General features: G+C 73.3%; 51 protein-coding genes, 2 pseudogenes and 1 riboswitch (1 of these 54 cut by a window edge). Of the genes and pseudogenes, 29 read left to right on the top strand and 24 right to left on the bottom strand.

Annotated features, from left to right (window positions below):
• Positions 1–817 (bottom strand): annotated as a pseudogene (locus NOD94_RS06475) (hypothetical protein); the annotation flags it as partial.
• A 465-nt stretch (positions 818–1282) separates the two neighbouring features.
• Positions 1283–2161, bottom strand: coding sequence for an SDR family NAD(P)-dependent oxidoreductase (locus NOD94_RS06480; protein WP_281204751.1), 879 nt, complete (start codon positions 2159–2161; stop codon positions 1283–1285).
• Positions 2162–2250: 89 nt separating this feature from the next.
• Between NOD94_RS06480 and NOD94_RS06485 the strand changes: the two genes are divergently transcribed.
• On the top strand, positions 2251–2718 hold the full coding sequence (locus NOD94_RS06485) for a MarR family winged helix-turn-helix transcriptional regulator (protein ID WP_281204752.1): 468 nt from the start codon (positions 2251–2253) through the stop codon (positions 2716–2718).
• Here NOD94_RS06485 and NOD94_RS06490 read toward each other — a convergent pair.
• The gene (locus NOD94_RS06490; protein WP_281204753.1) at positions 2705–3388 is read right to left on the bottom strand and encodes a TetR/AcrR family transcriptional regulator; all 684 of its coding nucleotides are present in this window, start codon (positions 3386–3388) and stop codon (positions 2705–2707) included. The two genes, NOD94_RS06485 and NOD94_RS06490, sit on opposite strands and share 14 nt — an antisense overlap.
• Positions 3389–3452: 64 nt before the next feature.
• Between NOD94_RS06490 and NOD94_RS06495 the strand changes: the two genes are divergently transcribed.
• A complete protein-coding gene (locus NOD94_RS06495) occupies positions 3453–5090 on the top strand; it encodes an FAD-binding oxidoreductase (RefSeq protein WP_281204754.1) in 1638 nt (545 codons plus the stop codon).
• Positions 5091–5227: 137 nt separating this feature from the next.
• Here the strand turns inward: NOD94_RS06495 and NOD94_RS06500 are convergent, their stop codons facing one another.
• The gene (locus NOD94_RS06500; protein WP_281204755.1) at positions 5228–5578 is read right to left on the bottom strand and encodes a hypothetical protein; all 351 of its coding nucleotides are present in this window, start codon (positions 5576–5578) and stop codon (positions 5228–5230) included.
• Between the two features lie 397 nt (positions 5579–5975).
• On the opposite strand from NOD94_RS06500, the gene NOD94_RS06505 reads away from it, so the two are divergent.
• The 3 genes from NOD94_RS06505 to NOD94_RS06515 all read left to right on the top strand — a co-directional run bounded on the left by NOD94_RS06505 (position 5976) and on the right by NOD94_RS06515 (position 8740).
• Positions 5976–7154 (top strand): serine hydrolase domain-containing protein, encoded by a 1179-nt coding sequence (locus tag NOD94_RS06505; RefSeq protein WP_281204756.1) that lies wholly within the window; start codon positions 5976–5978, stop codon positions 7152–7154.
• Between the two features lie 310 nt (positions 7155–7464).
• Positions 7465–8436 carry a TerC family protein gene (locus NOD94_RS06510; protein WP_281204757.1) on the top strand — a complete coding sequence of 324 codons (972 nt, stop codon included), beginning with the start codon at positions 7465–7467 and terminating at the stop codon, positions 8434–8436.
• 76 nt (positions 8437–8512) lie between these two features.
• Complete coding sequence (locus tag NOD94_RS06515; protein WP_281204758.1) at positions 8513–8740, top strand: hypothetical protein; 228 nt, start codon at positions 8513–8515, stop codon at positions 8738–8740.
• A 63-nt stretch (positions 8741–8803) separates the two neighbouring features.
• On the opposite strand, the gene dhaK is transcribed toward NOD94_RS06515, so the two are convergent.
• Positions 8804–9808, bottom strand: a complete 1005-nt coding sequence (gene dhaK / locus NOD94_RS06520) for a dihydroxyacetone kinase subunit DhaK (protein WP_281204759.1) — start codon at positions 9806–9808, stop codon at positions 8804–8806.
• Positions 9809–10095: 287 nt separating this feature from the next.
• On the opposite strand from dhaK, the gene NOD94_RS06525 reads away from it, so the two are divergent.
• The 3 genes from NOD94_RS06525 to NOD94_RS06535 all read left to right on the top strand — a co-directional run bounded on the left by NOD94_RS06525 (position 10096) and on the right by NOD94_RS06535 (position 12885).
• A complete protein-coding gene (locus tag NOD94_RS06525; RefSeq protein WP_281204760.1) occupies positions 10096–10944 on the top strand; it encodes an MIP/aquaporin family protein in 849 nt (282 codons plus the stop codon).
• A gap of 64 nt (positions 10945–11008) precedes the next feature.
• Positions 11009–12526, top strand: a complete 1518-nt coding sequence (gene glpK / locus NOD94_RS06530; protein ID WP_281204761.1) for a glycerol kinase GlpK — start codon at positions 11009–11011, stop codon at positions 12524–12526.
• A 56-nt stretch (positions 12527–12582) separates the two neighbouring features.
• The gene (locus NOD94_RS06535) at positions 12583–12885 is read left to right on the top strand and encodes a DUF6479 family protein (protein WP_281204762.1); all 303 of its coding nucleotides are present in this window, start codon (positions 12583–12585) and stop codon (positions 12883–12885) included.
• Between the two features lie 111 nt (positions 12886–12996).
• Here NOD94_RS06535 and NOD94_RS06540 read toward each other — a convergent pair whose 3' ends face one another.
• A complete protein-coding gene (locus NOD94_RS06540) occupies positions 12997–14085 on the bottom strand; it encodes a glutamate--cysteine ligase (RefSeq protein ID WP_281204763.1) in 1089 nt (362 codons plus the stop codon).
• Positions 14086–14157: 72 nt separating this feature from the next.
• Entirely contained in the window at positions 14158–14853 is a 696-nt protein-coding gene (locus NOD94_RS06545; protein ID WP_281204823.1) for a DUF4232 domain-containing protein, read from the bottom strand.
• Positions 14854–15101: 248 nt separating this feature from the next.
• Between NOD94_RS06545 and NOD94_RS06550 the strand changes: the two genes are divergently transcribed.
• The 4 genes from NOD94_RS06550 (at position 15102) to NOD94_RS06565 (ending at position 20294) form a co-directional block, all read left to right on the top strand.
• Positions 15102–16550 (top strand): helix-turn-helix transcriptional regulator, encoded by a 1449-nt coding sequence (locus NOD94_RS06550; protein ID WP_281204764.1) that lies wholly within the window; start codon positions 15102–15104, stop codon positions 16548–16550.
• 215 nt (positions 16551–16765) lie between these two features.
• Positions 16766–18442 (top strand): FAD-dependent oxidoreductase, encoded by a 1677-nt coding sequence (locus tag NOD94_RS06555; protein ID WP_281204765.1) that lies wholly within the window; start codon positions 16766–16768, stop codon positions 18440–18442.
• Positions 18439–19917 (top strand): ATP-binding protein, encoded by a 1479-nt coding sequence (locus tag NOD94_RS06560; protein ID WP_281204766.1) that lies wholly within the window; start codon positions 18439–18441, stop codon positions 19915–19917. The genes NOD94_RS06555 and NOD94_RS06560 overlap by 4 nt, the downstream gene beginning before the upstream one ends.
• A 23-nt stretch (positions 19918–19940) precedes the next feature.
• Positions 19941–20294: a UBP-type zinc finger domain-containing protein gene (locus NOD94_RS06565; RefSeq protein WP_281204824.1), complete on the top strand. Its 354-nt coding sequence runs from the start codon at positions 19941–19943 to the stop codon at positions 20292–20294.
• 85 nt (positions 20295–20379) lie between these two features.
• Here NOD94_RS06565 and NOD94_RS06570 read toward each other — a convergent pair whose 3' ends face one another.
• Positions 20380–20730 (bottom strand): SH3 domain-containing protein, encoded by a 351-nt coding sequence (locus tag NOD94_RS06570; RefSeq protein WP_281204767.1) that lies wholly within the window; start codon positions 20728–20730, stop codon positions 20380–20382.
• Between the two features lie 319 nt (positions 20731–21049).
• Between NOD94_RS06570 and NOD94_RS06575 the strand changes: the two genes are divergently transcribed.
• The 3 genes and pseudogenes from NOD94_RS06575 to NOD94_RS06585 all read left to right on the top strand — a co-directional run.
• The gene (locus tag NOD94_RS06575; protein ID WP_281204768.1) at positions 21050–21829 is read left to right on the top strand and encodes a hypothetical protein; all 780 of its coding nucleotides are present in this window, start codon (positions 21050–21052) and stop codon (positions 21827–21829) included.
• A gap of 73 nt (positions 21830–21902) precedes the next feature.
• Positions 21903–22220: a hypothetical protein gene (locus tag NOD94_RS06580; RefSeq protein ID WP_281204769.1), complete on the top strand. Its 318-nt coding sequence runs from the start codon at positions 21903–21905 to the stop codon at positions 22218–22220.
• A gap of 281 nt (positions 22221–22501) precedes the next feature.
• Positions 22502–22657 (top strand): annotated as a pseudogene (locus NOD94_RS06585) (sensor histidine kinase); the annotation flags it as partial.
• Positions 22658–22744: 87 nt separating this feature from the next.
• Here NOD94_RS06585 and NOD94_RS06590 read toward each other — a convergent pair.
• Positions 22745–24226 carry an oligopeptide:H+ symporter gene (locus tag NOD94_RS06590; RefSeq protein WP_281204770.1) on the bottom strand — a complete coding sequence of 494 codons (1482 nt, stop codon included), beginning with the start codon at positions 24224–24226 and terminating at the stop codon, positions 22745–22747.
• Between the two features lie 286 nt (positions 24227–24512).
• On the opposite strand from NOD94_RS06590, the gene NOD94_RS06595 reads away from it, so the two are divergent.
• Positions 24513–25019, top strand: a complete 507-nt coding sequence (locus tag NOD94_RS06595) for a hypothetical protein (protein WP_281204771.1) — start codon at positions 24513–24515, stop codon at positions 25017–25019.
• Positions 25020–25053: 34 nt separating this feature from the next.
• Here NOD94_RS06595 and NOD94_RS06600 read toward each other — a convergent pair whose 3' ends face one another.
• The 3 genes from NOD94_RS06600 to NOD94_RS06610 form a co-directional block, all read right to left on the bottom strand.
• Positions 25054–25791, bottom strand: a complete 738-nt coding sequence (locus NOD94_RS06600) for a class F sortase (RefSeq protein WP_281204772.1) — start codon at positions 25789–25791, stop codon at positions 25054–25056.
• On the bottom strand, positions 25788–26615 hold the full coding sequence (locus tag NOD94_RS06605; protein WP_281204773.1) for a hypothetical protein: 828 nt from the start codon (positions 26613–26615) through the stop codon (positions 25788–25790). Before NOD94_RS06605 ends, NOD94_RS06600 begins: the two co-directional genes overlap by 4 nt.
• A gap of 155 nt (positions 26616–26770) precedes the next feature.
• Positions 26771–27448 carry a ribosome-inactivating family protein gene (locus NOD94_RS06610; RefSeq protein WP_281204774.1) on the bottom strand — a complete coding sequence of 226 codons (678 nt, stop codon included), beginning with the start codon at positions 27446–27448 and terminating at the stop codon, positions 26771–26773.
• Positions 27449–27866: 418 nt separating this feature from the next.
• Between NOD94_RS06610 and NOD94_RS06615 the strand changes: the two genes are divergently transcribed.
• On the top strand, positions 27867–28079 hold the full coding sequence (locus NOD94_RS06615) for a hypothetical protein (protein ID WP_281204775.1): 213 nt from the start codon (positions 27867–27869) through the stop codon (positions 28077–28079).
• 42 nt (positions 28080–28121) lie between these two features.
• On the opposite strand, the gene NOD94_RS06620 is transcribed toward NOD94_RS06615, so the two are convergent.
• Entirely contained in the window at positions 28122–28436 is a 315-nt protein-coding gene (locus NOD94_RS06620; protein WP_281204776.1) for an NIPSNAP family protein, read from the bottom strand.
• 67 nt (positions 28437–28503) lie between these two features.
• The gene (locus NOD94_RS06625) at positions 28504–29289 is read right to left on the bottom strand and encodes a fibronectin type III domain-containing protein (protein ID WP_281204777.1); all 786 of its coding nucleotides are present in this window, start codon (positions 29287–29289) and stop codon (positions 28504–28506) included.
• A 330-nt stretch (positions 29290–29619) separates the two neighbouring features.
• Here NOD94_RS06625 and NOD94_RS06630 point away from each other — a divergent pair, with 330 nt between their 5' ends.
• From NOD94_RS06630 to NOD94_RS06650, 5 genes are all read left to right on the top strand, one after another.
• On the top strand, positions 29620–30930 hold the full coding sequence (locus tag NOD94_RS06630) for a TerD family protein (RefSeq protein WP_281204778.1): 1311 nt from the start codon (positions 29620–29622) through the stop codon (positions 30928–30930).
• Positions 30931–31144: 214 nt separating this feature from the next.
• Complete coding sequence (gene lanKC / locus NOD94_RS06635; RefSeq protein ID WP_281204779.1) at positions 31145–33793, top strand: class III lanthionine synthetase LanKC; 2649 nt, start codon at positions 31145–31147, stop codon at positions 33791–33793.
• On the top strand, positions 33790–33927 hold the full coding sequence (locus NOD94_RS06640; protein ID WP_281204780.1) for a SapB/AmfS family lanthipeptide: 138 nt from the start codon (positions 33790–33792) through the stop codon (positions 33925–33927). The genes lanKC and NOD94_RS06640 overlap by 4 nt, the downstream gene beginning before the upstream one ends.
• A gap of 66 nt (positions 33928–33993) precedes the next feature.
• Entirely contained in the window at positions 33994–35844 is a 1851-nt protein-coding gene (locus NOD94_RS06645) for an ABC transporter ATP-binding protein (protein ID WP_281204781.1), read from the top strand.
• The gene (locus tag NOD94_RS06650) at positions 35841–37616 is read left to right on the top strand and encodes an ABC transporter ATP-binding protein (protein ID WP_281204782.1); all 1776 of its coding nucleotides are present in this window, start codon (positions 35841–35843) and stop codon (positions 37614–37616) included. Before NOD94_RS06645 ends, NOD94_RS06650 begins: the two co-directional genes overlap by 4 nt.
• A 75-nt stretch (positions 37617–37691) precedes the next feature.
• Here NOD94_RS06650 and NOD94_RS06655 read toward each other — a convergent pair whose 3' ends face one another.
• Complete coding sequence (locus tag NOD94_RS06655) at positions 37692–38306, bottom strand: response regulator transcription factor (protein ID WP_281204783.1); 615 nt, start codon at positions 38304–38306, stop codon at positions 37692–37694.
• A 550-nt stretch (positions 38307–38856) separates the two neighbouring features.
• Here NOD94_RS06655 and NOD94_RS06660 point away from each other — a divergent pair.
• Entirely contained in the window at positions 38857–39309 is a 453-nt protein-coding gene (locus NOD94_RS06660) for an ATP-binding protein (protein WP_281204825.1), read from the top strand.
• 42 nt (positions 39310–39351) lie between these two features.
• Here the strand turns inward: NOD94_RS06660 and NOD94_RS06665 are convergent, their stop codons facing one another.
• The 3 genes from NOD94_RS06665 to NOD94_RS06675 form a co-directional block, all read right to left on the bottom strand.
• Positions 39352–40203: a phosphatase PAP2 family protein gene (locus tag NOD94_RS06665; protein ID WP_281204784.1), complete on the bottom strand. Its 852-nt coding sequence runs from the start codon at positions 40201–40203 to the stop codon at positions 39352–39354.
• Positions 40204–40293: 90 nt separating this feature from the next.
• On the bottom strand, positions 40294–41247 hold the full coding sequence (locus NOD94_RS06670; protein WP_281204785.1) for a YihY/virulence factor BrkB family protein: 954 nt from the start codon (positions 41245–41247) through the stop codon (positions 40294–40296).
• Between the two features lie 75 nt (positions 41248–41322).
• Positions 41323–43254 (bottom strand): diacylglycerol kinase family protein, encoded by a 1932-nt coding sequence (locus NOD94_RS06675; RefSeq protein ID WP_281204786.1) that lies wholly within the window; start codon positions 43252–43254, stop codon positions 41323–41325.
• A 198-nt stretch (positions 43255–43452) separates the two neighbouring features.
• Between NOD94_RS06675 and NOD94_RS06680 the strand changes: the two genes are divergently transcribed.
• Positions 43453–43923: a flavodoxin family protein gene (locus NOD94_RS06680; protein ID WP_281204787.1), complete on the top strand. Its 471-nt coding sequence runs from the start codon at positions 43453–43455 to the stop codon at positions 43921–43923.
• Positions 43924–43975: 52 nt separating this feature from the next.
• Here the strand turns inward: NOD94_RS06680 and NOD94_RS06685 are convergent, their stop codons facing one another.
• The 3 genes from NOD94_RS06685 to NOD94_RS06695 all read right to left on the bottom strand — a co-directional run bounded on the left by NOD94_RS06685 (position 43976) and on the right by NOD94_RS06695 (position 48250).
• Positions 43976–44332, bottom strand: a complete 357-nt coding sequence (locus NOD94_RS06685) for a hypothetical protein (RefSeq protein ID WP_348652319.1) — start codon at positions 44330–44332, stop codon at positions 43976–43978.
• Positions 44333–44418: 86 nt separating this feature from the next.
• Entirely contained in the window at positions 44419–46425 is a 2007-nt protein-coding gene (locus NOD94_RS06690) for a prolyl oligopeptidase family serine peptidase (RefSeq protein ID WP_281204788.1), read from the bottom strand.
• A gap of 43 nt (positions 46426–46468) precedes the next feature.
• Positions 46469–48250 (bottom strand): N-acetylglutaminylglutamine amidotransferase, encoded by a 1782-nt coding sequence (locus NOD94_RS06695; protein ID WP_281204789.1) that lies wholly within the window; start codon positions 48248–48250, stop codon positions 46469–46471.
• A 380-nt stretch (positions 48251–48630) separates the two neighbouring features.
• Here NOD94_RS06695 and NOD94_RS06700 point away from each other — a divergent pair, with 380 nt between their 5' ends.
• From NOD94_RS06700 to NOD94_RS06710, 3 genes are all read left to right on the top strand, one after another.
• Positions 48631–49836 carry a spore photoproduct lyase family protein gene (locus tag NOD94_RS06700; RefSeq protein WP_281204790.1) on the top strand — a complete coding sequence of 402 codons (1206 nt, stop codon included), beginning with the start codon at positions 48631–48633 and terminating at the stop codon, positions 49834–49836.
• 240 nt (positions 49837–50076) lie between these two features.
• Positions 50077–50442: an STAS domain-containing protein gene (locus NOD94_RS06705; RefSeq protein WP_281204791.1), complete on the top strand. Its 366-nt coding sequence runs from the start codon at positions 50077–50079 to the stop codon at positions 50440–50442.
• 170 nt (positions 50443–50612) lie between these two features.
• Positions 50613–51401, top strand: a complete 789-nt coding sequence (locus NOD94_RS06710) for a VOC family protein (protein ID WP_281204792.1) — start codon at positions 50613–50615, stop codon at positions 51399–51401.
• A gap of 76 nt (positions 51402–51477) precedes the next feature.
• Here the strand turns inward: NOD94_RS06710 and NOD94_RS06715 are convergent, their stop codons facing one another.
• The 3 genes from NOD94_RS06715 to NOD94_RS06725 all read right to left on the bottom strand — a co-directional run bounded on the left by NOD94_RS06715 (position 51478) and on the right by NOD94_RS06725 (position 53350).
• Positions 51478–52347 (bottom strand): serine protease, encoded by an 870-nt coding sequence (locus NOD94_RS06715; protein ID WP_281204793.1) that lies wholly within the window; start codon positions 52345–52347, stop codon positions 51478–51480.
• A gap of 117 nt (positions 52348–52464) precedes the next feature.
• A complete protein-coding gene (locus NOD94_RS06720) occupies positions 52465–52908 on the bottom strand; it encodes a hypothetical protein (RefSeq protein WP_281204794.1) in 444 nt (147 codons plus the stop codon).
• A complete protein-coding gene (locus NOD94_RS06725; protein ID WP_281204795.1) occupies positions 52895–53350 on the bottom strand; it encodes an Ohr family peroxiredoxin in 456 nt (151 codons plus the stop codon). Before NOD94_RS06725 ends, NOD94_RS06720 begins: the two co-directional genes overlap by 14 nt.
• Before the next feature lie 76 nt (positions 53351–53426).
• A riboswitch (guanidine-III (ykkC-III) riboswitch) is annotated at positions 53427–53487 on the bottom strand.
• A 411-nt stretch (positions 53488–53898) separates the two neighbouring features.
• Here NOD94_RS06725 and glgX point away from each other — a divergent pair.
• Both glgX and NOD94_RS06735 read left to right on the top strand, forming a co-directional pair.
• Positions 53899–56022 (top strand): glycogen debranching protein GlgX, encoded by a 2124-nt coding sequence (gene glgX, locus NOD94_RS06730; protein WP_281204796.1) that lies wholly within the window; start codon positions 53899–53901, stop codon positions 56020–56022.
• A gap of 72 nt (positions 56023–56094) precedes the next feature.
• On the top strand, positions 56095–56269 hold the start of the coding sequence (locus NOD94_RS06735) for an adenosylcobinamide amidohydrolase (RefSeq protein ID WP_281204797.1). Its footprint extends 566 nt past the window's final position; only the first 175 of its 741 coding nucleotides appear in the window; it begins with the start codon at positions 56095–56097; its stop codon lies off the right edge, out of view.

The raw sequence follows: 56269 nt of genomic DNA on the forward strand, positions 1-56269 counted from the left end.
CCCCCCCCCCCCCCCCCCCCCCCCCCCCCCCCCCCCCCCCCCCCCCCCCCCCCCCCCCCCCCCCCCCCCCCCCCCCAGGCCGGTCGGGAACGTGCTCCACACCGACGACCTCGCCCCCGAACGCGGCGACCAGGGACGGCAGCAGCGGACCGAGCGCGTCCCGCACCCGGCCGGGGCCGGGCAGCCCGGAGCGGTCCAGCTCGTCGCCGGTGACGAACACCTGAACCCGGGGCCGGGGCCGTACCCGCAGCGCGTCGTGGCCGCAGGACGCGGCGAGCCCGAGCAGGGCCGGCCCGGCCCGGGTGCCGGCCGGGGCGAGACGGGTGCCCGCCGGGGCGTCCTCACCGGCCCGCCGTACGTGCTCCCCCGGTGCGGGCACCGGCCCCGACACCCGGCCCGCGCGGTCGGCAGCCAGCTCCAGCGGCAGGACCGCACGGGTCCCGGCCGGCACCGGAGCGCCGGTGGAGATCTCCACGGCCTCGCCCGGCGCCAGCATCCTTTCCCGGACACCGCCCGCCCGCACCGAGCCCACGACGCGCCACGGCCCGGGGCCCGCCACCGCGTACCCGTCCATGGCGGCCGTGTCGAACGCCGGAAGGGCCCGGGGCGTGCACAGGTCCGCGGCCGTGGTGAGCCCCGCCGCCTCGGCGAGCGGCACCGTACGGGGGGCGAGGGGCTGCGGCGCCCGGTGCGCCAGCTCCCGGGCCCGCTCCCAGGGCACTTCCCGGGCGGGCGGCGTGGGCGCGACCGTGGTGGGCAAGGTGGGCGGGGTGGCGGTGGTGGGCACGGCGGTGGTGCCGGTCGTCGTCGCGGGCATGCCGCCAGCCTGCGACCGTCGCTTTTCCCGCGTGCACGGGGCGCGTTGCGTTTCCGCGCCGTCCTGCTCACCTCCGGCCCCGGTGTGCCGTGAGCCCCGGGGCGGCGCGGCGATGGAAGCCCCGCGTGTCGATCGCGGCGTTCGACGCGCAGGGGCTCCGTCCTGCCGGGACGGAGCCGCCGCGCCCGGTCCCGTCACAAGACGTTCATCAGGATGATGGCCAGGAGGTTCAACAGGATCACGGCGATGACTCCGCCGACGGCCATCCAGGCCCGCTGCGATTCGTCCATGCGTACCAGGCACCTCCCGGCTCGGGCGTGTCGCCACGCGCGGCTCCGGCGGCGGCCGCTCGGGGCCGGTCCGCCCCCGGCCATCATGCCCCGGTTCCGCACGGAGCACAGTTCGGCCGCCGGGGGCGGCCCCGCACGGTTGCGCCCGCTCCGGCTCCGCCGGCGCGTCGGCCGGTCAGGAGACCCAGCCGGTGGTCATGCCGAGGACCGCGGAGCCGTCCCCGTCGGCCAGCTTCGTACCGGTGAAGTCGCGGGCCCACTGCGAGGTCTGGATGCGGAACGCGGGGCGCTCCGCGGTCAGTGCCTCCATGACCGCCTCGGCCGCGCCGGCCGGGGTCTGGGCGCCGTCCAGGAACTGGCCGACCGTACGGTCGACGTAGCTGCGCATGGCGTCGGCGTACGGGCCGGCGGCGGCGATCCCGCCCTCGATGTCGAGTCCGAGGTTGTTGACGAACTCCGTGGCCACGGCGCCGGGTTCGACGACCGAGACGCTCACGCCGACGGCGCCCGCGACGGGGGCCAGGCTCTCCATGTATCCCTCGACGGCGAACTTCGCGGCGCAGTAGGCCTCGTTGAAGGGCTGGCCCACGACGCCGCCGACGCTGGTGACCGTGATCAGCCGGCCGCCGGAGGCCCGCAGGTGCGGCATGGCGGCCTTGGAGACGTTCAGCACGCCGAAGAAGTTGACCTCCATGACCTCGCGGACGTCGGCGACGGTTTCGAGTTCGAGGGTTCCGACGTGTCCGGCGCCCGCGTTGTTCACGACGGCGTCCAGGCGCCCGTGGTCGGCGATCACGCCGTCGACCGCGGCGGCGACGGAACGTTCGTCGACGACGTCGAGCTGCCGGATGTCGACCTCCACGCCCGCCTCGGCGGCGGCCTCGCGCAGGGCGTCGGCCCGACCGGTGTCACGCAGCGTGGCGACCGTGCGCCAGCCGGCCCGGGCGGCCGCGATGGCGGCGGCCAGACCGATGCCGGAGGACGTTCCGGTGATCAGGACGGTGGGGCGGGCCGCGTCGGGAGTGGTTTCGGGGGTGGCGGGGTAAGAGGTCATGACGGTCACCTTTCACGGAACGTGATTTATGTGCGTGCACACACACCATAAAGTTATGTGTGCGCGCACGCAACCTTTAGACTGCCGACATGCCGAAGAAGCTCACCGAAGCCGCGATGCCACCGGCCGACTACGCCTTCTACGGACTGGTCTGGGCAGGCACCGTGATGACCGACCGCGTCGACCGGGCGCTGGTGAAGGCGCACGACCTTCCGGTGTCCTGGTTCGAGGTCATGCTGTGGCTCGCCTCCAGTCCCGAGCCCGTGCCCGCGTCCGTCCTCGGCAACAGCACCCTGCTCAGCCGCAGTCAGGTGTCGCGGGTCGTGGACGCCCTGCAGGCCCGGGGCCTGGTGACGCGCACGCCCTCGGCCCGCGACGCGCGGTCGGTGGAGGTGTCCCTCACCGAGGCGGGTCGGACGGTGTTCGCCGAGGCCGACGCCACCCGGCGCGAGGCCCTCGCGCCGGCCTTCACGGACCTCCTCGACGAGCGCGACCTGGAAGCCCTGGGCACCGTGTGGCGCAAGCTCAAGGCCGCGAAGGACGTCAAGGGCGCGTAGCGCCCACGCCCCCGCCGCCCGGCGCGTCCGCCACACCCGTGGCGTCCGGGCCCTCCGACGCGAGCCCGGCGGCGGCGGCGAAGAGGCGGGCGCAGCGCAGCGTCATCGCGGCGGGGGTCTGCTCCGGGTGCTTGACCCACCAGCGGACGAGGGTGGCGACCAGGTCCCGCCAGACGTACTTGAGAGCGTCGGCGTCGAGCGGGTCGGTGGATCCGGCCGCGCGCAGCAGCTCGGCGGTACCGCCCGCGGCGAGCCGGTCGATGGCCGACCAGTACTCCGAGGCCCGCCGCACCGCCTCACCGCCGGGCGGCAGGGTGGTGTCGTAGAGGACGAACCACGCCTCCCGCTGCCCCTCCAGGGCGGTGAAGAGGGCTCGGAGCACGCGCAGGGGGGTGTGCGGCGCGGTCCCGTCCGGCCCCATGGCCGTGCGGATCGTGCCGAGGACGCGGTCGCCGATCGGGACCAGGCAGGCGACGTACAGGTCCTCCTTGGTCCCGAAGTACTGGTGGAGCAGCGTTTTGGTGACGCCCACCCGGGCGGCGATCGCGGGGAGCGAGGCGGCCGCGTAGCCACGGGTTCCGAACTCCTCCGTCGCCGCTTCGAGCATCTGTTGCCGGCGGTGCTGCCGCGGGACTCCCTTGGTGCCGGCTTTCGAAGGGGGGGTTGCCATGCGCGGATATTATCAGTAAGTAATTTACCCCCAGGTAAATTCCTGCCACCTTCGGAGCGCTTCCATGGCCGGCACCACCGTTCAGCCGACGTCCCGTACCCGCTCCTGGTGGGGCTGGGGCTGGGCGGACGCCCACCCCGACGACGCGGAGTGCGTCGCCATGGGCGCCCTGCTCCCCGGCACCCTCGCCCGCCCGCTCCCCGTGCCCCGCGTCGCGGACCTGGACATCGCCGGGCCCGCCGTCACACCGCCGCCGAGCCTCGTCCACCTCGTCTCCGACGACCCGGCGGACCGCGCGGCCCACGCCATGGGCAAGGCGTACCGCGACGTCGCACGCGCCCTGCGCGGTCGGCCGGGCCGCATCCCGGACCTGGTGGCCCGGCCGACGGACGAACAGGGGGTGGCGGACCTTCTGGACTGGGCCGGTGACCGGGAGGTCGCGGTGGTCCCGTACGGCGGGGGTTCCTCCGTCAGCGGGGGCGTGGAGTACCGCGGCGACGCCCACCGGGCCGTGCTGTCCCTGGACCTGACGGCCATGGGCCGCGTCCTGGAGGTCGATACCGAGGGCCGGGCGGCACGCGTCCAGGCAGGAGCGCTCGGTCCGGGACTGGAGGACCAGCTGCGGCCGCACCTGCTGACCCTGCGGCACTTCCCGCAGAGCTTCGAGTTCTCCACCCTGGGCGGCTGGCTCGCCACCCGGGCGGGCGGCCACTACGCCACCGGGCACACGCACATCGACGACTTCGTGCAGTCGCTGCGCGTGGTCACCCCGGCCGGCACCAGTAGCTCCTGGCGGCTGCCCGCCTCCGGGGCCGGCCCCTCCCCCGACCGACTGTTCCTGGGCTCGGAAGGGGCGCTCGGCGTCATCACCGAGGCCTGGGTGCGACTCCAGGAACGCCCCCGCCACAAGGCGTCCGCGGCGGTGACCTTCACCGACTTCCAGGACGCGCTGCGGGCGGTGCGCGCCCTCGCCCAGTCCGACCTCTCCCCCGCGAACTGCCGACTGCTCGATGCCGGCGAGGCCGCCCTGGCGGGCGCGGCGGGGGGTGACCGCTCCGTTCTGGTGCTGGGCTTCGAGTCGTCGGACGAACCGGTGGCCCGACGGCTGGAGCGCGCGGTTCGACTGGCCCTCTCGTACGGCGGCCGGCGCGACGGCGCCCCCTCGGGCGGGGCTCGGGGCGGGCCGTCGGACGGGACGCCGAACGGGGTTCAGGGCGGCGACGCGGCCGTGCGGGCGTGGCGGTCCGCGTTCCTGCGGATGCCCTATCTGCGCGACGGCCTGGCCAGGATGGGCGCCGTCGCCGAGACGTTCGAGACGGCCGCGACCTGGGACCGGATACCGGGCCTGATCGAGGCCGTGCGCACCGAGGTGGGCGCCGCGGCGCTCAAGGCCACCGGACACCCCGCGACCGTCAACTGCCGTCTGACGCACGTGTACCCGGACGGCGCGGCCCCCTACTTCACCGTCCTGGCCGCCGGCCGCGCCGGTGACGAGGTGGCCCTCTGGGACGACCTCAAGGCCGTGGCGAGCGAGGTCCTGCACCGCCACCGGGCGACCATCACCCACCATCACGCCGTCGGCCGCGACCACCGCCCCGGCTACGACCTCCAGCGTCCCGAGCCCTTCGCCCTCGCGCTGCGGGCCGCCAAAAGGGCGCTGGACCCGCGGGGCATCCTTAACCCCGGCGTGCTCGTGGACTGACCGGCCCTACGGATCCGGCCCCTCGGCCGTACGGACCCTGCCCCTCGGGCGTACGGGCCCGGCCCGTCGGGCGCCGGATCCGCCCCGCCGGCGGGCTGCCTCCGAGCGGCGCGGCCGGGTGGTGGTTCAGCCGCCCGTCACCACGCGGACCATGGCACCCGGCAGGTGTGCGGGGCGGCGCCTTCCGGGCACAGCCCCCTGATCACCGCCTTGCGGAGCGCCCGGTAGGTGCGCAGCGAGCAGACCAGGCGGACGTGCAGCTCGGCCGCCTCCCATCCGCCGCCGTCCCCGCCGGGGTGCTCGATCGCCCACTGTTCGGCGAGGAAGTCGTACCCCTGCGCCAACGACGGATCGTCGGCGGCGCGTACGACGGTCCAGTCCGTGACGCGGGCCGCGCGGCAGGCGACTTCCCGGTCGACGACCTCCGCGACCCCGGCCAACCCCTCGGTGTCCGCGTACAAGCCGAACCTCAACACGCGTGTCCCCACCGACCGCACCAGTCCTTTCCCGACGTCCCGTGCTCGGTGCCGAGCCCTCGGCCTCATGATCCCCCGCCCACCCCGGGACGTCGTCATCATTTCGTCCCATCCCGCAACCCCCCAGCCCGTCCATCACCCGTCCGACCCATCGGAATCGCCCGTACGGCAGTCATGCCGGATCGTGGCCCGTGGTACGCCGGGCGGATCGGAGGCCTGCTGTGAACCGCTGGAGCACTTCCCCCGCCGCCGTGTCGATGGCCTCGGCCCGGACCCCGTGCGTGGTGGCGCGTGGTGGCTCCACCGGCCACTGGCTCCGGCCTTCCCGCCGGCACGGCCCGTGCCGTTACCGCCGGCCCCGACCGGCCGCCGCCCCGGCCCGCTCCCCGATCTCCACGGAGGTCCCGCCGTGCGCCGATCCAAGCCGCTCACGCTCGCCTGCCTGCCCCTGCTCCTCGGCGCCTCACTGGCCGGCGCGCCGGCCGCCGCCCGCGCGGAAGCGGTCCCCGTCGCCGCTTGCCCGGCCGGCCGGTCCTCCCTCCGCGGCACGTGCGTACCGTCCGATTCCGCGGCGTTCGTGCGCGACCGGGTGCGCGACGCGCTCGCCCGGTACAAACTGACCGCGGCCATGGCCGAGGTGTGGATCGACGGCGAGCGCGTCACGGAAGCCGCGGCCGGCCAGGCGATGACGGGCGTCCCGGCCACCACCGACATGCGCTTTCGGATCGGCGCGGTCTCCATCCCCTACCTGACGACCGCGCTGCTCCAGCTCGTCGACCGGGGCGAGGTCTCGCTCGACGACAAGCTGTCCCGCTGGCGCCCCGACGTGCCGCACGCGAACGAGATCACGCTGGGCATGCTGGCCTCGACGACCTCCGGCTACGCGGACTACGTCCGGGACCCCAAGTTCATCGCGGACCTGTACGAGAACCCGTTCCGGAACTGGACCGCGCCCGAACTCGTGGAGATCTCGGTGTCCAAACCCCTGGTGCGCGCGCCCGGTTCGGGCTTCGCCTACTCGCACGCCAACTGGGTGCTCCTCGGCGACGTCATCTCCCGGATCGAGGGTCGCCCCCTGGCCGAGGTGATGGAGGCCGGCGTCCTGGAACCGATGGGCCTGGACGCGACCGACATCCCGGTAACGGCCGAGATCCCGGCACCCGTCCTGCACGGATTCGACAACGAGCGCGGCGTGTTCGAGGACGCCACGTACTGGAACCCGTCGTGGACTCTGGCGCCGGGCGCGGTCATGACGGGCACGCTGGGGGACATGGCGAAGTCGTTCACGGCGATCGGCGAGGGCGAGCTGCTGTCACCCGCGTCCCACCGCAAGCAGCTGGCACCCGTCTCGCGGATCGATCCGAACACGTCCTTCGCCCTCGGCCTGGCCGTGCAGAGCGGCTGGATCCTCCAGAATCCGTCCTTCGCCGGATACGCGGGAGCCGTCGCCTACCTGCCCTCGAAGAAGATCGCGATCGCCACGGTGGCGACGCAGGGGCTGGGCAGCACCGCACAGAACGCGGCCGCGTCCTTCCTGGCGGACATCGCCAACCACCTCGCCCCGGAGGCCGCCCTGAAGGCGGAATGACCGCGGAGGCACACCCGGGCAACGCGTCCTCCGCAGATCACCGCGCGTGCGCGGCCGTCGGAAGCTCGCGCGCCGCTCCCGACAGCGGGCGGCGGGTACCGGGGCGAGATGGCCGCCGTGGTCCGGCCCAACGGACGGTTCGGCACGATGGCCGGCGTCACGCCTTTCCGCCGCAGGCTCGGCCCGCCTTGCCGCGGCACCCCCAGGGCCCCACGGTGCGCCGGGGGGTGAAATGCCGCAGACTCCTCTAAGAGGCTCGACACGGTGGGCCCGTGCGTCGCGCGCGGGCCGCGGTAAGGGTGTGTTCGGCGTGCTCGAAGTCCCGTTGTGGTTGTGGGGGACGTTCGCCGTGACCGTGGTGGTGTCGCTGACGGTGGACCTGCTGGCCCACCGCAGCGCCCACGTGATCGGCTTCAAGGAGGCCGCCCTCTGGAGCGCCCTGTGGGTGAGCCTCGCCCTCGCGTTCGGCGGGCTGGTCTTCCTCGTCCTCGGCACGACGGCCGGGACGGAGTACACGACCGCGTGGTTGCTGGAGAAGAGCCTGTCGGTCGACAACCTGTTCGTCTTCGCGGTGATCTTCGCCTACTTCAAGGTGCCCCGCGCCTACCAGCACCGGGTGCTGTTCTTCGGGGTGATCGGGGCCCTCGTGTTCCGGGGGATCTTCCTGTCCCTCGGCGTCGCGGTCGTCACCCGCTTCACCGCCGTGCTGTTCGTCTTCGCCGCCGTGCTCTTCTACAGCGCGTACAAGCTCATGAAGGACGAGCAGGACACCTTCGACCCGGGCAAGAGCTTCGCCGTGCGGATGCTCCGCAAGGTCGTGCCCGTCCGCGACGAGTACGCGGGGACGAAGTTCTTCGTCAAGGAGGCCGGCAAGCGCGTGGCGACGCCGCTGCTCGCCGTGGTCGCGGCGATCGAGGCGGCCGACCTGATCTTCGCCGTCGACAGTGTCCCCGCCGTCCTCGCGGTCAGCGACGACGCGTTCGTCGTCTACACGAGCAACGCGTTCGCGATCCTCGGCCTGCGCGCCCTGTACTTCCTGCTGGCCGGGCTGTTGGACCGGTTCCACTACCTGAGCAAGGGCCTCGCGATCATCCTCGCCTTCATCGGGGTGAAGCTGATCCTCCAGGCGGCCCACAAGATGATCAGCCCGAGTGTCCCCGAGATCCCCTCGCCGGTCAGCCTGGCCGTCATCGTCGCCGTACTGGCCTGTGCCGTCATCCTGAGCGTCCGTAGACCGCCCGCCGCCGAGGAGGACGACCGGTCGCGGTCGTCCGGCGAATGACCCGGAACGAGGGGCCTTTGGCGGACAACCAACGGTCGACCTCCCATTCCGGACACAACGGGCTTATTGTTAAAAAATGAGTAAAACCGAGCATGAGACCGGCCCCCAAGGGGTGCTTGCGTGCCCGGCCTGCAAGCAGTCCGTGGGCACGACCGTCAAGAGGCGGCACAAGACGCTGGGGGTCTACGTACCCGTGTGGGTCCCCGGCCCCTGTCACAATCCCGCATGCCCCGACTACCTGGCGGATCCCCGGCAGGCCGAGCACGAGCACGGCCACGTCGAGCACCGCCACGAGGCCCGCTGAGCGTCGCCTCCCCCGTACGACCCGACCCGTCGCCCAGGTGGACCGGCTGGGGCCGCGCCCCCGTCAGCGGCCCCAGCGCAGGGCGGCCGTCTGCACGGGGGCGTCCCACAGCCTCAGCAGTTCGTCGTCGGCCCGGCACAGCGTCACCGAACAGCCCGCCATGTCGAGCGAGGTGACGTAGTTCCCCACGAGCGTCCGCGCCACCGGTACGCCCCGAGCCGCCAGGATCCGCGCCACCTCGGCGTGGAACCCGTACAGCTCCAACAACGGCGTCGCCCCCATCCCGTTGACCAGGGCCAGCACCGGGCCGTCGGCGGGGGCCACCGCCGCCAGGTCCTCCAGTACGGCGGCCACCGCCACCTCGGCGATCTCCCGCGCGGGCATCATCGGACGCCGCTCGCGGCCGGGTTCCCCGTGGATCCCGACGCCGAGTTCCAGTTCGCCGTCCGGCAGGTCGAAGGTCGGGCTGCCCTTCGCGGGGGTGGTGCAGGCGCCGAGCGCAACGCCGAAGCTCCGCGAGGACGCGTTGACCCGGCGGGCCAGCGCCGCGACCCGATCCAGCGGCGCCCCCTCCTCTGCGGCCGCCCCGGCGATCTTCTCCACGAAGAGGGTGGCCCCGGTGCCGCGCCGCCCGGCCGTGTAGAGGCTGTCGGTCACCGCGACGTCGTCGTCGACGAGCACCCTCTCGACCCGGATCCCGTCCTCCTCGGCGAGCTCGGCGGCCATGTCGAAGTTGAGGACGTCGCCGGTGTAGTTCTTGACGACGAAGAGCACGCCCCCGCCCGAGTCGACGTCCTTGGCCGCACGCACCATCTGGTCGGGCACCGGTGAGGTGAACACCTCGCCGGGGCACGCGGCCGACAGCATCCCGTAACCCACGAACCCGGCGTGCAGGGGTTCGTGTCCGGAGCCGCCCCCGGACACCAGGCCGACGCGCCCGCCCTCCCGGGCATCGCGTCGTACGACCACGCGACGCTCCACGTCCACGGCGAGGTCGGGGTGGGCGGCGGCCATCCCCCGCAGGGCGTCGGCGACCACCGATTCCGCACTGTTGATCAGCATGTTCATGGAGTGCCTCCCGGGTGGCCGATTTGCGGTCGGCGGGCCGGTCGCGACCGGTCACCGCTCCCCGCCGTACCCCCCAAGTGTGCCGCCGCGCCGGTGAGATCCGCGAGGGTGCCGCGCCCGCCGACCCACCGCTCGGCCCCGCCCGGCTCCCCCCGGCACGGCCTCGGCCGCCGACATTCGTGGGGCATATGTTCCGGATCACGGGGAACACCTCCGGTATTGAACCATTTGCGAAGTACGCGGGTCGTTGGACGACCGGGTCCCCGGTCGTCGGGAAAGGGGCCCCCATGGTCAAGCGACTCAAGGACTCAGGGCTGGTCGGCGAACTCTCCGCCGAATTCGCCGGCACCATGGTCCTCATCCTCTTCGGCTGCGGCGTGGTGGCCCAAGTGGTCGCCGGCGGGGGCCTCACGGATCCCGCGGGCGGCCTCGGCAACCACGACAGCATCGCCTGGGCGTGGGGCCTCGCCGTCACCCTCGGCGTCTACGTCGCGGCGCGGCTGAGCGGCGCCCACCTCAATCCGGCGGTCACCGTCGCCCTCGCGGCGTTCAAGGGCTTCCCGTGGCGCAAGGTGGCCCCCTACGCGCTGGCGCAGACCGCCGGCGCCTTCGTGGCGGCGCTGATCGTCCGGTGGAACTACACCGAGGCCCTGGCGAAGGTCGACCCCGGCCACACCATCAAGACCCAGGGCGTGTTCTCCACCCTGCCGGCCAACGGGAACACCAACCTCCCGGTCACCGAGTGGGGCGCGCTGCGCGACCAGATCATCGGCACGGCCATCCTGCTGCTGCTGATCCTGGCGGTCACGGACCTGCTGGGCACGCCGCCGGGCGCCAACCTGGCCCCGTTCATCGTCGGCCTGATCGTGGTCGCGATCGGCATGGCCTGGGGCACCAACGCCGGTTACGCGATCAACCCCGCACGTGACTTCGGCCCCCGACTGGCCAGCTTCCTCACCGGCTACGGCGGGGCGTGGCGAGATCAGTACGGGCAGTTCTACTACTGGGTCCCGATCATCGGCCCGCTCATCGGCGGCCTGCTGGGCGCGGGCCTGTACAAGTTCCTCATCGGCCGGTTCCTGCCGACCGCCGAGCCGGAGCCCCCCGGCCGGGTGCCCGCTCCGGACGAGAGTTGACCGACCCGCAGGCCGATCCGCGGGACCGACCCGAGAGAGTGACCGACCCGAGAGGAGGCCTCCCATGGCCGACTTCGTCGGAGCAGTGGACCAGGGGACCACCAGCACCCGTTTCATGGTCTTCGACCACGCGGGCAACGAGGTGGCGAAACACCAGTTGGAGCACACCCAGATCCTCCCCCGTTCGGGCTGGGTCGAGCACGACCCCGTCGAGATCTGGGAACGCACCAACTCGGTGATGCAGAACGCCCTCCGGCACGGGAACCTCGCGGCTTCCGACCTGGCGGCCATCGGCGTCACCAACCAGCGGGAGACGACCGTGGTGTGGGATCCCCGCACCGGGCGCCCCTACTACAACGCCATCGTCTGGCAGGACACCCGCACCGACTCGATCGCGGCGGCCCTGGAGCGGTCGGGCCGGGGGGACGTCATCCGGCGCAAGGCGGGTCTGCCACCGGCCACGTACTTCTCCGGCGGCAAGATCCAGTGGATCCTGGAGAACGTCGACGGGGTCCGCGCGGCCGCCGAGGAGGGGCACGCCCTCTTCGGCAACACCGACTGCTGGGTGCTGTGGAACCTCACCGGCGGCCCCGACGGCGGCATCCACGCCACCGACGTGACCAATGCCAGCCGCACCATGCTGATGGACCTGGAGACCCTCGACTGGGACGACGAACTCCTCGGGTTCTTCGACATCCCCAGGGCGATGCTCCCGAGCATCAACCCCTCCTCCCACGCGCAGGCCTACGGACAGACCCGTACGTCCCGGCCGCTGCGCGCCGCCATCCCCATCACCGGGGTCCTCGGCGACCAGCAGGCGGCCACCGTCGGGCAGGTCTGCTTCGCGCCGGGCGAGGCGAAGAACACCTACGGCACCGGCAATTTCCTGGTCCTCAACACCGGTACCGAGCTGGTCCGCTCGCAGCACGGCCTGCTCACCACCGTGGCCTACCGCTTCGGTGACGAGCCGGCCGTGTACGCGCTGGAGGGTTCCATCGCCGTCACCGGCTCCGCGATCCAGTGGCTGCGCGACCAGTTGAAGATCATCAACGACGCGGCGGACAGCGAACGCCTGGCCCGCACCGTCGAGGACAGCGGCGGCATCTACTTCGTCCCCGCCTTCTCGGGCCTGTTCGCACCGTACTGGCGCTCCGACGCCCGCGGCGCCATCGTCGGCCTCGCCCGCTACCACGACAACGGCCACCTGGCCCGGGCCGCCCTGGAGGCCATCTGCTACCAGAGCCGCGACGTGGTGGAGGCCATGGAACAGGACTCCGGCGTCCACCTCGACGTGCTGAAGGTCGACGGCGGCGTCACCGCGAACGACCTGTGCATGCAGATCCAGGCCGACGTCCTGGGCGTACCGGTCAGCCGGCCGGTCGTCGCGGAGACGACGGCACTGGGCGCCGCCTACGCCGCCGGCCTGGCCACCGGCTTCTGGCGGGACACGGACGAACTGCGCACCCACTGGCAGGAATCCCGGCGCTGGGAACCCCAGTGGTCCGAGGACCGGCGCGCGCAGGGGTACGAGGGCTGGAAGAAGGCGGTGGAACGCACCCTCGACTGGGCCGAGGTCGAATAGGCCCGGCACCCTCGGTCCGCGCACATGGGCTGTGCGGCGACGGGTAGGCGCAGCCCATGAACACGACGCTCGAACCCTCGATCACCACGGCCGCCGAGACCTCGGGCGGCGCCTGGCTGCTCCCCCTGATCGGCATCGTCATCGCGGCGATGCTGATCGCCGCCGTCTGGTGGGGAATCAAGCGGCGTCGGACGATGCGCCCGGGCCGTACGGAGCCGGCGGACTCCGCCCCCGGCACCACCGCCACCCCGCCCCCGGCGGACCCCGGTGACTTCGCCGGCGACCAAGGGCACCGCGGGCCGCACGACTTCCCCGGGTACGGGAACATCGGCGAGGGCGGCGAGAAGCGCGACAGCTGACCGTTTCGGTGGCTTCCCCCGGAGGGCCCGCACTCGTGGGAGTGCGGGCCCTCCGGGGGGTCGAGCAAGGGGCCGGGCATGGGGTCGAGCAAGGGGTCGAGCCGTCCGTGATCAGGCCGAGGAGCCGGTGATCAGGCCGAGGAGCCCGGGGAGTCCGCCCTCGGCGAGGGCGCGGCGCTGGCGGTCGGCGGGCGTGCCCTCGCGCAGGAGCCGGGTGACGAGGGCGCTCACCTCTCGGTGATCACCCGCCTCCTCCAGGGCGGGCCCGATGTGGCGCAGCAGGGCGCACATCACGTCGCCGCCGCTGTGCGGGCGCCCCAGCGGATCGAGCAGGGTCCCGCTCAGGCCGTACCGGGCCGCGTGCCAGTTCCCGCCCTGCACCAGTTCGGGCGCGGTGACGGCGAGCGGGGTACCGGCCCGCTCCTCGGTGATCGCGGTGGCGACCAGGGCGCGGATGATCCCGGCCAACATCACCGCCTCGTCGGCCTGGAGCTGCACGTCCGCGCAGCGGATCTCGACGGTGGGGTAGCGCTCGGAGAGCCTCGCCTGCCAGTACACCTGCCCCCTGTCCTCGATCACGCCCGACTCCAGCAGGGCGTCGAGGCGGCGTTCGTAGTCGGCGAGACCGTCGAAGTGCGGCAGTGGCCCGCTGACCGGCCACCGTCCGAACACGATGGTGCGCCAGCTCGCGAAGCCGGTGTCCTCGCCGTTCCACAGGGGTGAGTTCCCGGACATGGCGAGGACGGTCGCGAGCCACGGCCGGATCCGGTTCAGTACGGCCGTGCCGGTCTCCCGGTCGGGGACGCCCACGTGCACGTGCATCCCGCTGATCAGCTGTTCGCCGACCAGTTGCCGGGCGGTCCCCTCCATCCGCCGGTACCGGGCGTTCGGTGTGATGGGGATGGGGACGGCGCCCCGCAGGGGTGCGGCGCCCGTCGCGGCGATCCGGCAGCCGTTCTCCTCGGCCGCCGAGGCCAGCGCGTGGCGCAGCCGCAGCAGGTGCCCGCCGACTTCCTCCAGGCGGGTGCACACGGGCGTGGCCACCTCGATCTGTGCCTGGAGCAGCTCGTCCTGGACCTCGCCGTGTTCCGCGACGAGCCCGAGTCCGGCCGTACGGCGTACGTCCTCCACGTGCGGCGCGGGAAGCCCCGTAGCGGGGTCGACCAGCAGGTATTCCTCTTCAACACCCAGGGTGATCACGCTCTGCGGCTACCCGGAAGGAGCATGATCACCCCTGCGGGTGCGGTGCGGCACATCGGCCACCGGGGCGGTTCAGGAGCCGAGGGCGTCCTCGACGGTCTGCTGCCAGTAGCCGACGGTCAGCGAGCTGTCGTAGTGGACGCCCGCGGCGGGCAGCGAGGGGGTCGCCGACGCGCCGCCGCTGCTGTTGGGCGTCATGCCCTGGAAGGCGACGGTGAGCCGGCGTCCGGTCGTGCCGCCCTCGCCGCTGCCGTCCGCCGCCGACAACAGGGCCGCCGCGTAGCCGGACCGGCCGGGCGCGAGGGACACCACGGCCTGCGGCTGGGTCTCCTTCCGGGCGGCCGGCGCCCACTGCATCTCGTCGAAGCGCAGGACCGGGTGGTACGTGAGGTCGCAGGGCTTCGAGCCGGTGTTCTTCACCGTGATCAGCAGGTGGTTGAGGGGACGTGACACCGGCTGGACGGTGACGGTGGTGTTGGAGCCGTTGCACAGGACGCGCTTGCCCTCGGCGGCCGGCTCCGACGGGCCCTTCGCGTTCCCGGGACCGGTGCCGGTCCGCACGCCGCCGTTCGTCCCGGTCCCGGCGCCCTGGGGGGTACTCGTGGCGCCGTTCGCGGAAGGGGCGGCGGACGGGGCGGCGGACGGGGCGGTCGAGACCGCCGCGGCCCCCTCGTCCTTGAGGCCCGTGCCGTCCTGACACGCGGTGAGGGCGAGCGCGGCCACGACGGCGACGGCCGCGCCGACGAGCCGTCGGGGGGTGCGGGTCATGGACGTCGTGGTGTGGGCGGGACGGAACACGGACATGGCTGATCGCCTCTCATGGGGGTTGCCCGCGGCGGCGGTCGGGACCGGCTGCCGGAGGCGGTGTGCTTGGATGGCATCAGCCTGCGCGGTGATCCGTCCCGGTCACCACGACCAACGGGCGATCAGGGACGCTGGGACGCCCACACAGGCTCTGAGCTGCTGAAACAACCTGTTCCTGGGACGCGGGACGGGATATCGGGGTGGGAGGAACAGTGTCGGAAGACACTGCTGGGTCCGAGTTCGCCGTGCTGTTGCGCGAGTTGAAGGACCGGTCCGGCCATAGTTACGGAACGCTCGCCAAGCGGCTCCACATGAGTACGTCGACCCTGCACCGGTACTGCGGCGGCGACGTCGTCCCGACGGAGTACGCACCGGTCGAACGACTCGCCCGCCTCTGCAAGGCGTCGCCCGAGGAACTCGTGGCGCTGCACCGGAGTTGGGTCCTGGCGGACGCGAACCGCCCCCGCAAGGGCGGCGATCCGGGCAGCAGGGCACAGACCCGACCTGCGGCGTCCCCGGCGTCGCGCTCCTCCCCGGCGTCGCCTGCGCAGGAGGCGCAGGAGGCGCAGGAAGCGCCGACCCCGGAGCCACGGGCGGACGCGCAGGAGGCGACGTCGCCGTCGCCGTTGCCGGAGGTGCCGCCTCCGTCTCCGGTGGTGACCGGGCCGTCCTCCGCCGTGGCAGGTGCCGTGCCGGATCCGCCGCGGCGGCGCCCGCGCGGGGCGGTCCTCGCCGGGATCGCCGTGGCCGTCGTCGCCGGGGTGGTCGCCCTCGCCCTGAGCCTGTCGGCATCGGACACCGGCGTCCGGGGGCGTCCCGTCGGCGCCGCCTCCGCCGCACCCGGCGAAGCCGGACGTACGGGGGGCGGGACGGCGCCCGCGGGTCCGTCGGCGGCCTCCTCCCCGGCGGCACTGTCGGCCTCCCCGTCCGCGTCCCGGGACACCGCGGCCGGCCCGGCGGCCGTTCCCGGGACGGCCGGTACGGGAACGGCCGCCGGGTCCCCTTCCCCCTCCCCCGTCGGCGGGGGTGGCGGTGGCGGATCCGCGTCCGGTGCGCCGCTGACGGTGACGGCCCAGCCGCACACCTGGGAGTCGCCCTGCGGCCAGCACTACCTGATCGACAAACCGCCGACCGAGGTGGGACCGCCGCCCCTCGAACGGGACGCACCCGCATGGGTGGCGGCGTCGGGAGCGGTGCCGGCGGGCGAGCAGTACGTCACGCTCACCCTTCAGGGCTCCGGGAAGGAGACGGTGGTCCTGGACAGCATGACCGTCCGTACCGCCGGCAAGCGGACGCCACTCGCCTGGAACGACTACGCCATGGGCTACCCGGGCGTCGGCTGCGGCGCCGGCGTGCCGACGCGTTCGTTCACCGTGGCCCTCGACGCCGCGCGGCCGGCGTTCGCGCCCGTGGCGGGGCAGCCGAACTTCCCGTTCATGGTGAGCGAGTCCGCACCGGAGGTGTTCTACGTCAAGGCGGACGCCTCCGCGTACGACGTCAGCTGGTACCTGGAACTGGCCTGGTCCAGCGGGTCCCGGCACGGCACCCTCACGATCGACCACAACGGCAAGCCTTTCCGCACCAGCGGCCACAACGGGCGGCCCGGCTTCGAGTTCCCCCTCGGCGGCGAAGGATGGGTCCCGGCGGGATCGACCTCCTGACCCGGCGCCGCCGACCGACCCCGCAGCACCGCCGACCGACCCCGCACCGCCGGCGACTGCCCCGCTCCTGACCGGGAGCGACCCGAGGTGTACCGGGAGCGCACGGTCGACGGCGTCCCGGAGCGGTTCCCGGCGATCGAACATACGATGGGCGGGAACCGGCGCGGACGGCTCGCCGTGCCGCCCGCCCAGAGCACTCGGGGTGGAGACGACGTATGGCACAGCCCGCCGAAACGGCGCGGACCGTCATCCTCACGGTGGACGACGACCCGGGAGTCTCCCGCGCCATCGCCCGTGACCTGCGGCGCCGCTACGGAGCCGAGTACCGGATCGTGCGCGCCGAGTCCGGTGAGTCCGCGATGGAGGCGCTGCGCGAGCTGAAGCTGCGCGGGGACCTGGTGGCGGTGATCCTCGCCGACTACCGCATGCCGCAGATGAACGGCATCGCGTTCCTCGAAGAGGCCATGGGCGTGTACCCGGGCGCACGGCGCGTGCTGCTCACCGCGTACGCCGACACCAACGCGGCCATCGACGCGATCAACGTGGTCGACCTCGACCACTACCTGCTCAAGCCCTGGGACCCGCCGGAGGAGAAGCTCTACCCGGTCCTGGACGACCTGCTGGCCGCCTGGCGCACGGGCGACCACCGGCCGGTGCCCGCCACGAAGGTGGTCGGGCACCGCTGGTCGGCGCGTTCCTCGGCGGTCCGCGAGTTCCTCGCCCGCAACCAGGTGCCGTACCGCTGGTACTCCTCCGACGAGCCGGAGGGACGAAGGCTGCTGGAGGCGGCCGGGGCCGACGGGCAGCGGTTGCCGCTGGTGGTCACGCCCGACGGCGGCGTGCTGATCGAACCGGAGGCGCCCGAACTGGCCGCGCGCGTCGGGCTCGCGACGACTCCGACCGCCGACTTCTACGACCTCGTCGTCATCGGCGGCGGCCCGGCCGGGCTCGGTTCGGCGGTGTACGGGGCGTCCGAGGGACTGCGTACCGTCCTCGTGGAACGGTCGGCGACCGGGGGGCAGGCCGGGCAGAGCTCCCGCATCGAGAACTACCTCGGCTTCCCGGACGGCGTCTCGGGCGCGCAGCTCACGGACCGCGCCCGCCGGCAGGCCGGCCGGTTCGGCGCCGAGATCCTCACGGCGCGCGAGGTCACGGGGCTGGAGGTGAACGGTGCGGCGCGCGTCGTCCGGTTCTCCGACGGCTCGGCGATCGCCGCGCACAGCGTGATCCTGGCGACGGGCGTGTCGTACCGGCAGCTCCACGCGCCGGGCTGCGACGCCCTGACCGGCTGCGGGGTGTACTACGGCTCCTCGCTCACCGAGGCGGCCTCCTGCCAGGGGCAGGACGTGTACATCGTGGGCGGCGCCAACTCCGCCGGTCAGGCGGCGATGTACCTGGCGAGGGGCGCCAAGTCGGTGACGCTGCTGGTGCGCGGGGAGTCGCTGGCGGCGTCGATGTCGTACTACCTGATCCAGCAGATCGAGGACGCCCCGAACATCACCGTGCGGCCCCGGACCGTCGTCGAGGAAGCGCACGGCGACGGACACCTGGAGCAGTTGACGCTCCGGAACGTGGACAGCGGTGCGACCGAACTCGTCGACGCGCAGTGGATGTTCGTGTTCATCGGCGCGGCTCCGCTGACGGACTGGCTGGACGGCACGGTGCTGCGCGACGAACACGGTTTCATCCTGGCCGGGCCGGACCTCACACCGGACGGGCGACCGCCGGCCGAGTGGGAACTGGACCGTTCCCCCTACCACCTGGAGACCAACGTCCCGGGCGTGTTCGTGGCGGGCGACGCGCGCTCGCAGTCCGCGAAGCGCGTCGCGTCCGCCGTCGGGGAGGGTGCCATGGCCGTGATGCTCGTCCACCGGTACCTGGAGCAGTCGTGAGCGGGCAGGTCATGCCCTGCGGCCCGCAGGAGATCGCCTCGCTGTTCCTCTTCGAGAAGCTCTCCCCGGAGCAGCTGGGGCGGCTCTGTACCGAGGGGCGGGTGGAGCGGTTCGACGTGGGACCGGTGTACACCGAGGGCGACCCGGCCACCTGCTTCTACGTGATGATCGAGGGCACCGTCGTACTGGCCCGCCGGGTCGGGGGCGACGACGTCGAGGTGAGCCGTACCTCGCAGCGCGGCGTGTACGCGGGAGCCATGCAGGCCTACCTGGGTGACCAGGTGCCGCAGACCTACACCAACTCGATGCGGGTGACCGAGCCGACGCGGTTCTTCGTGCTGCCCGCGCAGTCGTTCGCGGACATCATGAGGGAGTGGTTCCCGATGGCCGCGCACCTGCTGGAGGGGCTGTTCTTCGGATCGAAGAACACGCAGCGGGCGATCGGTCAGCGCGAACGGCTACTGGCCCTGGGGTCGTTGTCCGCGGGTCTCACCCACGAGCTGAACAACCCGGCCGCGGCGGCGGTCCGGGCCACCGCGGCACTGCGGGAGCGGGTGGGCAAGATGCGGCACAAGCTGGCCGTCATCGCGCAGGGCCCCTACCCCCGCGAGGTCATCGCCGGCCTGATCGACATCCAGGAGCGGACCGCCGAACGCGTCGCCAAGGCGCCGACGTTGAGCCCGCTGGAGGCCTCCGACCGGGAGGACGAGCTCGCCGACTGGCTCGACGACCACGGCATCACGGAGGGTTGGCGGGTCGCGCCGACCTTCGTCCAGGCCGGGCTGGACACGGACTGGCTGGAGCAGGTCGCGGCGGCCGTGGACGAGGACATCCTGCCGGGGGCGATCGGCTGGCTCAACTACACGGTCGAGACGGAGCTGTTGATGGACGAGATCAACGACTCCACCACCCGCATCTCCCACCTCGTGGACGCGGCCAAGCAGTACTCGCAGCTCGACCGCGCCCCGCACCGGGTGGTCGACGTCCACGAACTCCTCGACAGCACCCTGTTGATGTTGTCCGGCAAGATCGGTCCCGGGGTGCGGGTGGTCAAGGACTACGACCGCTCCCTACCGGACGTACCGGCCTATCCGGCGGAGCTCAACCAGGTGTGGACCAACCTCATCGACAACGCCGTCTTCGCCATCGGGAGCACCGGCGGCGAGGGTGAGTTGACGGTGCGCACGGCGCGGGAGGGGGACCGGCTGCTGGTGGAGTTCCGCGACACGGGGCCCGGCATCCCGGCGGACGTCCGCAGTCGGATCTTCGACCCGTTCTTCACCACCAAACCGGTCGGCGAGGGCACCGGTCTCGGCCTGGACATCTCCTGGCGGATCGTCGTCAGCAAGCACCACGGCAGCCTCCAGGTCGAGTCCGTCCCGGGCGACACCCGTTTCCAGGTACTGCTCCCGTTGACCGCTCCGGAGATCGGGGAGTTCCCCGAGACCGACACCACCGAGGAGGACTCCGCATGACCGGTATCGACGGTGTTGACGGCATGGACGGCATGGACGGCATCGACCCCGGCGTCCCGCCCGGCGGCAACGGGTGCGCCGACTGCGACGAGGCGGGCGGTTGGTGGTTCCACCTGCGGCGCTGCGCGCAGTGCGGCCACATCGGCTGTTGCGACTCCTCGCCGGGCCAACACGCCACCGCGCACTGGAAGTCCAGCGGGCATCCCCTGGTGCAGAGCTTCGAGCCGGGCGAGGGCTGGTTCTGGAACTACGCCACCGACGCCATGTACGAGTCGGGTCCCGAGCTGGCGCCGCCGGACGGCCACCCGTCGGACCAGCCTTCGCCGGGACCGGCCGACCGCGTCCCGCAGAACTGGACCAACCTGCTGCACCGCTGAGGGCGGGCCCGCGCGCACCCGCGCCGACGGCCCGCCCCGCCCTGCCGTCGTAGGGGCTCGGGACGAGGGCAGGGGCCGGCGGGGATCAGCAGGGGCGGACCGGCTGGAGGTTGTGGACGAAACGCGCCGAGACCCAGCCGTTGGAGCCCTGGATCCGGTACCAGACGGGGTTGCCGTCCACCCATCCGCCCCGCTTCTGGCAGTTGAGCAGGATCCGCTGGTGCGGACGCAGCACCTTGACGACGCCCGAGTGGACGGTCGGCTTCTGCCGGACGTGGAGCGCCGCGTCGGAGACCACCTCACCGACCGGGTGGGTCGCCCTCGGCGCGCCGTGCGCGGGGACGGCTCCGAGCTGCCCGGTGGCCCCTGCCGTCGCGGCCCCCGGGCCGATCAGCACGGCGGCTCCCACCGCGCACGCGAGTACCGCTCTCTTCATCCTTGCACCCCTCTTCGCAGATCCCTACCGGCATCGAGCGGCCGGCGGGCGCTCGGCGTGTTCAGCGCCCCCCTCGACTATCCGCGCGGGCAACCCTGACGCCGGGCGGACACGCCCGCCCTCCTCCGGATGGCCCTCTCCGGGCCGTCGTCCTGACGCGCGTTCAGGGCTCCGACCATGAACCGATAGGGTGTTCGATGCCTCATGGTGGCGCGTGGCCCGCACCCCACGGAGCTTGTACGACACGCGCGTTACCCGGAGGCATGAAGTGAGTGGGACCAGACCGATTCACAGGGACCGGTCGACGACCGGCGGTGCGTTGAGGGCGTTCTTCCTGTCCTGGTGGACGAGCCATGACCGAGCCGCCGCGGCCGGGCGCGTGGACGACCGGGCCATCAGCAGGATGCGGGGCGCGCGGATGACGCTGGGCCTGGGCGCCGGCCTCTGGCTGATCGTGTCGTATCCGCTGAGCGACGGCGGCGAGGAGTTCGTGCTGGGCAAGATCGTGGAACTGGGCCTCTCCTGCCTCGTCCTCGCGGTCGGATGCGTGGTCGGCATCACCACCTTCCTCGTCATGAGCACCCCGGACAGGCGCCGTGACTTCGCCGAGCGTCTGCGCGGGCCCATCACGGCGGTCGCGATGCTCGCCGCCGGCCCGCTCTGCATGTGGGGGTCGGTCGAGTCCCTCCAGGGAGACCTGATCCCCGTCGAGGCCCTGCAGGGCGTCATCACGTTCTTCGGCGACGGGATCTTCGCCAAGTTGGTGGCCTTCCTGTTGCTCGCCGTCGGATGGCTCGCGTCCGTCGCCGTACTGCTCTGTTCGATCCCCTTCACGCTCTACTCCGCCTACATGTGCGTGTTCACCTGCCTCCGGGCCGGGGACGTGCACCAGCTGCTCCCCGCGTTGATATCCCCGCTGCTGGTCTGGTCGCTCCTCGCCTTCCAGCTCTTCATCGGTCCCGACGTGGCCGCGCCCGCGATCGTGCTGTACACCTTCATGTTCGGCGGCCCCCTGTCGGTGACCGCCCTCTCGGTCTGGGAAGTACGCCGTCTGCGCGTCCGCCACGGCATCACCCTGCGCAATGCGCTGGGCCGCTGATCCGTCGAATTCGGCACCAGCGCGCCGTCGGGCCTCAACTGCGCCGGGCACAGGGCGGATTAGGCTCGGCACGATGACGGAGAATGAGATCCAGCTCAAAGCCATCGCGGCGCTCACGGCCATCAGGTCCGGCGCCGACAGCCAGTTCGTCTCCGACCTGCTGGGAGAGGTGATCCCCGCAGAGTTCGTCGTTCCGGTCGATGCCGGTTTGGAGGAGACGGGCCTGGCCGTACTACGGCAGGTCTCGCAGCCGCTCAACGCCCTGGTGAACGGCTTCATCCTCGCGTTCGACGTCGTGGCCACGGCCCTCGACGCCGCGGGACTCGACACGTCCACCGAGGACCTGCTGCAGACCCTCGCACTGAGCCTGGCGGTCGAGGACACCGAATGAGACGGGCCGGTACGGGCTCGGACCGGTAGCGGCCGGTCCGAGCCCGTACCGCGCCCGGGCCCCGGACCGCCGGCCGCAGCGCCCGCCGTCGCATGGGTGTGCGGATCAGGATCGCCGCGACGATCGGAGCCACGGCGGCGGTCGCGGTCCCGGTCACCGGGGTCCAGGTGCCCGCCATGCTCGCGGACCGGGACCGGGAGACCGCCCTGGAGCGGCTCCGGGTCGCCGAGCGGGCGTACCAGGAATCCGGGAGGGCCTCATTCGGTGCGCAGCTCGATCCCCCCGACTTCCCCGAGCACCTGCTCTGCGGCGGGCCGCAACGGTTCCGCACCGGCGCGGCCGGTACGGGGCTGGGGCCCGGCCCGACGATCGCCGTCGGTCAGGCCGGCGTGATCGGGGCCGGGCTCCGGTTCGAGAACCCCGACGGGGGCGGTCTCGACGGGTCCCGGCAGCGTTGCGGTCTCGTCCGTCGCGGCAGCGGCGGGCCGGCTCCGTCCGCTCGCCGACCGAACGGAGCACGGACCTCAGTGGTGGCCGAGGAACCGGGCGGCCACGGCCTTGCGGGCCAACAACATGGCCACGCCCACCGCGACGGCCACCACAACCTCCATCGCCACGAACGGGAGGTCGTTGAGGTCCGCCCCGGCGATGGCGGCCAGCGAGGTGGCGCAGTCTCCCGCGGTCACCGCGAGGAACCAGACGCCCATCATCTGGCTGCCGTACTTCTCCGGCGCGAGCTTCGTCGTCGCCGACAGACCCACCGGCGACAGGCACAGCTCGCCCACCGTCTGGATCAGGAAGATGAGCGCGAGCCAGAGCGGCGAGACGCTCGCGCCGCCCTCCGCGGCCGCCAGGGCCAGCAGGAACACGGCGAACGACAGGCCCACCAGGATGAGTCCCACCCCGAACTTCGCCGGTGTGGACGGTTCGCGGTCCCGGCGGGCCAACCACTGCCACAGCCAGGCGAACACCGGGCCGAGCGCCATGACGAACAGCGGGTTCAGCGACTGGAACCAACTGGAGGGGAAGTCGAAGCCGAGCACCGTGGTGTCGGTGTTCTCGTCGGCGAAGATGTTGAGGGTGGAACCGCCCTGGTCGTAGACCATCCAGAAGACGGCGGCCGCGACGAACAGCCAGATGTAGCCGGACACCCGGGACTTCTCGGCCGCGGTCAGTTCCGGGTCCCGCCGGATGCGCGCGAGCGTCCAGGCCGGGAAGACCAGTCCCAGCACCGTGAGCGGGACCATCACCCAGTTGAGGGTGTAGTGCCCGGACAGCCCGACGACGAGGTAGAAGACGACCGGTACGAGCAGCCAGAGCAGGCCCTTGCGCAGCATGGCCCGGCGCGCGGTCGCGTCCATCGGGGAAGGGACGACGTCGCTGTGCGGGCTCAGCGAACGCCGACCCAACACGTACTGGGCCAGCCCCAGGGCCATGCCCACGCCGGCCACCGCGAATCCGAGGTGGTAGCTGACCTTCTGGCCGATCGTGCCGATCACCAGCGGGGCCAGGAAGGCACCGAGGTTGATGCCCATGTAGAAGATCGTGAAGGCGCTGTCCCGGCGCTCCTCCAGCGGCCCCCGGTAGAGGTGTCCGACCATCGTGGAGATGTTGGCCTTGACCAGGCCCGAGCCGACCGCGACGAAGAACAGGCCCGCGAAGAAGAACGGCGTCGTGGGCACGGCCAGCAGGAAGTGCCCGATCATGATGATCACGCAGGCGGTGGTGACGGACCGCCGGGGCCCGAGGAAGCGGTCGGAGACCCAACCTCCGGGCAGCGTCAGCAGGTACACCATGGAGACGTACACGCTGTAGATCGCCACCGCGGTACCGGTGGAGTAGCCGAGGCCGCCCTCGGCCACCGGAGCCGCCAGGTAGACGGCCAACAGGGCGCGCATCCCGTAATAGCTGAACCGCTCCCACATCTCGGTGAGGAACAGCGTCGCGAGTCCTCGTGGGTGTCCGAGGAACGTCCGCGGTTCGACTTCCCGGGCCTCTGTGCCCACGGTGCCCCCGTACTCCTGGTTCCGGCATGCGCGATGACAGCTGCAACGTACGTCGGGTCAGGGGTGCGGGTGTGGTGCCCCGGCCCGGCGGGCCGCGCGGGTCCTGCCGAGTTCCGCCGTTCGGTGGCGTCCGGCCGCCCGGCGGACGCCGTGCCGGGCTGACGCCGGGTACCGGCGAGGCGCCGTCCACTCATCGAGCGGGTGGCCGTTCGAACCGGCCGCCGGGGGCGGGGAACCGGATTCCTCTTGCGGGCCTCTCACTGGTCGGACAGCGAGGAGGCCGAGGATGACGGACCGGGCGGGCGGGGCGGGCGGAACCGGTGGGACGGGCAGGACGGATGCCGGTCCGTCGGGCCGGCGGCGGCCCCGGGAGATCGAGGCCGCCTGGGGGCTCACCGTCCTGGCCGTCGTGGTGGAGCTCCTGGTCTGGGTGTCGGGCTCGTTCCTGGTCGCGCCCACGGGCCTGAACGAGCTGAGCGAGGTCTCCGGCAGGGCCGGCGCCCACCGCCAACTCGCCGTGTCGGGAGCCATCACGGCCGTACTGCTCGCCGGTTGGCTGTCATTGGGCCGGTGCGTGAGGGCCGGCCAGGGGTGGGCCCGGACGGTACTGGCCGTCCTCACGGTCCTGAGCCTGCTGCTCCTGTTCGCCGACTCCGGCATGAACGGGCCGTGGCCGGGCGGCTGGGAGCTGTTCTCGGCGCTGCCCGACCTGGTGGCCACGGCGGCCGTCGTGTTCATGTACCTGCCCGGCGCACGCGGACATTTCCCGACCCGCGTGCGGCGGCCGGCCTGACGGGCGGACGGTACCGCCCGTCAATCGGGGCCCGTCACGCGGTCCCCGTCATACGGGCGTAGACGACGACGTTGCTGTCGTAGTAGTGCTTCTTCGGGTCGAAGTCGCCGCCGCAGGTGACCAGGCGCAGGCCCGCGTGGTCGAGGTTCTTGTACACCTCCAGCGTGGGGAAGTCGGCCTTCGGGTATTCGGCGACCTTGTTCACCGTGAACGTGACGGTCTTGTTGTCGCGCCGCGTCACCTTGATGGTGTCGCCGGCCTTCATCGTCCTCAGCTTCTCGAAGACGGCCGACGCGCCGTTCCAGGTGACGTGGCCGGCGATCACGGCCGGACCCTGGGAGCCGGGCGTCGGGCCCGGTTCGTACCAGCCCGCGAGTCCGGGGTCCTTCGGGGTCTGCATCGTGCCGTCCCCGTTGAGTCTCAGCGTCTCCAGGGAGCTGGAGAGGCCGAGGGAGGGGATCGTGATCTTCTGTGGTTCGGACCGGGCGAGGGCCGGCTCGCCCCGGCCCGCTCCCGTGCCGGTACCCGTACCGTTCTGCGTCCCGTCCCCAGGAGACCCGCCGTGGCCGCCGGTGGACGCCTCCCCGGTGGGAGCGGCCCCCTCGGCCGGTGCGCCGGCCGGTGCGGCCCGCCCTTGGGGCGCCGGGTCCTGGCCGGCGCACCCGGCCAGCAGCAACGTGCCCAGGGCCACCGCGGCGAGAGGGGCCGCGTTCCGTCGGCGGCGGGGCCGCGCCACGGACGTCACGGTCGCGGAGGACCGGATGCCCTTCACGCGGCGTCCTCCTCGGTCCGCGTGGGGCCGGGGGACACGGTGGCCCGCTTCCGCAGGAGCGTCATCGCGCCCGCCATCGCCGCGTACGCGAGGACCGCCGCGCCGGCCGTCGTCGCCAGCGGCACCGCCGCGTCCTCCGGGGAGCCACCACCGGTTTCGATGGCGCCGACCGGGATGGACCCCACGGCGGCGCCCTTGACCTCACCGCAGTTGGTCGGAGCCGTGGCCTCCTGGGGCAGCTTCGGGTCGAGTTCGCTCTTGCCGGCGCCGTCGAAGTCGTACTTGTCGTTGTCGTTGCGGTCGATGCCGTGCTGCACGACGTGCAGGTCCTTGATGTGGTCGACCACGTCCTGGCCGACGGTGATCGTCCGCTGGTAGGAGAGCTTGCCGGCCTTGTCTGCGACGGGCATGCGTTCCACCGCGAGGCCGCTGGTCGCCTTGGTTTCGCCGGAGGTGGTGAGCGAGATGTTGATGTCGCCGTAGTCGACGGTCGCCTCGGTGTTGTTCAGGATGCCGTCGCCGTTGGTGTCGTCACTGGCGTCGGGGCAGTGGAAGTCGTGCCCCTTGGTCGAACCGTGCAGGTGTTGGGCCGAGGGCTGTCCGGGCACCATCCCCTCGGACTCGATCCGCACGGTCAGCTGTTTGCCCTTGAGGCTGAGCATGACCGTTCCGCGTGAGCCCGAGTCGTTCAGTTGCGCCAGGTCGATCTGGTACGCCTTGCCCTCGTCGGCGAGGGCCGGGCCGGAAAGGCCCAGGGTCAGGAACACCGCGGCGGGCACGGCGGAGATGACCACGAGACGGCGGCCGGCACGCTTGACTATCACATTCGCTCCTGTTCCTTGGATTCCCTGGACGGGAATCACGGATCGCACGGGTGAAATGATCCCCGGGAAGGGATCTCCGTTACTTCTTCGAAGCCCCAACACCATTGGATTGGTGGCTGCTTGAAGAAATTCTTCGGAAATTCAACGTGCGCCGGTCACGCTGCTGCCCACGGTGCGGTCGAGAGCGGGCCGCCGGTCATCCAGATGCGTGACACGTCGTCCGCCAGACGAGGGGAACGGGCTGCCGCGCACAGCATTTCCGACAGCACGAGGATTCCGCGCGCCGTGCACCTCGGGTCGCTGTTCCGGTGCAACCAGATGACCGCGTTGATCATGGGGCGGCGCCCCACGGGAAGGACCGTGCGCCCGACGCCGGCCACCGCCTCCAGGGCGGAACACCCGCCGTCGAACGGAAGGGCCGCCGTGCGGGGCATGCCCGGCGGCGCGACCGAGTCCCGCACGTGGCGGAAGTAGGCCTCCGGCGGGGCCTGTCCGTTCTCGAAGGTGTTGCGGAAGCCGACGATCCGGACGTCCGATTCCCGGGGGAGGAACTCGACGTACAACTCGATGGACAAACCCCTCAACCGAATGTTCAGGGGCAGGTACCGCACCGATTCCTCCCCGATGCCCGCTCTTCTGGGAAACCACAGGGCTTCCGCCGCACCGGACCGGACGGCCGACACGAGGAGTCGGTACTCCGCCACCGTGGCGTCCTCCACGGAGAACGAAACGGGTTTCAGTACGACGGCATCCGCCAGTTGGAGGAGATCGGAACTCGCGCTCCCCGCCGGGAATCCCGTCGCAGCCGGTTCGATCCTGCTGAATTCACGCACGACAAATCCACCGCCTTCGACATCACCCAGGCCGACGACGGCTCTCATCACCCTTGTCGCCGGGCCTGGTTCGGTCCGGTTCTTTGTAGTCGGCCATCCGGGGCGGGAACGAATGTTTGGCCTCTGATGCTAAGAACTCCTCAGGAGATCGTGGATCGATCACCATCCGCGGGCGGACGATCGCGAAGGCGGGGTCGGCCCGGTCACCTCACGGTCCCGCGAGGAGTGAACAGCGACCTCCGGGTGTCGGCCGGGGACGGAAGCCGGCTGCCGGGACCCGGCCGATGCCGGGGCGGCTCGGGCATTCGGGTGGCCGCGCGCCGTGTCGGACTGCCGGTACCGGGCCGGTTCGTCATTCTGGGCCGGGCACGGCAGCGCACCTGCCGCTGCCCCTTCCCCGAGCGAGAAGGAGTACGGCATGCCCGCGGACACGGTAGGACGGTTCCTCGCGGCCTTGGACCCCCGGCAGCGGGAGGCCGTCGCCGGCAGACCGCACGAGGAGCAGGAGCGCCTCGCGGGCGCGTGGGAGGAGGAACTGGCTTCGGACGACGAGCTCGACACCCTCGACGAACTGTCCCCGCCCGCGGCGGAGGCCGAGGCGGCCCGCCGCGTCATGGACCGCGAGGCGTGAGACGACGGGGCGTGGAGGCCCCGCGCCGGCCCCTCGGGACTTTCAGTCGCCGGGGGTTTCGAGCGGGCGCAGGAAGCGGCGTTCGTACCGCTTGATGCAACGGGTCTCGCGCGCCAGGTCGAAGGCGGCCTGGCACTCCGGATCGGACATGCTGTCCGTGCGGTACTGCTCGTAGGCCGCGAAACCGGGGAAGGAGAAGAGGGCGTAGGCGATGTCGCTGTCGCCCTCGCTGGGCAGGAAGTACCCGTGGTGGGTGCCGCCGAAGCGGTTGACCAGCCGGACCCAACGGCGTCCGTACTCCTCGAAGTCCGCGAGCTTGTCGACGTCGATCTCGTACTTCAGATGAATGGTGATCACCCGCCCATCATGCCCGTCGGCGGCGCCGGCCCCGTCGGGCGGGGCGGGCGGTGTCCGGGGGAGGGCGTCAGGCGCACTCGCTCTGCGCGTTCGCCGGGGTCCAGTCCGACGGGCCGACGGCGTTGATGGCCCGTATCTGGAAGCACTGCCTGCCCAGGGGCAGGTCGGGCCAGGTGAAGGACGTGGCGTCGGGGGCCGCGGCCCTGGACTGGTTGAGGGTGGTGTTGCGGATCTCCAGGTGGGTCTCGTCGGTCGCGGGGTTCTCCCACTGCAGCTGCACCTGGGTGCGGCCCACCGGGTCGGTGCCGACCCTGGCGGCCACCACGCCCGACGGTTCGGCCGGGCTGCCGATGCCGGTTCCGGTGCCGCCGGTGTGTTTCAGGGTGAAGTTCGTCGTGGTCAGGTCGCCGGAGAAGGCCTCGTCGTTCGCGGCCGACAGCGACACCGTCATGCTCTGGCGGGGCTTGAAGCCCTTCTGGATGGCCTGGTCCTCGGCGTCGAGGTCGTTGGACTTGCAGCTCGATCCCTCGTAGAGGCGGAGCGTCGGTGAGACGACGACCATCTCGTCGGGCCTGAGCTGGAGGTGGACGCTCAGTTGGCCGCGGGACTCCCCGCCCACGCACGCCGACATGTCCAGGGTGGCCGTCGGCCTGTCGTGGCTCAGGGCGGCGGTCCTGTTCATGTCGAAGGTCTTGCTGGACGCACTCGTGCCGATACCGCCCGCGTTCGCGACGAAGAGCGTTCCGGTCAGGGTGATGGTGTGCGTGCTCGCCGCGGCTGCCGGCGGGGCGATCCACACGCACAGGAGTGGAATCGGTACGGCCGCCACGGCGGCGAGACGTCGCAGCCTCATCGCCACACCTCGCAATCGCCTCGTCCGGGCCCGGAGGGATCCGAGCGGAAAGGGGTGGGACCTTCATCGTCGCGCCCTCCCACGGCGCCGTCCACCGCTGGCCACCGGCGCCGCGTATCGATTCCCATTTTCACGGGAGAACCCGCAGGTCGGACGGGCGGCGAGGGGGCGGCTCCACTCACGGTGCCCCCGCACCGGCCCTGCGCGCCGCGCCGGACGGGGTCCCGCAACTTGCCCCGGAGCGGCAGGAATCCCGCTCTTCGGGGAGGGGACACCGCCGAAACCTCGTACGCTGCGACGGAGTGGGAGACGTCGTGGAGGGGGATTCGCATGTCCTTGCAGAAGGGCGCCAACGTACCGGTGCCGAGCGCCGGGGTCCGGGTGGAGCTGGGTTGGCGGGGTGGGCCCGGGGCGCCGGACGTGGACGTGTCGGCCCTGTTGCTGACAGCGGCCGGGAAGGTGAGGTCGGACGACGACTTCGTGTTCTACAACCAGCCCGTGCACGCCAGTGGCGCCGTGCGCCACGAGGGCCGGCGCCAGGACGGCTCGGGCCCGCTGGAGACCATCACGGTGACGCTGACGGCGGTCGAGCAGGAGATCGGGACCGTGGTGGTCGCGGCTTCCACCGACGGCACGTTCGGTCAGGTGGCCGGCCTGTTCGTGCGCGTGCTGGACGCGGAGAGCGGCGCGGAGACGGCGAGGTTCGACCCCACGGGCGCCACCACGGAGACGGCGTTCGTGCTCGGGGAGCTGTACCGGCGGGCCGGCACGTGGAAGTTCCGCGCGGTGGGTCAGGGATACGCCTCCGGGCTGGCGGGGCTCGCCACCGATTTCGGGATCACGGTGGACGACCCCGCCCCGTCCACGCCCACGCCCACGCCGGCGCCCGTGCCCGTGCCCGTGCCCGTGCAGCAGCCCGTGCGGCAACCGGTGAGTCCGCCGGTGACCCGCCCTCCGGCCCCGCAGGCCCGGCCGACCCCGGAGCCGGCCCACACCCAGCCCGTGCGGCTGTCGAAGATCACCTTGACGAAGGCGGCACCCTCGGTGTCGCTGACCAAGCAGGGGGCCACCTCCGGCGGCATGCGGGTCAACCTCAAGTGGAGCGCGGCCACCCCGGCGCGCGGCTGGATGCGGAAGGGGAAGGACGCCGTCCGGCTGGAGGACGTCGACCTCGACCTCTCCTGCCTGTGGGAACTGCGGAACGGAACGATGGGGATCGTCCATCCCATCAACAACCAGTTCGGGTCGTTCGACCAGCCCCCGTACGTCCTGCTGGACCAGGACGACCGGACCGGCGGGAGCGAGGACGGCGAGAACCTCATGATCAACCTTGATCACACGGCCGACATCAAACGCCTCCTGGTGTTCGTGTCCATCTACGCCGGCGCCACCAACTTCGCGGGACTGCAAGGGGTCGCCACGCTGTACCCGCCCGTCGGTCCGCCGATCGAGGTCCGCCTGGACGAATGCACCGTCCCCGCGCCGGTGGCCGCGATCGCGCTGATCGAGAACGTGGGCGGGGAACTGATCGTCCGGCGGGAGGCGAAGTACCTCGTGCTCCCGCCCGGCATCCTCAAGCAGCAGGCGGTGGACCTGGAGTACGGCTGGGGCATGAGCTGGGAGCCGGCCAGCAAGGACTGACCGCTCCCCGCCACCACGCACCCGGCAGGGTCCGGGAGGAACGCCCCGACGCGAGTGCCCGCGTCGGGGCGTTCCTTCGTGGCGGGCGGCGCGCGTGCGGGGTCCGGGCCCTGGTGACTCGTGCGTACTGCACGCCCCGTCGGTGACAGCCGTGACTGTCGCGGCCCTCGGTCGCCGTGACAGCGTGAGGACGTCACCGACCGAGGGAGCAGGAGTGAACAAGGGGTACGCCGCCTTCTGCGACGCCGACCGATGGTTCTACGACGCGCCGTACCGGCGGGCCGAGGAGAACTACCCGGCCGCGCTCGCCCCCGTACCGGCGGGGTGGCAGACGCACCGCAGCGGGGACTGGCTGGCGCTGCGCCCCCTGGACGCCCGACTTCCCTCCCAGGGTTGGAAGATCCACGTCTCGGCGTGTCTGGACAACGCCGAGTCCGTCCTGGATCGGGTCCACCGCTACTGCGTGGACCGCCGGATCGCGTTCAAGTTCGTGCCGAGCCGGTACCTGCTGCACCTGCGCAACGCGAAGTACGCCGACCGCGCGGCGAGCGGCAAGTTCCTCACCGTGTACCCGGCGGACGAGGATCAGTGCGGACGCGTCGCCGAGGACCTCGACGCGCTGCTCGCCGGCGAGCCGGGCCCGTACATCCTGAGCGACCTGCGCTGGAACGACGGCCCCGTGCACCTGCGTTACGGCAGCTTCACCCTGCGGCACTGCTACGACGACCGCGGGGAGCTGGTCCCGGCGATCGAGGCCCCGGACGGCCGGCTCGTGCCGGACCCGCGGGGGCCGGTGTTCCAGCCGCCCGAGTGGATCGAACCGCCCGCGTTCCTGGCACCCCACCTGGCCAGGCGGGCCTCCGTCACCCTGGAAGGCCTCCCCTACACCGTCGAGCGCGCCCTGCACTTCTCCAACGGGGGCGGCGTCTACGTGGGGCGGGACGTCCGCTCCGGCGAGCGGGTCGTCCTCAAGGAAGGGCGCCCCTTCGCCGGCCTCGCGGCCGACGGCGCGGACGCCGTGACCCGGCTGCACCGCGAACGCCGGGCCCTGGAACAGCTGGCCGGGCTGGACTGCGTGCCCTCGGTGCACGGCACCTTCACCGTCGGGGATCACCACTTCCTCGTGATGCGGCACTTGGACGGCAAACCCCTCAACACCTACTTCGCGCGCCGGCACCCGTTGATCGAGGCGGACCCCGATCCCGCGGAGCTCGCGGAGTACACCCGGTGGGCGCTGGAGATCCACCGGCAGGTGACGGAGGCCGTGGAGGCCGTGCACGCCCGCGGCATCGTCTTCAACGACCTGCACCTGTTCAACGTCATGGTCGCGGAGGACGAGGTGACCGGCGCGCCGTCGGTCGCGCTGCTCGACTTCGAGGCCGCCGCCCACGTCGACGAGGGACTCCGTCAGACCGTCGCCAACCCGGCGTTCGTCGCCCCGGCCGACCGGCGCGGCTTCGGCGTCGACCGGTACGCCCTGGCCTGCCTGCGGCTGGCCCTGTTCCTGCCGCTGACGAGTCTGCTGGTGATGGACCGGGCGAAGGCCGCGCACCTGGCCGACATCGCCGCCGAGCAGTTCCCCGTGCCCCGCGAGTTCCTCGACGAGGCGGTACGGGAGATCCTCGCCGGCACCGAAGGCGGGTCCGGCGGCGCATCCGGCGGGCCGGCGGTGGTTCCCCGGCGCCCCTACCTGCCGGTCGAGCCCGGGAGTTGGGACGAGGCCCGCGCCTCGATGACGGCGGCCCTCCGGGCGAGCGCCACCTTCGACCGCGAGGACCGGCTCTTCCCGGGCGACACCGCCCAGTTCGCGACCGCCGGTGGCGGAACCGGGTTCGGCCACGGAGCGGCCGGTGTCCTGTACGCGCTGGCCGAGACGGGCGCCGAACCGTGGCCCGAGGCCGAGGAGTGGCTGCTGGCCCGGACCAAGGAGCCCGCCTCCGGGATGCCCCTGGGCTTCTACGACGGCCTCGCCGGTCTCGCGTGGACCCTGGAGCGGCTCGGCCACCGGGACCGCGCCCTCGCCCTCGCCGAGCAACTGCTGTCCCAGCCCTGGCAGTCGGCCGGGCCCGACCTGCACGGCGGACTCGCCGGCATCGGCTTGGCCCTGGACTCCCTGGGTTCGACCACCGGCGAGGTCGAACTGCACGCCGCGGCCCTGCGCTGCGCCGAACTCCTCCCGGAGCCCGCGGCCGGGCCGAACCGGGCCGGTCTGCTCCATGGTCACAGCGGGGCCGCCCTGCTCCACCTGCGGCTCTACGAACGCACCGGGGAGACGGAGTTGCTGGCGCGGGCCGGCCGGGCCCTGCACCGCGACCTCGACCGCTGCGTGACCAGCGCCTTCGGCACCTTGCAGGTCGACGAGGGGTGGCGCACGATGCCCTATCTCGGCGGCGGCAGCGTGGGCATCGGCATGGTGCTGGACGACTGGCTGGCGCACGCCCGGGACGACCGCTTCGAACGGGCCCGGCCGGAGATCGTCCGCGCCGCCCAGGCGACGTTCTACGCGCAGCCCGGCCTGTTCCGCGGCGCGGCCGGAATGATCCTCCACCTGGCGCGGACCACCACTCCGGGACCGGGCTCCGACCCCGGGGACATCGCCCGGCAGGTGGAGGCCCTGGCCCGGCACGCGGTCCCGTACCGAGGCTTCCTGGCCTTCCCCGGCGAGCAGATGATGCGCCTGTCCATGGACCTGTCCACGGGCACGGCCGGCGCTCTCCTCGCCCTCGGCAGCGCCGCGCCCGGCGGGCGCGCCCAGCTGCCGTTCCTCCCGCCGCCGCGGTCTGCCGCGGCGGCCCCAGAGCCGGTCCCCGTCACGGGGGCCGTGACCCATCGGAACACCACAGTGAAGAGGAATCGGACATGACGCTCCTGGACCTGCAGTCGATGGACACCCCGAAGGAAGAGACCACCGAGGCCGCGCACCTGACCGGCGGCGGCAGCCGCGCCAGCCTGCTCCTCTGCGGCGACAGCAGCCTCAGCATCACGACCTGTAACTGATCAGGTCATTCCGGGCCCGGGCGGTTCACCGCCCGGGCCCGCACCACACCCCTGGAGCCGCCGCCCATGACAGCGCCCGATCCCGTCGACGGGGCGGCGGCCGCCCGCGGCGCCGACAGGGCCCTGCGGGCGGCCGCACGCCACAGCGCCGGCCGCCTCACCGCCGCCTCCGCCTGCTCCGTGGCCGCCGCCGTCGCGGCCCTGGCCGAACCGGCCGTCCTCGGCCACACCCTCGACCTGCTGCTGCGACAGGACCCCGCCGGCGCCCGGTGGACCGCGTGGTGTGCGGTGGTGATCGCCGCCGAGGTCCTCCTCGACGCCGCCACGGCCCGGCTGGGCGGCGGCGTCGACGGCCGCTCCACCGCTTGGCTGCGCCGGTTGGGTCTCGCCCGGCTGCTGCGCACCGCGCCGCACCACGCCGCCCGCCACTCCCCCGGTGAGCTGTCGGCCCGGCTGACCTCGCACGCGACCACCGCCGGTGGTGTACCGGCGGCCGTCGTCGGCGCGGCCGTGGCCCTGCTGCCGCCGGTCGGTGGACTCGTGGCGCTGTTCCTGGTCGACGTGTGGACCGGGCTGGCCTTCCTCGCCGGACTCCCGCTGCTCGCCGTGCTGTTGCGGGCCTTCGCGCGTGATTCGGGGGCCAGCGTCAGCCGCTACCAGGAGGTGCAGCTGGCCATGGCCGGTCGCCTCGTGGAGGCGCTCGCGGGCGCCCGTACGATCGCCGCCGCCGGCACCGCCGAGCGCGAACAGGCGCGTGTACTGGCCCGGTTGCCGGAGCTGGGCGCCGAGGGACGGCGGACGTGGCGGATCTACGGCTCGACCGTGGCCCGTACGAGCGCCCTCATGCCGCTGCTGCTGTACGTGGTCCTCGGCGTGGGCGGGGTCCGGCTGGCCGACGGCGCACTCGGTGTCGGCGGGCTCCTCGCGGCGGTCCGCTACGCGGGCCTCGCGGCCGGCGCCGGTGCCGTGACGGGCCGGCTGGCGGCCGTGGTCCGCGGCCGGGCCGCCGCCCGCCGCACGGCGACCCTCTTCGACCTGCCCGAACTCCCGCAAGGCGCAAGCCGGTTGCCCGAGGACGGTCCCGGCACCCTGGAACTGCTCGGGGTGCGCGTGGTGCGGTCGGGCGTCGTGGTCCTGCACGACGTCGACCTGCGGATCCCCGGCGGAACGACCGCGGCCGTCGTCGGCCGCTCGGGCTCCGGCAAGACGACGCTGGCCGCCGCGGCGGGACGGCTCACCGCCTGCGACGGAGGTCGGGTACTGCTCGACGGCGTACCGCTGGACGAGCTGTCCCCCGAGGAACTGCGTCGGGAGGTCGGCCACGCCTTCGAACGGCCGGCGCTCTTCGGCGCGGACATCGCGGCCGCCCTCGCGTTCGGCAGCGGTCCCGCGCCGGCCCCGGAGGACGTGCGCGCCGCCGCGCGGGCGGCCGGCGCCGACGCCTTCGTGCGGCGACTGCCCGAGGGGTACGGGACGGCGCCCGCGGACGCGCCCATGTCCGGTGGCGAGCTGCAACGACTGGGCCTGGCACGGGCGTTCTGCCGTGCGGGGCGATTGCTCGTGCTGGACGACGCGACGTCGAGCCTGGACACCCTCACCGCCCGGGAGGTGGAGCGCGCCCTGGCCCGCGACGTCCGGCCGGGCACCCGTCTGGTCGTCGCGCACCGCATCTCCTCGGCCGCCCGCGCCGACCTCGTCGTATGGCTCGACGCGGGACGGGTGCGGGCGACCGGTCCGCACGCGGAGCTGTGGCGGGACCCCGCCTACCGGGCGGTGTTCGGCGACGGGACGGATGCCGCCGGTGAGCCGGCGGCGCGACCCGCCGACGGATCCGGCTCCCGGGGGGCGGGCGGTCCGTACGGCGGTCTCACGCGGCGGCCCGCGCCGGAGCCGCCCGGCCGGGAGGCGGTCCGATGAGCGAGTACGGAACCTGGCGGCGGGTGTCCCGTGAGGGCCGTCGCTTCCTGCGCGGACGGCCCCGCCCACTGCGCCGGCTCGCGCTCTGGTCCCTGTTGGAGTCCGCGCACACCTTCCTCGGGGGGTACGCGGTGGCCCGCGCCCTCGACGACGGTTTCCTCGCCGGCCGCACCGGTACGGGCATCGGCTGGCTGGTCGTGGCCGGCGCGGGCGCCCTGCTGGGCGCGCTCGCCCTGCGGGGCGTGTTCGGCGGGCTCGCGGACCTGGTCGAACCGCTGCGGGACGGTCTGGTGCGGCGCTCGGTGCGCCAGGCGATCGGGCGGGCCGTCGCCGACCCCGGACGGCCCGGCGACGCGGGCGCGGTCTCGCGGCTCACGCAGCAGACCGAGATGGCCCGGGACTCCTCCGCCGGACTCGTCCTGGTCGCCCGGTCGTTCGTCTTCACCGCCCTGGGCGCGCTGCTCGGGCTGGCCGCGCTGTCCCCCGTACTGCTGGTCCTCGTCCTGCCCGCCCTGCTCCTGGGCGCGGCCGGGTTCCTCGCCACGCTGCACCCGATGGCGCGCGTGCAGCGGGCTGCGCTCGACACGGACGAGGCACTGTCCGCGCGCGCCGCAGAGCTGGCGTCGGGGCTGCGCGACGTCGTCGCGTGCGGCGGCGCGGCGAGCGCCGGGGCCGGCGTGGAGACGTTGATCGCCGAGCAGGAGCGGCTGACCGCCCGGCTCGCGCGGTGGACCGCCCTGCGCACGCTGGCCCTGGGCGTCGCGGGCCGGCTGCCGGTGGTCGTGGTGCTCGCCGCGACGCCCTGGTTGCTGGGGCGCGGGGTGAGCACGGGCGCGGTGGCCGGGGCGCTCACCTATCTCGTGCAGTCGCTGCTCCCGGCCCTGGACGCGCTGATGACGGCGCTGGGGGCGGCGGGCACCCGGCTGCTGGTGGTGCTGGACCGGTTCTGCGATCCGGCTCCGGGGGCGGCGACGCGGTCCCCGGAACCGGGGACGCCCGCCCCGACCCCCGCATCCGTACCCGCGCCCGTCCCCGTACCCGCGCCCGCGCCCGCGCCCGCCGTCGAGCTGCGTCGGGTCCGGTTCGCCTACGGTCCCCGCGCGGACCCGGTGATCGACGGCCTCGACCTGGTGGTCGGCGCCGGCGAGCACCTGGCCGTGGTCGGGCCGAGCGGCATCGGCAAGTCCACCCTCACCGCTCTGATCGCCGGGCTGCTGCCGCCCGGCGGCGGCACCGTACGGGTCGCGGGCGCGCCCGTACGGGGCACCCCGGGACCCGGCCCCGACGTCCGCCGGACCCTGCTGCCCCAGCAGGCGTACGTGTTCACGGGCACGGTCCGGGAGAACCTGACCCACCTGTGCCCCGGCCGGGTGTCCGGCGCACAGGTGGAGCGGGCCGCGGCCGCCCTCGGCGCGGACGGGCTGGTGGCCCGGCTCGGCGGGCTGGACGCGGCCGTCGACCCGGGTCGGCTCTCCCAGGGCGAGCGCCAGCACCTCGCCCTCACGGCCGCCTACCTCTCCCCCGCCCCCCTGCTGCTGCTCGACGAGGCCACCTGCCACCTCGACCCCCGGACCGAGGAACGCGCCGAGCGTGCGCTCGCCGAGCGGCCCGGCACCCTGGTGGTGGTCGCGCACCGGATCTCCTCCGCCGTCAGGGCCGACCGGGTCCTCGTCCTCGACGGGACCCGGGCGGTGTGCGGCACGCATGCGGAGCTCCCGGCCAGGTCGCCCCTGTACCGGGATCTGGTGGGCCTGTGGGACGCGCGCGGGTGAGGCGCGCACGGCCGGGCGGATCGCCCGTCTGCCGTCGGGGGTGCGGGGGGATGCGGGGGAACTCGGGCCGGCGGCTCAGACCCAGCCGGCCCGCCGGGATATCCGGATGGCGTCTATCCGGTTGCGGGCGCCGGTCTTCCGCGTCACGGCGGCCATGTAGTTGCGTACGGTTCCGCTGGCGAGGTGCAGGGCGCGGGCTATCTCCGCGACCGAGTCGCCCTCGGCGGCCCGGGCCAGGACGCTCAGCTCGCGCGGGCTGAGCGGCATGGGGTCGGCCTCCATGAAGGCGGACGCGAGCGTGGCGTCGATGAAGCGTTCCCCCGCGGCGACCTTTCCGACGGCCCGGACCAGCCGGGCGGGCGAACCGTCCTTGTCGACGTAGCCGAGTGCCCGCGTCCTGAAGGCGCGGCTCAGCGTGCCGGGCGTGTCGGCCCGGGCGAGTACCAGCAGGGGGGCGGACGAGTGGGGCAGCAGGCGGCCGGCGTCCGTGTCGGTGTCGGCGAGGAGGGCCGCCGACACCTCCGGACAGTCGATGTCCACGACCGCCACGTCGGGTCGTAAGAACTCCGCCTGGCGCGCGGCGGCGCGCCAGCCGGAGGAGGTGACGTCGAAGTCGCCTTCGGATCTCAGCAGTGCGGCCAGGGCGGACCTCACCAGGCACACGCTGTGCAGCACCAGGACCTTGGTCATCGGGGGTTCCCCTCACGTGACGAGCGATCAGCATCAAGCGGCTGCCCAGCTACCACCGTGCGGGAACGTCACGGCGGGAGGCGTACGGGGGCGCGTGGCCGAAGCCGGGCGCTCCTCCAGTCCCACCCCCGGGCGACCGGTGGCCGTCCCACCTCGGCGGGCGTCCGGGAAGCGCCGTGCGAGGCCTCGGAACGCCAACATCCGGATGGGCTGATTCCGCGCGCATTCGGCGGGATCCGAACACCGGGCGAGGGAGGTGGAGCGCCGTGGAGCGCCCCGGGACGGCGCCAACCGGGGTGCCGTGATCGGGAGTCGGGTTTCGGACGACGCTCAGCGGCCACACGGGCAAAGGAGCGACGGACCACGAGGAGAGGAAGCACACCCATGACGACGATGGCCCTACTGATCGTGCCCATGGTGTTGGCCCTGCTGCTCGTCCACCGCAAGGGCGGACACCGTGCCCGCCACCGGGCGAGCCGGTTCTGAGCCGCGTGCCGACCCGTCCGGGCCGGCACCACCCACGAGCGGAAGCGAGGTGAGTGCGGTGTCCATGCGTGCGAAGGGGTGGGCCAAGTCCTTCCCGGTGCACAGAGGGGTGCGCGAGGCCCGCCGGTGGACGGGCGAACACCTGGACTCCCTGCAATGGACGGCCGACGCCCCGGACACGGCCCACTCCGTCCTGCTGACGGTGTCGGAACTCGTCACCAACGCGCACGTGCACGCCCACAGCAGCGCCCGGCTGGTGCTGACCTGGGACGGACGCTGCCTGCACGTCAGCGTCGCCGACAGCGACCCGAGCCTGCCCGCCCCGCGCGACGCCTCACGGGACGCGACCTCCGGGCGGGGGCTCGCCATCATCGACGCCCTCGCCGACACGTGGAACGCCCATTCCTTCCACGGCGGCAAGACCATCACCGCCTGCTTCCACCCAGACCTGACGCCCGCCCCGCACGCCGGGGCGGGCCGGTCGGAGCCGCACGCCGGCGGGTCCCCCGCGGCCTGACGTCCGCTCCCCGCCCGGCGGCGCGAGTTCCGCACGCGCGGGTCATCCCCTCGCCCCGTCCCCGGATCCGGGCCGGGGGGACGTCCCGAGGGCCGGCTCCGGTTCGGCCGTCGAGATCTCGGGCTCCAGCCCCTCGCCGACCCCGGTCCGGCGGCGTCCGGCATCGGCCCGCCACGCCTCGAAGACGAGCGTCGTGGCGGTGACCACCACGAGCCCGAGCAGCCAGCCCCCCACGACGTCACTGACCCAGTGCACGCCGAGCGCGACCCGGGTGTAGCCGACCCCGAGCACGCTCGTCACGGCCAGCGCCCACGGCAGGAACCGCCAGGCGGGCGGCACCAACGGGAGCAGGACGAGGAGCAGGACCGCGCAGGAGACCATGGCCGTCATGGCGTGCCCGGAGGGGAAGGAGAAGCCGGGCGCGTGGGAGACGGGGTCGGGCAGGTGCGGGCGCGCCCGTTCCACGACGTTCTTGGTGAGGAACCCGATGAGGGCGCCGGCCGTGGCGGTGACGGCGGCCCAGGCCGCGAGGCGCCACGCGCGGCGCCGCAGCAGCCATATCACCAGGAGGGCCACCAGCAGCCGCATCGTCACCGGGTCCCACAGCACGCCCGTGAGGAACTCCAGCACGCGCACCCGGTCCGGGTCCTCCAGGGCGGCCCGGTGGAGCCGTTCGGCCGTGTCACGGTCGAGGCGGTACAGCGGCGGCCACCGGGATTCGACGAGCACCAGGGCGAGGACGAACGGCACGCTCACCGCGGCCGTGGCCGCCACCGTCAGCACGAGCCTCGTCCCGAAGGCCGCGTCGGGACCGGAACGTCCCGTCAGGAACGCGCGGATCGCGTGGCGTCGGGAACGGGGGCGGGGTCCGGGACGGGGCGGGTGCTGTGCCATGGGTACGCGACTTTCGGTCGGGGGCGTTCGGACGGGAACGGTCGTGGCGGGGCGTTCGGGCGGGGCGTACGGGCGTCGGGGCCCGCGGGGTCAGACTCCGGGGTCCTGCGCGACGGGCCGGAGCACACCGGCCCGTACGGCTTCGAGTTGGGCGGAGAAGGCGAGGCCCAGGAACAGGGCCAGGGAGGTCAGGTAGGACCACAGCAGCAGCGACACGAGCGCGCTGAGGGGCCCGTACACGCTGGTGAAGGTGCTGCTGGCGCCGACGTACAGGCTCAGCGCCCAGGTCGCCGTGATCCACAGCACGAGGTAGACGACGGCGCCGAAGGCGAGCCAGGTGTAGCCCGGCTGGTCGCGCCGGGGTGCGAGTCGGAAGATCGCGCTGGTGGCCAGCACGGCCAGCAGGACGCCGATCGGCCAGCGCAGGACGTCCCAGGCGCGGATGGTGGTCGGTCCGAGGTGGTAGACCTCGGCGAAGGCGTGGGTGAGGTCGGCGCCGAGGACGGTGAGGACGAAGCTGAGGCCGAGGGGAAGACCCGCGAGGACCGCCATGACGACACCGCGGGCGTACTTGCGCAGGAACGGCCGGTCGCGCTCGTTGCCGTATATGCGGTTGGCGCCGCGCTCGACCTGGCACAGGCTCGTGGTGACGTTGACGAGGGAGAAGAGCAGCCCCAGCCAGAGCGCGGCCTGGCCGCCGTCCCCGGCGTGGCGGCGGCTCTCGCGCAGGGCCTCGTCGACCACCTCCCGGCTGGGGCCGCTGGTGATCCGTCCGATGGTGAGCTCGGCCACCCGGCCGATGTCCTCGGTGTGCAGGACGCTGGACAGCCCGATGGCTGCGATGGCCAGCGGCACGATGGACAGGACGGTCTGGAGGGCGAGGGCCCGGGAGTGGCTGAAGCCGTCCGCGTAGCGGAAGCGCACGAAGGAGTCGCGGGCCAGGCTCCAACCCCCGTAGCGGCGCAGTGCGGCCCAGGCCTCGTCCCCGGACAGCTCCTCGCCCACCACGTCGCGTCTCTGCGGTACCCGGGTCGCGGTTCCCATCGGCTTCCTGACTGTTCGTGGTCCCGGCGCGGGGAGCGGCGGGGCGGAGAGGGGCGGGGCGGAGAGGGGCGGGGTTCAGTGGACGGCTGGGCGGGGGCGGGCGTGCTCGTCGTCGTCGGCACCGCTTTGCGCGGGCGCGGGTGCGGGTGCGGGTGCGGGCGCGGGCGCGGCATGCGCGTCGGGCGCGGCGTGCGCCGCGCGTTCGCGCGCGGTCGTGCCAGGGGCCCCGGGAAGGCGGATCCACAGGGCGCCCGGCTCCACCTCGGCGAGCAGGCGGGTGCCTTCCGTCATGGTGTCGCCGTCGACCTCGCGGGGCTGCGCCCCGGCGAAGCGGAGCTCGATCCGCCGGGCGCTGAAGTACTCCAGGGATCCGCCGGCCACGCTCCGACCGCCGGTCGACGCCGGGGCGGACCCGTCCTGCTCGGGGGCGCCGCCGCGGACGACCCGGGAGGCCAGGTGGCCGGCCGCGGCGAGCCAGCCCGCGGCGCCCCGGGGGTCGAAGAGCACGACCTCCAGCCGTCCGCTGTCCGGCCGTGCCCGGGGCAGGAGTTCGAGGCCGCCCTGGAGGGCGCCGACGTTGCCGATGACGACCATCCGCGCCCGGCGGCGCCGGACGCGGCCCCCGTCCAGCCGTACGGAGAGCCGCATGCCGGGGTCTCCCAGGTGGCGGGCGCCGGACAGGACGTAGGCCGCCCATCCCAGGCGGGCCTTGAGGGCGGGCGAGGTGTCGCGGACGGTGGCGGCGTCGAAGCCGGCGCCCGTCATCACCGTGAACCGCGTCGACGTGAGGCCGTCGCCGCTCACCCGTCCCACGTCGATCGGGAAGTCGCCGCCGGCGAGGGCCCCTTCGAGGGCGTCCCGCGGGTCCAGGGGGAGGTCCAGGTTGCGGGCGAGGAGGTTGCCCGTCCCGCAGGGCACCAGCGCCAGCGGGATGCCGGTGCCGGCCACGACGTCGGCGCAGGCACGGACCGTGCCGTCCCCGCCGCAGACGACGACCAGGTCCACACCGGGTACCGCGCACTCCTCGGACAGGGTCCCGCAGGCCTGTTCGACGGAGGTGGACGTCCAGCGTTGCTCGGTGTAGCCGTGGCGGTGGAGGTCGGCCCGCACCTGCTCGGCCAGCTCGTCACCGCAGCCGTGGGGGTGGCGGACCACGACCGCTGTCCGTCCCGGACCGCCCGCGGCGGACGCGCCACGACGGTCGACGCCCCGGGCGGCGGGAACGGAATGGCCGGTGGGACCAGTGGGGCCGACGGGGTCAACGGGACCGTCGGCGGGCGATCCGGGGATCGCCGGGAGGACCGTGTCCGCGCCGTCCCGCGACCCGGACACGGTCCCCCCGGCGTCGCGGGTGCGGCCGGCAAGGAACACCGCGCCCACGACGAGCAGCGTGGCGACTCCGTTGAGCAGGCCGCCCGCCACGTCGGACGGGTGGTGCATGCCCCGGTACATCCGGGACGCCCCGACCGCCGGCGGGACGAGCACCAGGACCGCCGCCGCGACGTACCGCCAGGGTCCGCGGACCCTGGTCCACACCAGCACCGCGAGGCCGCCGAACAGGGCGACGGAGGCCCCGACGTGGCCGGACGGGAAGCTCGACGTGGGCGGCGCACCGTCCAGGCGGGGTACGTCGGGGCGGGGGCGTTCCACGCACATCGTCACGGCCAGGAAGACCGCCGACTGCACGGCGACCGAGGCGCCCAGGAAGACCGCGTCGGCCCATCGCGGGGTGCCGGGCAGCACCAGCAGGGCGACGACGCAGAGCAGCGTCACGCCGACGATCCCCTCCGTCGAGGCGATGATCGACAGCCACTCGGTGACGGAGTCCGCCCAGGGGGTCCGGTGCGCGGCGAACGCGTCCGTGACGCGGTCCTCCGTCGACAGCAGCCGCCGGCCCACCGGCGCCCCGGTCACGAACAGGCCCAGCGCAACCATCACGGCGAACTGGGCCGGTACGAACCACAGGAGCCGTGTGCGTCTCGCGGCGGTGCCGCTTTCCGTCGTCATGGCAGCCTTGTTGCCCGTGACGGCCCGTTGATGCGCCCGGGGCGGCGCCGACGTGGGCGGATCCCGCGGGTCGTTCACGACCGGACCGCCCCCGCCGTGACCGCCGTCACAGCGCCCCGGTGTCACGTCCGTCGCCGCTCCGCTGTCCCTCTTGCGGACCACCCGACGAAGCGAACAACGAACGAAGGGATCACCGGGATGAATGCCGTCATCGTGTGCGTCTCCGTGTCACACGGCAATACGCGCCGCGTCGCGGACACCATGGCCGGGGTATTGGGTGCGAGGGTCGTCACCCCCGAAGAGGTCGACGTACGGGAGTTGGCCGCCGCCGACCTCGTGGGATTCGGCTCGGGCGTCTTCCGCGGCAGGCTCCACCCCCACCTGACCGACCTCGTCACGACGCTGCCCTCCGGGCGCGGCCGGGCGTTCGTGTTCGCCACCAGCGGGCTCCCCGAGCTGCCCCCGGCACCCTTCACCCGCCCCCTGGTCCGGCGCCTCGAAGCCAAGGGCTTCCGGGTCGAGGGGAGCTTCTCCTGCCGTGCGTTCGACACGTGGGCCCCGTTCAAGCTCCTCGGCGGCATCAACAAGCAGCGGCCGAACGTCGGGGACCTGTCCGCCGCGCGGGCGTTCGCCGAGCGGCTGCGGGACGGGAGGGGACCGGCGTCCTGACCCCGCCGGGCGAGCGCACCCGGGGCCCGACATGCGTGCCGGGTCCCCCACCTCAGCCTTCCGGACGCGTTCCGGACACCGGATCGGGGGCCTCGGCGCCGCCGCCGGCGCGGATCAGGGCCAGGGCCTCCTCGTGGAGGGCCGCCAGGCCGGCCTCCGGAAGCGGGACGGGGCTGCCGGTGAGGGTGTACCACTCCCACGCCCCCGTGTACTGGACGGTCAGCGCGGCACGGCCGGCGCCGTCGTCCTCGGTGGCGAGGGTCAGCTCGCCCGTGATGACACCGACCTCGTCGGTCATCGCCCCGCCGGGGCCGGCCTTGACGAAGCCGACCAGGCGCACGCCCGCGTCCGGCTGGGTCCAGGGGGTGGTGGCGGGCCGCGTGGGATTCTGCTGCTGTTGTCCGGTCATGACGTACCGCATGCCCAGTTTCGGCGGCGCGAGCCCTCCGCCGCCCCGGGGGTGTTGTTCCGGGACGTCGGTGACGCTCGTACGGATCAGGACGTCGCAGCGCCGTCGAGGTGGCGTTCCAGCCACGTCGCCGCGGCGCGGCGGTAGGTGCGGCGGTTGTCCGCCCGCAGGAAGTCGTGCCCCTCGTTGCGGAGCACCAGCAGTTCCGCCGGCAGCCCGCGTTCCCGAGCGGCCCGTACGAACTGCTCGGATTCGGTCAGGGGGACGTTGGTGTCGTGCTCGCCGTGGACCGCCAGCACGGGAACCCGCAGCTCGTGGACCCGGCTCATCGGGGAGAGGTCGTGCAGCAGTTCCCGGTCGTGTTCGGGATGGCCGTACTTGGCGGCCGCGGACCGGGCGATCCACGGTTCCGTGCCGGCGAAGAACGTGGCGAAGTCCGACATCCCGCAGACGGCGACCCCGGTGCGGAACAGGGCGGGGTGCCGGACGAGCGAGGCCATGGTGAGGTAGCCGCCGTACGAGCGGCCCATGACGCCCAGCCGCAGCGGGTCGGCGTACCCGAGCGAGACGACGTGCGCGGCGCAGTCGGCGACGTCGTCGATCGCCGCGAACCGGCCGGTGCCGAGGTCCGCGTCGACGAAGGAGCGTCCCCAGCCGGACGAGCCGCGGACGTCGGGGGCGAAGACGTCGAGGCCGCGGCCGAGCAGCTCGTGGTAGAGCGGGTTGAACACCGGCCGTTCCTGTTCCTCCGGCCCGCCGTGGAGGTGGATCACGCACGGGCCCGGCCGGCCCGGATCCCGGTCCGGGCAGCGGTAGTACCAGCCTCCCAGCATCAGTCCGTCCCGGGCCCGGCAGCGCAGGGGCACCGGGCGGACCGGGGGCCGGCCGGGCGGGGCCGCGTCCTCGTCGCGCGCCGACCAGGGGGTGCGCAGGGGCGTGGTGCCGCCCTCCAGTTGCCATACGCCGGGGCGTCGTCCGGAACCCGAGAGGGCCGCGAACACCGTTCCGCGGCCGACCGCGGTCAGGCGGGTCACCACTTCGTGGGGCAGGTCCGGGCGCAGCAGGTGCGGGCCGATGTCGCTCCGTTCGCCGGGGGCGTCCGCGGTGGGCAGGCCGATGCCCTCGAGTTCGCCGGCGCCCTGGACGTTCCATACGAGGAGGGCCCACCGGCCGTGGTCGGGGAGGGCCAGCAGGTCGACGGCGGATTCCTCGCGCCCGGCCGCGACGGTGACGTCCCGGGCCGCGCCGTCCTCGTCCACGCGGACCTCCAGGAGGGCGGCGTGTTCCCGTTCCGCGTCGCTGCGCAGCCACAGGGTGCGCGCGTCGGGCGAGAACCGGCCGATCCACGGGTCCCCGTCGGCGACCCGCAGCGCGAAGGTGGTGCGGCCGGACGACGTGTCCAGGACGAGGGCCTCGCGGTGGCCGCGCGGGCCTCGGCGCAGCAGCGCGAACCGGCCGTCCGCGCTCATGTCGCACACGCGCAGGGAGGCGGCTCCCGCCTCGCCGAACAGCAGGACCGGGGCGTTCGTACCGTCGGGGTCGATGAGGTAGGCGGCAAGTGCGCCGCCGTCGGACGAGCGGGCGAGGGTGACGGCGAGGGCGGAGCCGTCGCGGGTCCAGCACCCGAGGTGAGCGGAGCCGCCCGGCTCCGCCCCGGCCAGGACGCGGCGGCCGGTCCCGTCGGGGCGCACCACCAGCACCCGGGTGTGCTCGCCGCCGCCGGGGGCGCGGGTGTACGCGATCCACCGTCCGTCGGGGGACCACGACACCTCGGTCACCGGGTCGGGGTCGGCGTCGAGGACGTGCGCCTCGGCGCTGTGGGCGGGCCCGCTCCACAGTTGCGGGACTCCGGCCCGGTCGCAGATGAACGCCACGTTGTCGCCGGTGGGGTCGGCCGACGGGTACCAGCAGCCGTGGGCGGTGAGCAGCGTCGGCGGATCGGTGTGGTGGGCGTCCGGCACCCGCACGGGCGCGGGCGCCGGTACGGCGACGGCCGGTTCCGGAACCGCCGGAACCGCCCGTACGGGTGCTTCCGATACCGGGACCTCCGGCGCGTCGGGGTGGGTCTCGGGTTGCGCGCGCTCCAAGGGCATGGCCGCCTCTCCAGGGGTTCCGTTCGTGACGGGCCGTCGGGGATCAATGGACGCCGTGCACCTGGAGCCAGAGCTCCAGCGAGGCCACCTGCCACAGCGTGTTGGCGCCGCGCTTGGCCCGGTGCCGGTCGGGTTCCGCCAGCAGCCGTGCGACGTGCCGCTGGTCGAAGATCCCGCGCCGGCGTGCCTCCGGCGCCGTGAGGGCGTCGCGCACGCGGGCCAGCACCGGTTCGGCCATGTGCCGGACCCCGGGGACCGGGAAGTACCCCTTGGGGCGGTCCACGACCTCCGGGGGCAGGATCTCGCGGCCGATGTCCTTGAGCACGGCCTTGCCGCCCCGTGCCAGTTTCAGCTCGGGCGGGCACGCGGCGGCGAGCTCGACGAGCTCGTGGTCCAGGAACGGCACCCGGGCCTCCAGGCCCCACGCCATCGTCATGTTGTCGACCCGCTTGACCGGGTCGTCGGGCATGAGGGCGTGGACGTCCATCCGCAGGGCCGCGTCGAGGGAGGTCTCGGCGCCGGGCGCGGCCATGTGGGCGCGGACGAAGTCCGTGGAGACGTCGCGGGCCGCGGCGGTTCCCGCGTGCAGCATGGCGGTGAGGTCGCCGTGCGTCCGGTCGAAGTACGCGTCGGCGTACGCGGCGGGCGCGTCCTCCCGGGCCGCCGAGGCGATCGGCGGGTACCAGTGGTAGCCGGCGAACACCTCGTCCGCCCCCTGGCCGCAGAGCACCACCTTGACGTCCTTGGCGACCTGCTCGGACAACATGTGGAAGGCCACCGCGTCATGGCTGACCATGGGCTCGCTCATGGCGCCGATGGCACCCTCCAGCGCGGCGGGGAGCCGATCGGAGGGGATCATGAACTGGTGGTGGTCGGTGGAGAAGGTGCGGGCGACGAGGTCCGAGTAGTGGAATTCGTCGCCGTCCTCGCCGTTCTCGGACTCGAAGCCCATCGCGAACGTCGGGAGCCCTTCCTGTCCCTCCTCGGCGAGCAGGGCCACGATCAGGCTGGAGTCCAGGCCTCCCGACAGCAGCACGCCGACGGGGACGTCCGCGACCGTGCGCCGCCGGACCGCGGTGCGCAGCGCCTCGTGCACGGCCTCCCGCCAGAGCGCGGGGTCAGCGCCGAGTGCGGAGTGCCGGGTGTAGGAGGGCTGCCAGTAGCAGTGGTCCTGCTGGGTGCCGTCCGGCTCGATGACGCGGACGGTGGCCGGCGGGACCTTGCGCACGCCGGCCAGGACCGTGCGGGGCGCGGGCACCGTGCCGTGCCAGCTCATGTACTGGTGGAGCGCCACCGGGTCGATGGACGTGTCCACGCCGCCGCCCGCCAGCAGGGCCGGCAGCGTGGAGGCGAAGCGGAGCCGGGCGGCGTCTTGGGTGACGTACAGCGGCTTGATGCCGAGGCGGTCCCGTCCCAGCACGACGCGGCCCGTGTGGTGCTCGACGACCGCGAAGGCGAACATGCCGACGAGGTGGTCGACGCACTCCCGGCCCCACTCCGCGTACGCCTTGACGAAGACCTCGGTGTCGGAGTCGGAGAAGAAGCGGTGTCCGACGCCTTCGAGCCGACGGCGCACCTCGCGGTGGTTGTAGACGCAGCCGTTGAACACCGCGGTGAGACCCAGGCGGGCGTCCGTCATGGGCTGGGCACCGCGCTCCGACAGATCGATGATCTTCAGCCGCCGGTGCCCCAGGGCGACCGCCCCCTGTGACCAGGCTCCTCGGCCGTCGGGTCCGCGCGGCTCCATCACGTCGGTCATGCGTTCGATTGCCGCGAGGTCGGGGCGACCGCCGTCGAAACGCACCTCACCGCTCAGGCCGCACACGGGGTGCCCCCCGATCGGTCGTCGCGCGTCGGCCGTCGTTCGACGGCCCTCACCTCGGAGGGCGCCATCCGGTCCATCATTCCTCTTCGCTCCCGTGCCCTTCGATCCGTGCCGTGTGCGGCCCGGCCGAACGGGCGATCGACTCCCGGGGCGCCTGCCCGCCCACCCGCTCCTTAAGCCCACCCCCGGTCCGGCCCCACCCGGCGACGGCACCACCATTTGTGCCCCCGTCCGCCGCCGGATCCACGCCGCCCCGGGCGCACCACCCGACCGGCCCACCGCACGGCGCCTACAGTGGGAAGCCCCGTAGTCACCTGCCGCGGCCCGCCGCGGGACCGTCGGCGCGCGACGTCGCCGGCGCGAGGAACCGGAGTGCAGTCATGGGCGACAGTGCGGTCGCGGCGTCCGGCGGTCACGCGGACGCGCTCTTCGGCCTGGAGGAGCTGCGGTCCGGGCCCGTACGCACCCCGCCCGACGGTGGCGCCGCGCGCACCGCGTACGGGCCGCTCCACCGCGACTCCCCGGCCGCCCGCCGGCTGCTGTCCGTCCGGGAGATCCACGCGGAGCCCGCCGCCGCGGCGTCGCCCCGCGGCCGGGAGATCCTGGCCCGCTATCCCGACGCCCGGATCATCGACGTGGACTCGCACTGGCGGATCCCGGAACTCCACGGCAACGAGGGCAACCTCGAACGCTGGGTCCGCGTCAAGAGCGAGGTCCTGGTCCTGGGCGAGAAGAAGACCCTCGCCACGCGGCCGAACGGCAGATCGGCCGACTGGATCGCCCCCGGGTCGTCGAACGGTTGCGCGATGGCCTGCGCCTACTGCTACGTACCGCGGCGCAAGGGCTACGCCAACCCGATCACCGTCTTCACCAACATCGAGCGGATCATCGCCCACCTCGACCGGCACATCACGCGCCAAGGGCCCAAGCGGGAGCCCAACCAGTGCGACCCGAGCGCCTGGGTCTACGACATCGGCGAGAACGGCGACTGCTCGGTGGACGCCCTCATCAGCGAGAACGTCGCGGACCTGGTGCGCTTCTTCGCCCACCGGCCCACGGCCAAGGCCTCGTTCGCCACGAAGTTCGTCAATCCCGACCTGCTGCTCCTCGACCCGCGCGGGCGCACCCGGGTGCGCTTCTCCGTGATGCCGCCGCGGGACTCCCGACTGCTCGACATCCGCACGAGCCCCGTGGAGGCGCGGATCGCGGCCGCCGAGGATTTCCTGGAGGCCGGGTACGAGGTCCACTTCAACCTGTCGCCCGTCGTCGTCCGGCCGGGGTGGGAGGCGGACTGGAGCCTGCTCCTGCGGCACATGGACGACGTCCTGCCGCGGGCCGTCAAGCAGCAGGCCGCGGCCGAGGTGATCATGCTGACGCACAACCGGGACCTGCACGAACTGAACCTGGCCTGGCACCCTCGGGCGGAGGACGCCTTGTGGCGGCCCGACATCCAGCAGGCCAAGCGCTCCGAGAACGGCAGTTGGAACGTCCGCTACCGCAACGACACCAAGGCCGACGCCGTCGACACCGTCCGCCGTCTGGTGGCCGCCCACGCCCCTTGGCTACGGATCCGTTACGCCTTCTGACGCCTGCCGGACGCGCCCGCACCCGCGGTCAGGCGTCGAGCGCCGCCAGGCCGTCCCGTCAGGTGGACCCGCAGTCGGGCCCCGGCGTCCTCGGGCACGGCCGGGTCGGTGGCACGCCATCGGCGGCCGCCGATGACGACGCCACGGACGCCGTCCACCGTCCGACGCCCCGCGCATACAACCGCCACGGACGGGCACGCGGTGAACACAAGGTGTGGTTGGCGTAGAGAAGGAGTGCCCGTGCTGCCCAGCAAGGTGACCGACAGTGGCGTGCTGATCATTCGTCTGCGGGCGGACCTCGACATCGGCGGCCGCGCCACGGCGGCTTGGGAGATCGACGACCTCCTCACGGCCCACCGGGCGTCGCCCGTCGTCCTGGAGCTGTCCGGCACCTCAGTGAGCCCCGCGGCCGTGAGCACCGTCGTCCGGGCCCACCGCAACTGCGCCGACGCGGGCGTGCCGCTGGCCGTGGTCGCCTCCGGTCCGGAGGACCGGCGCGCCCTGGTCGTCGGCGTCGGCGCGCACGCGCCGGACGTCCACGCCACCGTGCCGCAGGCAGTCGCCGCCGTCGAGGCCCTCTCCGCCGCGGTCGGCGCCGCCGCGTAGTCCCGGGCCCACGGCCAGGTGGAACCGGCCGTACCGCGCCTGCCGCGCCGACGGGTGACCCGACCGGCACGGCACCCCGGCCGATCGGCCGGGCCTCGCGGGTCCGGCCTGCCGCCGGGGCTAGTGTGGGACTGTCCCTCCCCCGTGCGCGGCAGATGAGGCTGGTGACCGTGTCGACATCGAGTCACGACATCCCGGGGGCGCCCTGCTGGGTCAGCCTGTTGGTCCGGGACCCCGATTCCGCGCAGCGTTTCTACGCGGGCGTGCTCGGCTGGGAGTTCCGGCCCACCCGGTTCGGGGACGATTTCGCCGTGGCCTTCCGGGACGGTGCTCCCGTCGCGGGCATCGGCTCCGTCACCGACGTCTTCCGCGTCCCGGCGGCGTGGACTCCGTACTTCGCCGTCGAGGACGCGGACGTCGTCGCCTCCAGGATCCGTGAGCGGGGCGCCACCATGGCCGTCGGCCCCCTGGCCTTCGGCACCGGGCGCGCGGGGTTGGCCGCCGACCCCGCCGGAGCCGTCTTCGGGATCTGGGAGGGCGTCGTCATCCCCGACTGGTCGGTGGGACGCGGAAGCGCCCCGGCCTGGCTCGAACTGCGGACGCGCGACGCGTTCGCCGCCGCGATCTTCTACGGGGAGGTCCTCGACTGGGCCGGCGAGCTGCCCGGTTGCTGTGTCGTGTCCTACGAACACGACCACGTCGTCCTGCGTCACGGACGCGACACCATCGCCCGGATCCGCGGCGGCGCGCTCGAAGCGGCGCCGGACCCCGAGGTCCGCCCACGCTGGCACGTCCACTTCCGGGTCCCCGACCTGGAGGCGGCGATGGAAGCCGCCGACCGGATGGGCGGCCGGACCGCGTCCCCGGTCGAGAACTCCCCCACGAGCCGACGGGTCGTCCTCGTCGACCCCGACGGGGCCCCCTTCACCGTGGTCGCGCCGCGCACCGCGGGCACCTGACCGGCATCGTGCACCTGACCGGCACCGCGCCCCTGGGCGGGACGGCTTCGTCCCGGCGGACGGGACCGGCCCCCGGTCAGTGGTGGCCGGCGATGGTCCGGGTGATCCAGTCCTTGTACGCGGACACCGACGTCCAGATGCCGGGACCGCTCCCGCAGTGCGGGTCGACCGCGTAGTCGCCGTCGCCGGAGGTCACGCCGACCAGTTCCCAGCGGCCGCCCACGCGCTGGACCTGCGGTCCACCGGAATCCCCGGAGCAGGCCATCGCGCCGCGGACCCGGCTGCTGGTGCAGAGCTCGCCCTTGCCGTTGATGTCCATGCAGTCGGCCGTGGCGGTCCGCCGCGTGTTCAGCTCCTGCAGACGGTCGGGGAACACCCACCGCCCGGGCTCCGGGTCGTCGACCACGGTGCCGAAGCCGATCACCCGGGTGTCGGCGCCCACCGCCGGGGCGCGGCCCGCGATGCGGACGGGCTGCTGACGGACGGGGCGGTCCAACTTCAGGAGGGCGATGTCGTCGTTCGAGCGCTTGTCGCCGGAGGCGTCGAAGCCGGGGTGGACGACCTTCGCGACGATCTTACGGACGGTGCCCCCCGCCTTCCGGTGATCGCTACCGACGCGGACCGTCCCGCTCGGGTGCGCGGGCATCACCTCCTGCGCGCAGTGTCCGGCCGTCACGACCCACTGCGGAGCGATCAGGGCCCCTCCGCACATGGCGTCGAGGGAGCCCTCGCCGTCCCCCGGGGTCATGGGGATCGCCACCATGAACGGGTACGGCTCGGAGGAATCCGTTCCGCGCACGATCGCCTGGGCTCCGGTTCCCGTCGCCGCCGTGTACAGAACGGCGACCGCCCCCACGGCCACCGCCCGGGTCAGCAGACGGCGCCCCTGCCGGGGCCGCGCGGCCTGCTGTCGGTGTCGGGCGTGCAGTGGGGCGGAACCAGCCATGACGGAAACTTTCGCGCGGGGGCGGTGGGCAATCGGACCGAGTGCTTCCGGTCGCGGTTCCTGTTCCCCGTCCACGCCGCGCTACACCTACGGCGCCCCGCACGTCCGGGAGGGGGCTCACAGCCGCCAGTACGCGCCCGCACGGGAATCGACGTGCACCACGTGCCGGCCGACCCGCACCACGTGGTGGTCCGGGCCGGACCAGGAGCCGGTGGCTCCGTCGGCGCCGGGCAGCGGTGTCCAGACCTCCAGGAAGGTGCTGCCGTCCGGGTTGGTGCCCCGCTCGACGAGGTCGGCGCCGTCCCACCGGAGGGTGCCGGTGTCCTCGCCGGGCTCGCCCGTGAGGTGGTGGAAGCGCACCTGGGAGCCGTCGAAGGAGGTCGTACCGGCGAAGCCCCGGCTGTCGGCGTAGTAGCGCCCGGCCTGCAGCCACACCACTTCACGGTCCTCGACGAGGGGTCCGCCGTCCCGGCTGATGCCGCGCCGGAGCCAGGCGCCGCGCTCGGGCGCCGGGACGCCGGGCCCGTCCGGGTGGCGGCCCGCCGGCTCAGGCCCGGTCATGGGCGGCGGGGTCGTAGTCCACGGCCAGGAGCGTCAGCGGTACGTTGCCGCGCACCGCCTGCGCGTACGGGCAGACCGCGTCGGCCCGGTGCAGCAGGGGCTGGAGGTCCGCCGCCGCCCACCCCGGCAGGCTCACGGTGAGGGCGACCGCCAGGCCGTAGCCGGCGGGCGTGTCCGTGGTGCCGAGCCGCACCTCGCAGGCCACGTGCGCGGCCGAGGCGTCCGCCCCGTACTCGGCGGCGACCTCGGCGAGCGCGGAGGTGAAGCAGGCGGCGAAACCGGCTGCGAACAGTTGTTCGGGATTGGTGGCGCCGGGCACCTTCTTGCGCGGCGGGGCCAGACGGAGGTCCAGGCGCCGGTCATCCGTGCGGACGGAGCCGGTACGGCCCCCGACGGCGTGCGCGGTCGTCTCGTACAGGGTGCTGGTGAGTGGCACGGCCATGGCGTTCGGCCCATCTCGCTCGACGAGGACGCTGCCCGGGTTCGGACAGCGGACGGCGCCGCTCGTGCGGCACCTCGCGCGTCGTCGTGCGTAACCGGGTACGGCGCATCTCGTCCGGGGCCGCGGGTCCGGCCGCCGGAAAATCTAGCAACGGCGGCCGGACGCCGGGGAAGGGCCGACGGTGACCTTCCTCACCCGCCGCCGACCCGCCCGCGCCCAGGAAGTCCGGGTCGGTGGCTGCTGCGGTACGCCCCGGCGCCCGTTCGGGTCCGGATTTCACCCGGTCGGGCCAGGCGGGATCGGTCGGCGCGGATCTCCGCGGCGAGCCCGCGGCGGAGGGCGCCGCCGTCGCGTCCGGGGCGCCACGGGCCCGACGGGATCCGTACGGAAACGGCCCGCGCCCGGCGGGCTCCGCACGGGGCACACGCCTGCCCAGGACCTGTCGTCGAACTCCCGTCGTCGCCCGGAGGGCGGCCTCGCGGACGGGAGGTTGACGACAGGCCCAAGGACGGGGCGCACGGCGCCCCGTCCCATGTTTACCTTCCCCCATGGATATCTCCGCGGGACGTCCGTACCCGCTCGGCGCGACCCACGACGGCTCGGGAACGAACTTCGCCCTCTTCTCCGACTGCGCGCAGAAGGTGGAGCTCTGTCTCATCGGCGAGGACGGCGGCGAGCAGCGGATCGCGCTTCCGGAGGTGGACGGTGGCGTGTGGCACGGCCGGGTGGCCGGCGTCGGCCCCGGGCAGCGGTACGGCTACCGCGTCCACGGACCCTGGAACCCCGACGAGGGCCTGCGGTGCAATCCCGCCAAGCTGCTGCTCGACCCCTACGCGCGGGCGATCGACGGCCAGGTCGACGGCGATCCCTCCCTGAACGGGCACTCCACGGCGGACCCGGGCCGTCCGGACGACCGCGACAGCCTGGGCCACGTCCCGCTCGGCGTCGTGACGGGCGGGGAGTTCGACTGGGAGGGCGACCGCCCACCGGGCCACGCGTTCCACGACTCCGTGATCTACGAAGCTCACGTGAAGGGGCTGACCTTCCGCCACCCGGAGGTGCCGGAGGAACTGCGGGGCACGTACGCGGGGGTCGCGCACCCGGCCGTCGTCCAACACCTCCTGGCGCTCGGCGTCACCGCCCTCGAACTCATGCCGGTGCACCAGTTCACCCAGGACGGCTTCCTCACCGACCGGGGCCTGTCGAACTACTGGGGCTACAACACCATCGGCTTCTTCGCCCCCCACCATGCCTACGCGGCCGCGGGGAGCCTCGGGGGCCAGGTCTCCGAGTTCAAGACGATGGTCAAGGAGCTGCACCGGGCGGGCATCGAGGTCATTCTCGACGTGGTCTACAACCACACGGCCGAGGGCAACGAGCAGGGGCCCACCCTGTCCTTCCGGGGCATCGACAACCCCTCCTACTACCGCCTGGTCGACGACAGCCCCGCCCATTACTTCGACACCACGGGCACCGGCAACAGCCTCCTGATGCGACACCCAGCCGTCCTTCAGCTGATCATGGACTCGCTGCGGTACTGGGTCACCGAGATGCACGTGGACGGTTTCAGGTTCGACCTCGCGGCCACCCTGGCCCGCCAGTTCCACGACGTCGACAAGCTCTCCGCCTTCTTCGACATCGTCCACCAGGATCCGGTCATCAGTCGGGTCAAGCTCATCGCCGAGCCCTGGGACATCGGGGAGGGCGGCTATCAGGTCGGGAACTTCCCCGCCCTGTGGAGCGAGTGGAACGGGCGCTACCGCGATGCCGTCCGCTCCTTCTGGCGGGGGGACGAAGCCTCCCTGCCGGAGTTCGCCGCCCGCATCGCCGGCTCCGCCGACCTGTACCAGTCCGACCGCAGACGCCCCCGCGCCGGCATCAACTTCATCACCGCGCACGACGGTTTCACCCTGCGCGACCTGGTTTCCTACAACGACCGCCACAACGAGGCCAACGGCGAGGACGGCCGCGACGGCGACGCCGACAACCGGTCCTGGAACTGCGGTGCGGAGGGCCCCAGCGACGACGAGGGGATCCGCCGCCTGCGGGCACGGCAACAGCGCAACATGATGGCGACCCTCTGTCTGTCCCTGGGCGTGCCCATGATCGCCCACGGTGACGAGCTGGGCCGCACCCAGGACGGCAACAACAACGTCTACTGCCAGGACAACGAACTCGCCTGGGTGGACTGGGGCCTCGGCGCGGAGCACGCCGAGCTGCTGGCGTTCACCCGCAGGGCACTGGCCCTGCGGCGCGCGCAACCCGTCCTGCGCAGACGGCGCTTCCCGCAGGGCGCTCCCACGGACGCGGCCGCGCCGGTCGCCGACATCGTCTGGCTCGGGCCGGACGGCATGAGCATGACGCCGGAGGACTGGGACCGGCCCGACGCGCGCCGCATCGGCGTCTACCTCTGCGGGGACAACCTCACGGCGGACGGCGGCGACGCGGCCGGCGCGCGGCCGGACTCGCTGCTGCTGATGTTCAACGCCTCGGCCGAGGACACCTCCTACCGGCTTCCGCCCGCCGCCTACGGGGAGACCTGGACGGTGGCCCTGGACACCGCCCTCGACGGTGACGACGCGCAGGACGAGATCGAGATCAAGGCGACGGCGACGACCGTACTGACCGCCCGCAGCATGCGGGTCCTGCGCCGCCCGGCCAGGAGGGCCTGATCCCGGCCCGGCGGCCCGACCGACCGCCGACGCACGCGGATCCGGCCCGTGATCAGCGGGATAGGGTGCGGCATGTCCAACGCGCCGCTCGACCTGTCCGCCCTGGAGCGCCTGCCGCTCCTCTCCCGCGTGGAGGACGGCCGGGTCCTGCCGATGCTCCTGTGGGTGCCCGGCCGGAGTCGTCGCATGATCTCCAGCGCCCCGCTGGGCGGAGGCATCGGAGAGCGCCGGTGGGTGCTCAACGCCC

This window comes from Streptomyces sp. Isolate_45 (genome assembly GCF_024721315.2).
GTDB lineage: Bacteria > Actinomycetota > Actinomycetes > Streptomycetales > Streptomycetaceae > Streptomyces.

Bases quoted from the DNA above. Each gene is read 5' to 3' on its own strand.
- NOD94_RS06595 (WP_281204771.1), top strand. From the start codon at position 24,513: ATGACGGACCGGGCGGGCGGGGCGGGCGGAACCGGTGGGACGGGCAGG.
- NOD94_RS06525 (WP_281204760.1), top strand. From the start codon at position 10,096: ATGGTCAAGCGACTCAAGGACTCAGGGCTGGTCGGCGAACTCTCCGCC.
- NOD94_RS06535 (WP_281204762.1), top strand. From the start codon at position 12,583: ATGAACACGACGCTCGAACCCTCGATCACCACGGCCGCCGAGACCTCG.
- NOD94_RS06680 (WP_281204787.1), top strand. From the start codon at position 43,453: ATGAATGCCGTCATCGTGTGCGTCTCCGTGTCACACGGCAATACGCGC.
- glgX (WP_281204796.1), top strand. From the start codon at position 53,899: ATGGATATCTCCGCGGGACGTCCGTACCCGCTCGGCGCGACCCACGAC.
- NOD94_RS06720 (WP_281204794.1), bottom strand. From the start codon at position 52,908: ATGACCGGGCCTGAGCCGGCGGGCCGCCACCCGGACGGGCCCGGCGTC.
- NOD94_RS06485 (WP_281204752.1), top strand. From the start codon at position 2,251: ATGCCGAAGAAGCTCACCGAAGCCGCGATGCCACCGGCCGACTACGCC.
- NOD94_RS06565 (WP_281204824.1), top strand. From the start codon at position 19,941: ATGGACGGCATGGACGGCATCGACCCCGGCGTCCCGCCCGGCGGCAAC.
- NOD94_RS06715 (WP_281204793.1), bottom strand. From the start codon at position 52,347: ATGGCTGGTTCCGCCCCACTGCACGCCCGACACCGACAGCAGGCCGCG.
- NOD94_RS06570 (WP_281204767.1), bottom strand. From the start codon at position 20,730: ATGAAGAGAGCGGTACTCGCGTGCGCGGTGGGAGCCGCCGTGCTGATC.
- NOD94_RS06615 (WP_281204775.1), top strand. From the start codon at position 27,867: ATGCCCGCGGACACGGTAGGACGGTTCCTCGCGGCCTTGGACCCCCGG.
- glpK (WP_281204761.1), top strand. From the start codon at position 11,009: ATGGCCGACTTCGTCGGAGCAGTGGACCAGGGGACCACCAGCACCCGT.
- NOD94_RS06670 (WP_281204785.1), bottom strand. From the start codon at position 41,247: ATGGGAACCGCGACCCGGGTACCGCAGAGACGCGACGTGGTGGGCGAG.
- NOD94_RS06630 (WP_281204778.1), top strand. From the start codon at position 29,620: ATGTCCTTGCAGAAGGGCGCCAACGTACCGGTGCCGAGCGCCGGGGTC.
- NOD94_RS06655 (WP_281204783.1), bottom strand. From the start codon at position 38,306: ATGACCAAGGTCCTGGTGCTGCACAGCGTGTGCCTGGTGAGGTCCGCC.
- NOD94_RS06685 (WP_348652319.1), bottom strand. From the start codon at position 44,332: ATGACCGGACAACAGCAGCAGAATCCCACGCGGCCCGCCACCACCCCC.
- NOD94_RS06625 (WP_281204777.1), bottom strand. From the start codon at position 29,289: ATGAGGCTGCGACGTCTCGCCGCCGTGGCGGCCGTACCGATTCCACTC.
- NOD94_RS06675 (WP_281204786.1), bottom strand. From the start codon at position 43,254: ATGACGACGGAAAGCGGCACCGCCGCGAGACGCACACGGCTCCTGTGG.
- dhaK (WP_281204759.1), bottom strand. From the start codon at position 9,808: ATGAACATGCTGATCAACAGTGCGGAATCGGTGGTCGCCGACGCCCTG.
- NOD94_RS06700 (WP_281204790.1), top strand. From the start codon at position 48,631: ATGGGCGACAGTGCGGTCGCGGCGTCCGGCGGTCACGCGGACGCGCTC.
- NOD94_RS06555 (WP_281204765.1), top strand. From the start codon at position 16,766: ATGGCACAGCCCGCCGAAACGGCGCGGACCGTCATCCTCACGGTGGAC.
- NOD94_RS06665 (WP_281204784.1), bottom strand. From the start codon at position 40,203: ATGGCACAGCACCCGCCCCGTCCCGGACCCCGCCCCCGTTCCCGACGC.
- NOD94_RS06495 (WP_281204754.1), top strand. From the start codon at position 3,453: ATGGCCGGCACCACCGTTCAGCCGACGTCCCGTACCCGCTCCTGGTGG.
- NOD94_RS06645 (WP_281204781.1), top strand. From the start codon at position 33,994: ATGACAGCGCCCGATCCCGTCGACGGGGCGGCGGCCGCCCGCGGCGCC.
- NOD94_RS06690 (WP_281204788.1), bottom strand. From the start codon at position 46,425: ATGCCCTTGGAGCGCGCGCAACCCGAGACCCACCCCGACGCGCCGGAG.
- NOD94_RS06480 (WP_281204751.1), bottom strand. From the start codon at position 2,161: ATGACCTCTTACCCCGCCACCCCCGAAACCACTCCCGACGCGGCCCGC.
- NOD94_RS06580 (WP_281204769.1), top strand. From the start codon at position 21,903: ATGACGGAGAATGAGATCCAGCTCAAAGCCATCGCGGCGCTCACGGCC.
- NOD94_RS06515 (WP_281204758.1), top strand. From the start codon at position 8,513: ATGAGTAAAACCGAGCATGAGACCGGCCCCCAAGGGGTGCTTGCGTGC.
- NOD94_RS06490 (WP_281204753.1), bottom strand. From the start codon at position 3,388: ATGGCAACCCCCCCTTCGAAAGCCGGCACCAAGGGAGTCCCGCGGCAG.
- NOD94_RS06545 (WP_281204823.1), bottom strand. From the start codon at position 14,853: ATGACCCGCACCCCCCGACGGCTCGTCGGCGCGGCCGTCGCCGTCGTG.
- NOD94_RS06650 (WP_281204782.1), top strand. From the start codon at position 35,841: ATGAGCGAGTACGGAACCTGGCGGCGGGTGTCCCGTGAGGGCCGTCGC.
- NOD94_RS06725 (WP_281204795.1), bottom strand. From the start codon at position 53,350: ATGGCCGTGCCACTCACCAGCACCCTGTACGAGACGACCGCGCACGCC.
- NOD94_RS06640 (WP_281204780.1), top strand. From the start codon at position 33,790: ATGACGCTCCTGGACCTGCAGTCGATGGACACCCCGAAGGAAGAGACC.
- NOD94_RS06660 (WP_281204825.1), top strand. From the start codon at position 38,857: ATGCGTGCGAAGGGGTGGGCCAAGTCCTTCCCGGTGCACAGAGGGGTG.